Consider the following 56,383-nt stretch of genomic DNA (forward strand, 5'->3'; position numbering starts at 1 on the left):
TGACGGACACGGCAGCGGGGGCCCTTGTGGCGCTGCGCGCGCGCGGAATCGAGGTCGACACCACCTCTCGGCGACGATCCGAGTACGCATATGACGCCTCGAACTACCGGATCGAGCCCCTCGGCGTGATCTTTCCCCGCGACGCGGCAGAGGTGGCCCGCGTGCTGGAGACCTGCCACACGTGTGCCGTTCCGGTGGTTCCCCGCGGCGGCGGCACGTCGATGGCCGGGGGTGCCGTCGGCCCCGGGATCGTGCTGGATTTCTCGCGCCACATGGCCGCGGTGCTGAACATCGACGCGGGCGCCCGTGAGGCCACGGCCGAGGCCGGCATCGTGCTCACCACGTTCCAGCGGGAGGTGGAGCGCGCCTCGGATGGCGCGTTGACCTTTGCGCCAGATCCTTCCAGCAAATCGCGCGCCACCCTCGGCGGGTCGATCGCCAACGATGCCTGCGGCAATCATTCCGTGCGAGACGGGCGCACGTCGGATCACGTCATCTCACTCGATGTGGTGACGGCGGAGGGGCTGCGCCTCACGGCCACGCGCTCGGGCCTCGAGGCAACCGTTGACGGCGACGAGCCGGCCCGGGCGCGAGCGGTCGAGCTGACCGCGGAGCTCCGCAGTCTGGTCAGCGCGAGTCTGAGCGATTTTCGCCTCGAGCTCGGGCGTATTCCGCGTCAGGTGTCCGGTTTCCACCTCTCGCACCTGCTGCCGGAGAACGGATTCGACGTAGCCCGTTCGCTGGTGGGCAGTGAGGGAACCTGCGTCATCGTGGTGAGCGCGACCGTGAAGTTGGTGCCGACTCCGGGTGCCGCCTTGCTCCTGAGCCTGGGCTATGACGACGTCGTCGACGCGGCCAAAGACATCATGACGATCCTCGAGTTCTCCCCGGCCGCGGTCGAGGGCATCGACGAGGCGATCGTCGACACCATGCGGCACCGCCGCGGACCCGATTCCGTGGTCGGGCTGCCCACCGGAAGGGCCTGGCTGTACGTCGACCTCGACGGCGACAACTTGGCAGAGGTCACGGCCACCGCAGAGCGCCTGCTCGTACGCCTCCGCGAGAACGGCCGACTCGTGGACGGCCGCGTAGTGCCGAACCTCGAAGAGCGGGCCTCGCTGTGGCGGGTTCGGGAAGACGGAGCCGGTCTCTCCGCCCGCCTGCACACCGGCGGGGAATCCTGGCCGGGCTGGGAGGACTCCGCCGTCGCGCCCGAGAACCTGGCCGCCTACCTGGCCGACTTCCGTGATCTTCTGGCCCGGTTCGACCTGCAGGGAGTTCTCTACGGCCATTTCGGCGCCGGCTGCATGCATGTGCGCATCACCTTCGACCTGCGAACGGATGCCGGGCGAGCCGTGATGGACGCCTTCATGCGTGCCGCCGCCCGCCTCGTGGTCACGCACGGAGGCTCACTGTCCGGCGAGCACGGGGACGGCCGTGCTCGCAGCGAACTGCTGCCGCTGATGTACTCCCCGGCCATGCTGGCGGCCTTCGACCGCTTCAAGCGCGTCTGGGACTCACGGGGAATCCTGAACCCCGGCGTGCTCGTGCAGCCCGATTCCTTCATGGACAACCTGGCCCTCAGCGGCATCCCGGAGCGCGAATGGCGAACGAGCTTCGACCTCACCCCGGTCACGTCGGCTCCGGCCGGCCACGGCCTCGACCCGTTCGTGCATGCCGTGCAGGCGTGCGTGGGCATCGGCCGCTGCCGATCGGACGCCGGGGGAGTGATGTGCCCGAGCTTCCGCGCCACCGGAGACGAGAAGGACTCCACGCGTGGCCGCTCGCGAGTGCTGCAGGACATGGTTCGCGGTGCCACGAGTGTGGAGAAGGGCTGGCGCTCGGAAGACGTGCGCGAGGCCCTCGATTTGTGCCTGTCCTGCAAGGCCTGTTCCACGGACTGCCCCGTGGGCGTGGACATGGCCACCTATAAGTCGGAGTTCTTCTCCAACTTCTATCGGCGCCGGTTGAGGCCGATGTCGCACTACTCGCTCGGCTGGCTGCCGACCTGGCTCAAGCTGACCGTTCACGTGGCGCCGCTGCTGAACCTCGTGCTGTCGACGCCGCTGCGTCGGGTCGTCGCCGTGCTCGGTGGACTGACCACCAAGCGTGCCCTGCCGAAATTCGCCAGTGCCGCTCAGCTCCGCCGTGAACTCCCCCCGATGACTGCTCCCCGTGCCGCCGGCCCGGCCGACATCGTTCTCGTGGTCGACAGCTTCACGAAGGGGTTCCGCCCCGAGGTGGCCGGGGCCGCCCAGCGCGTTCTCGGCGCCGCCGGCAAGACCGTGGAGTGCAACGCCGATGTCTGCTGCGGCCTGACCCTGATCTCCACGGGCCAGCTGGACAAGGCCAGGAAGCTGCTCACCCGGGCAGCGGTTGCCCTCGACGACGGCTCCGATGCGCCGATCGTCGTGATCGAACCGAGCTGCGCGGCGGCCTTCAAGAAGGATCTGCCCGAACTCATTCACACGGATGCCGCCCGCCGGGTGTCGCGGCGCATCCGCAGTTTCGCCGGAATGGTGACCGAGCTCGCCCAGGCGGGGTGGCAGCCGAACTGGCCCGACGGCGCCGTGCCCCCCTCGGTCACCGTGCAGACCCACTGCCACGAATACTCGGTGTTCGGGGCCGCATCACAGACGGCCGCACTGCGCGCCGTCGGCGTGGCATCCGTGCGCGAGGCAACGGGGTGCTGCGGTGTCGCCGGCAACTTCGGCTTCGAACCCAGCCACTTCGACATCAGCATGCAGGTGGCCGAGCAGGCGCTGATTCCGGCGCTTCGACAAACGGACGCCCGCACCCCGGTTCTCGCCGACGGCTTCAGCTGCCAGATGCAGATCATGCAGCTGGATGCCCAGCGAACCACCCTTCACCTCGCCGAGCTGCTCGACGGCTCCGCACCCCACGAATTCGACAACAGCAAAGGACGATCATGACCCTGACCGACATGACTAAAGCGGCCCGACCCGTTCTCGCCGAACTGAAGACGCGCCTCTACCTGAACGACGAGTGGGTTGATGCCGAGGGCGGCAAAACGTTCGCGGTGGAGAACCCGGCCACCGGCGAGATTCTCGCGCACGTCGCCGATGGATCCGTCGCCGACGCGGAACGGGCCATCAACGCCGCCGGTGCGGCGCAGTCCGACTGGGCGAAGACATCACCCCGTGTCCGCAGCGAGATCCTGCGCCGCGCGTACGACCTCATCATCGAGCGGACGGAGGAGCTCGCGGCGCTCATGACAGCCGAGATGGGTAAACCGCTGGCCGAAGCCCGCGGCGAGGTGGCCTACGGTGCCGAGTTCTTTCGCTGGTTCTCGGAGGAGGCCGTGCGGATCAGCGGGGATTACACGACCACCGGCGACGGCAAGAACCGCATCGTCGTGACTCGGGTTCCCGTGGGTCCGTGCGTGCTCGTCACGCCCTGGAACTTTCCCCTCGCGATGGGCACGCGCAAGATCGGACCGGCCATCGCGGCCGGCTGCACCATCGTGTTCAAGCCGGCCGCCCAGACACCGCTGACCTCGCTGGCACTGGTCGACATTCTGCACGAGGCAGGCCTGCCTAAGGGCGTGCTGAACGTGGTCACGACCACGCGGGCATCCGAGGTGGTGGGCAACTGGATGAGCAGCGGCGTCGCGCGCAAGGTCAGCTTCACGGGGTCCACCGCGGTCGGCAAGATCCTGCTGACGCAGGCGGCCGAAAACGTGATGCGGTCCTCGATGGAGCTCGGCGGCAACGCGCCCTTCATAGTCTGCGCTGATGCGAATATCGACCGAGCCGTCGACGGCGCGATGATGGCCAAACTGCGCAACATGGGCGAAGCCTGCACGGCGGCGAACCGCTTTCTGGTGCACCGTTCCGTGGCCGTGGAATTCACCGAGAAGCTCGCCGCGCGCATGTCGGCCCTCACCGTGGGGGACGGCGCTGTGGCCGGTACCGACATCGGTCCGCTGGTGGATGAAGCCGGGCTCGACAAGGTTCAGGATTTCGTGGATGATGCGGTGACGAGAGGTGCGAGAATTGTGGTTGGCGGATTTCGGCCGGAAGGTTCCGGCTACTTCTACCAGCCCACCGTTCTCGCCGACGTCAGTCCGGATTCGGCGCTCATGAGTGCGGAGATTTTTGGACCGGTTGCTCCCATCGTTGTCTTCGACGACGAGAACGAGGCCATCCGGCTGGCCAACGACACGGAATGGGGACTGGTGGGATACGTCTTTACCCAGGACATCGACCGTGCCCTCCGCATGGGTGAGGAGCTCGAGGTGGGCATGGTGGGAGTCAACACCGGACTCGTGTCGAATCCGGCAGCGCCCTTCGGCGGCGTCAAGCAGTCGGGCCTGGGGCGCGAGGGCGGGCGCCTCGGCATCGATGAATACCTGGAATACAAATACCTGGCGATTCCGCGCTGATCCGTGCAGCGAATCCGTCACTTGAGAAGAAGAGGACACAATGCCTGGTGAAGATGGCCTGTCGGCACTGGAAGGACGACCGACGTCCGTGCTGATCGCCGATCAGTTGCGCGAACGAATCATCGACGGGTCTTTTCACCCCGGCGAGCAGATCCGCGAAGCGAGTCTCGTGGAACGGCTGCAGGTCTCCCGGGGGCCGGTGCGGGAGGCTCTGCAGCGGCTCAGCCAGGAGGGGCTGCTGGTCAGTCACCGCAACCGAGGGGTGTTCGTTCTCGACCTGACGATCACTGACATCAGGGAGATCTACGCCGCGAGAGAAGCGATCGAACTTGGCGCCGCGACCGAGATTCTGGCGGAGAGACGCGGCGAGCTGGCGGCGATCGCCGAGACCCTCTCTCGCATCATCGAGGAGATGGTTCCGTTGGTGGCGGCCGGAGACTGGCACCGACTCTCGGAGGTCGACCTCAACTTTCACCTGGCTTTCGTGAAGAGCGCGGGAAACTCGAGGCTGTCGAGGATCTACTCCACGCTCGCCGCCGAGTCCCGAATTTGCATGGTCAACCTTGAAGTGTCGTACCCTCGCCCGGCGGCGCTGACCGAGGAACACCAGCACCTGGTGGACCTGCTCGTGGCCGGCGACGACGAGAACCTGCACCGCGCCATCCGTCAGCACATGAGGTCGGCCATCACCGACCTGAGCGCGTCGATGCTGGCCGACAAGTCCCACCACGGCTGAGTCGACGGTGGGGGTTGCGCCAACGGGGGTCGCGTATGTAGTCTGATTGTCAACAATCGACAATAAAGGATGCGTGACCCATGGACATTTCCCTCAGTGAGTATGGCGAGCGTCTTCGTGGGGTACGTGAGCGAATGTCCCAACAGGGGCTCTCGGCCTTGATGGTCTCCGACCCCTCCAATCTCTACTACCTGACCGGCTACAACGCCTGGTCCTTCTACACAGCCCAGGTGCTCTTCGTGCCGGCAGTGGGCGACCTGGTGCTCTTCGCCCGCACGATGGATGCCCATGGCGCATTCCGTACGTCCTGGTTGCCCCAGGAGAACGTGTACGGGTACCCCGACGAACTCGTGCACCGGGCGGGCGTGCATCCCTTCGACTGGGTCGGGGGCAAGCTTCGGGAACTCGGTGTCGTCGCCTCCGCCGCGGGCGAACAGGTCGGGCTTGAACTCGACTCGCACTTCTTCTCGCCCAAGGCCTACCGCGCCCTGGTAGCCGCCCTCCCGGAATGGAACTTCGTCGATTCTGTCGAATTGGTGAACTGGGTGCGATCCGTGAAATCTCTCGCCGAAATTGACTTCATGCGCTCGGCCGCCCAGATCGCCACGGTCGCTATGTCGACGGCCTTCGAGCACGTACGCGTGGGGTCACGGCAGTGCGACGTGGCTGCGGAGATCAGCCGAGCGCAAATTCGGGGCACCGCAGAATTCGGCGGCGATTATCCCGCCATCGTGCCGATGATGCCCACCGGCGCGGAAGCCGACACGCCTCACCTCACGTGGACCGATGCCCCTTTTGAAGACGGCCAGGCCGTCATCGTCGAGCTGGCCGGTGCCTACCGTCGGTACCACGTGCCGCTCGCTCGCACGGTGATGCTGGGACGGCCGTCCCCCGAGCTGCAGCGGGTCGCCGCCGCGGTCGGTGAGGGGATCCAGGCCGTGTTGGAGATGGTGCGGCCGGGAGCCCAGGCGCGAGATCTTGCGGCGACCTGGGAGCGGGTCCTGGCCACGCACGGGCTCGCCAAGCCGTCGCGCATCGGCTACTCCATCGGAATCGGCTACCCGCCGGACTGGGGCGAGCGAACGGTCAGCCTGCGCGAGGAAGACGAAACCGTGCTGCGCGAGAATATGACATTCCACCTGATCGGTGGCATGTGGATGGACAACTACGGCTATGAACTGTCCGAACCGATGCGCGTCACCGCCACCGGCGTCGAGACCTTCACGAGCCTTCCGCGCCAGCTGATCAACGCGGGAATCCTGTCATGAGCGTCATCAATCTTCCATACGCGGCACGGGCTGCGCGCCTGACCGGTTCCGTCATCGACTCGAGCACCTCCCTCCTCGCCGCGCAGACCCACGACATCGTGCGCTTCGCCATGGGGTCACCGTCGGACGAGGCCGTACCCCTCGAGGTGCTTCGCGATATCGCCGCATCCCAGCTCGACCACAGCAGCTTCACCTACGGCGCAACGGAGGGGGAACCCGCGCTGCTCGAGCAGCTCGTGAGCTATCTCGCTACCTTGTCCGAACCCACCTCGCTCGACCGGATAACCATTACAGCGGGGGGAATGCAGGGCCTGGACCTGGCCTGCAAGATCTTCGTCGACCCGGACGACCTCGTTATCATCGAAGGTCCGACGTACACGAACGGAAGCGCCACAGCCGCGAGCTACGGTGCCGACCTGCTCGAGGCCCCCGTCGATGAGAACGGCCTGATCGTGGAGGCCCTGCCCGATCTGGTGCGGGGCACAGGCAAGACGCCGAAGGCGATCTACGTCATCCCGAATTTTCAGAATCCTTCCGGCACGACCCTGTCTGCGGGCCGACGGGAGCATCTTCTCGAGCTGGCACATCAGTGGAACGCGGTCATCATTGACGACGATCCCTACGGACTGCTGCGCTTTGCCGGAGAAGACCTGCCGAGCTTCCAGAGCCTCAGCCCCGCAGATCCCCTGCTCTTTTCGGTACGAACCTTCTCCAAGATCCTGTCGCCGGGCCTGCGCGTGGGCTGGGTCGACACCGACCCGTCGATTCGGCAGCTCGTCATCAACGCCAAGCAGTCCATGGACACCTGCACCAACGTTCCCGCCCAGCACATGGTCGCGGAATTCATTCGGCGCGGAGGTCTGTCCGACCACCTGACGATGATCAGGAGCCAATACCTGGAACGCAAGATCGCCATGACGGACAGCCTGCAGCGGCACCTCGGTGACCGGGTCACGATGACCGATCCCGACGGGGGCTTCTTCCTCTGGGTGACCCTGCAGGGAGAGGATCGCCTCACGTCGACGTCTGCCCTCTTCGAAACGGCCCTGGCCGAGGGGGTCGCCTTCATTCCTGGGCCGGCCTTCTCCTCGACGAGCCGGTACGACGACTCCCTGCGGCTCTGTTTCGCGTCCACATCGCCGGACCGGATCGAGGAGGGCGTCAAGCGTCTCACCCGTGCCCTTGACCTCGCCCGGATGCTGCGATGACATCGACCGCGGACGGCGTCTCCGCTCTGGAGGCCGGCGTGCTCAGCCAACTCGACCACGATGAACTCCTGCTGCTCACGGCCTCACTCGTTGCCGCGGGCGGGGAGAACCCCGGGTCGACGGAGGAAGCCACCGTGGCGGTGCTGCGCGAAGCCTGCGAACGTTATGGCTTCGATGTGGAGCTGACGGAGGTCGCGCCCGGGCGACAGAATCTGGTCGCCACGCTCGAGGGCGGAACAGGCCAGGGACTTATGTTCCTCGGGCACTCCGACGTCGTGCCCGCCGGCGAGGGCTGGACCAGCGACCCGTTCGAGCCCTACGCCCGGGATGGCCGGCTCTACGGCCGCGGAACCACCGACATGAAGGGTGGATTGGCCGCCATCGTGCTCGCCATGGCGGCAATTCGGGCTTCGGGAGAGCAGCTCCGCGGGCCCCTGCAGCTCGTCTGCACCGTTGACGAGGAAGATCGTGGCCTCGGACTTCGCGCCTATGTGCCGACCGCTCAGCGGGGCGTCTTCGCGGCGTGCGTCGTGGCAGAGCCGACCGATCTGCAGACGGTGATCGCGTGTCGTGGCGACAGCTACCTCTCGCTCACCGTCGGCGGCCGGGCTGCTCACTCCGGGAGACCTGGCGACGGTCGCAATGCCATCGCCGCGGCAGCGCGCGTGCTGGAAATCGTGCGTGCCGACCATGAAGCCCTGAGCGCGGTGCAGCATCCGCTGCTCGGCTCCGGAACATGGAGCGTAGGTACGATTACCGGGGGCACGGGAACCTCCGTCGTCGCTGCCGACTGCGCGGTGACCCTTGATCGACGGCTGATGCCCGAGGAAAACGCGCAACTGATCGTCAACGAATTTATGGAAAAGGTCCGTGACGCCGGAATTGATGGAGACGGGATTGTTGTGAGCCTGGTTATAGACATGGAAATGCCCGGATTCACCACCGACCCGGCGCATCCGCTCGTCGTCGGTGCGGTGGAGGCCATGGCCGATGCCGGAGGCGGCAGGCAATCCGTTGGCGGGTGGAGCGCGGCCTGTGACGGGGGCTTCGTGGCTCGAGACCTGGGCATACCGTGCATCGTGCTCGGACCCGGCGGCCTGAACGACCAGGCGCACCAGCCCAACGAGTCGGTGAGCATCAACGAACTCGCCATCGCCGCCCGCGCGTATGTGCTGCTCGCCCTGCGGCTGGTGGGTCGCCAGTGAGCGCCGCCCGTCCCGTGCTCGTCGTGCTGTACAAGGACGACCTGCCCGACTGCATGCCCCTGATCGAGGCCGCTGCCGAGGTGCGCTATGTGCGCGCCGCGGAACTCGCCACGGCGATCCCTGGCGCAGATGCCTTGCTGCTGTGGGACTTCTTCTCGTCGGCCGTCGAAGACGTCTGGGCGCACGCGGACTCGCTCAGATGGATCCACGTGGCCGCGGCCGGAGTCGACAAGCTCCTGTTCGACGGGCTGCGCCAGTCGGGCGTCGTCGTCACGAACTCCCGCGGCATCTTTGACCGGCCCATCGCTGAATTCGTGCTCGGCGGCATCCTGGCGATGGCCAAGGACCTGCCCGGGTCTCTGCGCCGCCAGCGGGACGGCGTCTGGGAGCACCGGGAAACGGATCGCATCGACAACGCGAACGCGCTCATCGTGGGCACCGGATCCATCGGTCGGGAGACGGCGCGGTTGCTGCGCGCCGTCGGAATGCGGATCGAGGGCGTGGGACGAACGGCACGAACCAACGACGCCGACTTCGGAACGGTTCATGCCTCCGCCGACATCGAGTCCGTGGTGGGCGAGCACGACTATGTCGTGCTGATCGCTCCCTTGACGGACGCAACCCGCGGGCTCGTCGACGCGTCGGTCCTGGCCGCCATGAAGCCGAGCGCACGCCTCATCAACGTGGGGCGGGGCGAACTCGTGCACGAGGGAGCCCTTGCGGATGCGCTGAGCCAGGGCGTCATTGCCGGTGCGGCGCTCGACGTTTTCAGCACGGAGCCACTTCCGGCCACGAGCCCGCTCTGGCGGCTGGAGAACGTGTTGATCTCGGCGCACCTCAGCGGAGACGCTGCCGGCTGGCTCGAACGGTTATCGGCACTCTTCGCCGACAACTTCGGCCGTTATACCGCCGGAGCCGAGCTTCTCAACGTGGTCGACAAGGAGCTCGGCTTCGTACCCGGGGGATAGTTAGCGGAAGAGGGTGCCGAGCGAGTTGAGCGTCAGCGTGCGGTCGGCGATTCGGAGGCCTTCCCAGACGGTGACCTGGTTCGCAGTCAGCACGGTCTTGCCGAGGGCAGCCTCCAGTTCGTTGACGAACTGGAGCGAGTGCATGGCCGTGTCCGGGATCAGGATCGCCTGCGCGTCCGGGTGATCGGCCGCGCGAGCCATGGCGAGGATCTCGGGCAGGCCCAGCAGGCCGACCTCCCCGGCAGTGGCGATGTCATTGCTCTGGAACGAGACGACCGAGATGCCGGCGTCAGCGAGGAATCGCTTGAAGTGCTGGGCGAGGTCGTCGGGGTAACTCGCGGCGACGGCAACCTTGTCGATGGAGAGCGCGCGGCAGGCCTGGGCGAACGCGATGGACGTGGATGATGCGGGGACACCGCTGGCGCGGCTGACCTCTGCGGCCTGGTCGTGCGCACCCTGCCAGCCGTACACGAAGCTTCCGGAGGTGCAGGCCCACATGATGGAATCGGGCGCCTCGCCGGCCAGCTCCCGCGCGCCGGCGAGCAGGTTCTCTGATCCGCCGACGGCCAGCAGCTCGTCGACCAGGTGGGCGACGTCGCCGCCGGCCGTGCGCACGAGGGGCAGCCGAATGGCCCCGGATGTGGCCTGTTCGAGGAAAGGAAAGTCGTCGTCGGCGCCCATGCCCGGATAGAGGAGTCCAACGCTGGGTACTGCGGCCTGGGTTGTCATGATTGCCCTTCGATCGGTAACGAACCGTGCATCATATTTGGAAGATTGTTGACAATCCTACAGGGAGTGGGTAGGTTTTTCGACAAGCACCACGGGGTTCACCGGAGAGCCGCTAGGAGTAACCGCACGAGGTCCAACCTTGGGCCCTACGAGATCGGAACCACTCATGATTCGACAGTATTCGCGCAGCGCGGCAATGCGTGGGGTTGGCGTCATCGCGGCAGGCCTGCTTCTGGCCGGAAGCCTCAGTGCCTGTTCGACCACGACCGCGAGCGATGCCGGCACCGACGTCAGTACCCTTCAGAACGGAAAGGACCTCGGCTACCTGCGCGTCGGGATCGCCAACGAACCGCCGTACACCGAGGTGAACGCCGACGGGTCCGTGCACGGCGGCGAGCCCGACGTGCTGCGAGAGGTCTTGAAGACTATGGGGATCGGCGAGATCCAGGGCATCATCACCCCGTACGACGCCATGATCCCCGGCCTCAACGCCAACCGCTGGGACGTGGTGGCCGCCGGCCTCTTCATGAAGCAGTCCCGGTGCGCGGCGGTCGCCTATTCAGAGCCCATCATCGTCTCCACGGAGTCGTACGGCACTCCGGTCGGCAACCCGAAGAACATCACCACCCTCGCCGACATCCAGGAGAATACCGATCTCAAGATCGCCGTACTCTCCGGAGGCTTCGAAGAGGGAATCCTCAAGACCATCGAGCTTCCCCAGGACCAGATCGTGCTCGTGAAGGACAGCCGCAGCGGCATGGAGGCGGTCACCGCCAACCGTGCCGACGCCTTCCTGCTGCCGACCCTCTCGCTCCGCTCGCTCGTTCAACAGGACCCGAGCATCGAGGTGACCGACCCCATCGAGGACGCGCCGCGCACGGGTTCCGGAGCGGCATTCCGCAAGGGCGACACCGAGTTGCTCGCGGAGTACAACAAGCAGCTGGCCATCTTCAAGGAGACGCAGGCCTACACGGACATCATGGTCAAGTGGGGCTTTGACCCCGAGGCCGCCAAGGGCGTCACCGCCGCCGAGCTCTGCGAGAACGAGGGCTAGGTCACCAGCCCGTATCGCTCGGTGCGGAACCCGCTTGAGGGTCCGCACCGAGCGCATCCGTTCTCACCGTCAGAAAGGCTGGTCACGGTTTGGATGCCGTATTTGACTACTCGGGACTCCTTGTTCAGGGCCTGGGCGTTACCATTCTCGTCACGGTCCTCGGCGCGATCCTCACCATCGTTGTCGCGTTCATCGCGGGGCTCTGCAGCCTCTCGACCCATCGCTGGCTGCGGTGGCCGGCGACATTCTTCGTCGAATTCTTCCGCGGCACCGGGCTTCTCGTGCAGATGTTCTGGTTCTTCTACGCCTTGCCGTTCCTTGGCATCGAACTCGCCCCGCTGGTGGCCGGTGTTTTGGCGCTGGGATTGAACGAGGGCGCGTATGCAGCCGAGGTTGTGCGCGGAACCATTCGGTCCCGGGCAAAGGGACAAACCGAGGCGGCGATCGCCCTCGGCATGACGCCGGCCTTGCGGATGCGGCGCATTCTCATTCCGCAGTCGATTCCGGCCATGCTCCCCGCCTTTGGAAACGTCATGGTCGACCTGTTGAAGAACACGTCCCTCGTGTCCCTGGTCACCGTGTCGGACCTCACGTGGCGGGCGTTCACAGCCCGCACGGTGACCGGCCAGACCGTTGAACTGTTCCTCACCATCCTCGTGCTCTACTACCTGCTCTCCCTGCTGATCGGCTGGCTCATTCGTTACCTCGAAAAGCGATTCGCGCTCGACCGCAAGTCGCTCGCCAAAGCCAAACCGCTCAAGGCGCTGGCAGGAAGGTTCTCGTCATGAGTGTCTGGGACACCGCATTCGCCATCTCGATCATGCCGATCCTGCTCAAGGGACTCTGGCTGACCATCCAGATCACCCTCGTGGGATTCGTCATCAGCCTGGTTGTCGGCCTGGTGGTCGCCGTCATCCGGTACCTGAAGATTCCGATCATCTCGCCGCTGGCCACCTTCTACGTGTCGTTCGTGCGAGGAGCACCGCTGCTCGTGCAGGCCTACGTTGCCTTCTACGTGTTGCCGTTGCTCGGTGTCACCTTCGACGCCCTGCCCACCGGAATCGTGGTGATCGGGCTGAACTACAGCGCTTACACGGCGGAGGTGTATCGCGCCGGCATCGAACAGCTCCACAAGGGGCAGTGGGAGGCCGCGACGGCGTTGAGTCTTCCGCGCTGGCGCACCTGGGTGCGCATCGTGATTCCGCAGGCCGTTCGACCCATCATCCCCGTACTCGGAAACTACCTGATCATGATGTTCAAGGACTCGGCGATCCTGTCGTCGATCACCATCATCGAGTTGCTGGGATCTGCCCTGTCGATCGGGAGCAGCTACTACCGCTATCTCGAGCCCATCTCAATCATCGGCCTGATGTATCTCGCCATCAGCTTCCCGTGTTCACTTCTCATCAAGAAACTGGAGCGTCGTTTTGTCCCCCAACACTGAAACGCTGAAGACCCTCAACAGCACCGGCGCCCCGCGCGACGTCGAGATCTCCTTCGCCCAGGTGAGCAAGGCCTGGGGAGACAATCACGTTCTGCGCGGCCTCGACCTGGAGGTCAAGGCCGGGGAGAAGGTGTCCATCATCGGGCCGTCGGGCTCGGGAAAGACCACCATCCTGCGCATCCTGATGACGCTCGAGACGCCCGACGTCGGGCTGGTCACAGTGGGTGGTGACGTTCTCTGGGACGCCAAGCCCGGCGTGAAGAACAAGGAGACGAAGCAGACGCAGAAGACCCGTCGCAAGGTCGGTATGGTCTTCCAGCAATTTAATCTCTTCCCGCATCTGACCGTGCTCGAGAACGTGATCGAGGCGCCCATCCACGTGCTGGGAATCTCGAAGCAGGAGGCGACCGAGCGTGCCGTTGACCTGTTGGAGCTCGTCGGCCTGCAGGAACACATGAAGCACACCCCGCCCGAGCTGTCCGGCGGCCAGCAGCAGCGGGTGGCCATCGCGCGTGCGCTGGCGATGCGCCCCCGCGTGATGCTCTTCGACGAGCCGACGTCGGCCCTCGATCCCGAGCTGATCGGTGAGGTGCTGAACGTGATCCGCCGGCTCGCCACGACGACGGACATGACCATGCTCATGGTCACCCACGAGATGAGGTTCGCGCAGGAGATTTCCGACCGCGTGGTGATGTTCGACAAGGGCGTTGTGGTCGAGCAGGGCCCGCCCGACCAGATTTTTAAGGACCCGCAGGAAGAACGAACCCAGCGCTTCCTCAAGGCGGTGACGTCCTACTAGTCCCGCGTGGTCGGCCGGGGCCGCGCCAGGAGGCGTTGCCCCGGGCCGACTGCCGGAAGGTCGCACAGGGCGAGCGCCGCCCACATTGTGGCCTGGTTGGCGGAGATGATCGGCTTGCCCAATTCGCGCTCCAGGGGAGCGATGAGGTCGTAGGTGGGAAGGTTCGTGCACGACACCACGATCGCCTGGGCCTCCGGTGAGTCGGCGAGGCGGATGAGTTCCGCGGTGCGACGGTAGGGCACGGTCCACATGTTGGCGTCCATGCCCAGGTGGGCGATGCCGGTCACGGCGACCGAACTCTCAATCAGGAAGTCCTGCAGGCGGATGGTGATTTCAGCGTCGTAGGGCGTTGCAATGGCGACCCGGTTGACGCCGAGATGTCCGAGGGCCGAGACGATGGCCCCCGATGCCGTTACGGCGGGTGCGCCTCCGGCGGACATCAGGGCCGCGGCCACCGCCCGCTCGCCGGCGCGCCCGTTGGCGAAGCTGCCCGATGTGCACGCGTAGGCGTACACCGTGGGCGCAATGGTCATCAGCTGCTGTGCCGTGGAGCGGATTCCGGTTTCGTCGCCGAGAGACTCCACCATCTCCAATGTAACCGGCAGTGGGTCGAACGGTGTGCGAGCAAAGAAGAGGGAGGCTTGCGGAGGTACCCACCGCCAGAGTTCGGCATCGAGGGCCATGTCATGGGGTGCCACGACCCCGATGCCGATGTGTGTCGGGGGCCCGAGGGGAATCTCGTTGTGGTGCGTCGTTTTCGCCAATGCTGCCTCCCCATGCCGGTGCGATGGCCGTCGTGCATGAGGCCTGTGCTCAGTATTGTTGACAATCCTACACAATACAACCTAGGATTTTAAAAAATCGAAGGGAAGATTACATGGCTCGCTACATCACCGTCACGCTCGAAACTCGAGGCGTCAGCTGCCTGGCACGACTGCTTGACGACGAGGCCCCGCGTACGGCGGCCGCTGTTTGGGACGCCCTGCCCCTGTCTTCGGCCGTGTTCCACGGTAAGTACGCCCGCAACGAGATTTACAACCTCGTCCCGGCTTTCGCGCCTGTCGAGCCCGGCAAGGAAAACACCACCATCACGCCGATCCCCGGAGACCTCTGCTACTTCGAATTCGACGCCAACGATCTGGCGACACCTTCACACGGGTACACCACCGGCGAAGGTCCTCAGAAACTCAGCAAAATCATCGATCTGGCCCTCTTCTACGGCCGCAACAACCTCTTGATCAACGGCGATCAAGGTTGGGTGCCGGGAAACGTCTTTGGAACAATCGTCGAAGGACTAGAGGAGATGGCCATTGCCTGTCAGGACGTGTGGATGGGAGGCGCCCGCGGCGAAGTCCTGACCTTCGCCCGCTCCGACCGCACCTGATTTCTACGCGCGGGGGCGGAAATCCCGGGGCCAGTCGGAGGCGCGGATGCGTTTGATCTCCTTGATTGGCCCCAACGTTCCCCACTCGTCAAGGCCGAGGCGTGAGAGCGGGTTGAGCAGTTCGATGCGGGGGTGACTGCCATCGAGAACTTCCGAGCTCACGGCCGCGTGAGTAACCTCGCCGAACACAAGCGTGCAATCGCCCATGCGGATCGTTCGGTGGAGTCGGCACTCGAGGGCGACGGGGGATTCTGCGACCCGCGGCGTCTCCACGGTGAGGCTTGGCTCCCGGGTGAGTCCAGCCTGATCGAACTCGCTCACCTCGGGCGCGAAATCAGTTCCCGTCGCGTTGATCTCCTCGAACAGATTCACCGGGCTGAAGTTGACGACGAAGTTTCCGGTGGCTTCGATGTTGCGCAGCGTGTCTTTCTCGCCCACCGACGTGAATTGCAGGATCGGCGGGTCGACTGAGGCCACGGTGAAGAACGAGTGGGGAGCCAGGTTGTGCACCCCAGTCGGCGACGTGCTCGACACCCAGGCGATTGGTCGCGGCACCACCACCGAGGTCAGAAGGCGGTAAAAGTCTCGCGGCGGCATGTGTCCGGGTTCAAAGTGTGTGCGCACACTTCAGGCTAACAACGCCGGGCCACGCAAACCCCGACAACGCCGCATGCCAAGCGGATGCGACAGTGGCGATGTTCCAGGTGGCGCTAGTCGGTGTCTGATTCCCTGGTCGCATCCTTCACGGCGTCGGCGGCATCCGAGACGACGGTCTCGGCCTTCTGCCGTTGGGTGGTGGCGGCCGTGCTGGCCTGGTCGATCAGCTCCGACACCTTGGCTTGGGCCAGGGCCGCGGCATCCCTGGCGGCCTGTTCGGTCTGAGCCACCACCTTCTGCAGGTTAGGGTCGCCCCACACCTCCCGCGCCTTCGTGGCTAGCCGGTCGTAGGCGCGACGCCCCGCCCGTGAGCCGAGCACGTAGCCGGTCGCCAAGCCGGCGAGAAAGAGAAGTCTGCCTCTCATTGCTGAACCTCCGAGATCGGTGAAGTAACGACAGGGATACCGTACGTTCCTAACCGAATGTGCTCAAGGGATTGACAACGTCTAGTGCACAGCCGACCCCGGAGGGTGTGCCAGCGCGTCGCGGCTCAGCATCGCCGCACCGGCCACGGCCGCCGGCATCACAAAGACCGCCGCAAACGGGATGAGGAACAGCAGGTAGGTGGCGGCGCCGAAGCCGAGGCTGGTCGCACGACGGCGGGCCAGCATCCGTCGCCTGTCGCGAAGCGAGAACCCCCGGGCATCGAAGGCGAAGCCGGTGAGTTCGAGCGTGAGGATCCAACCCCCGACGGCCGCGCCGAGCGTGAAGGCAAGCATGCCGCCCACGACCGGAATGAGGCTGCTGATCACGAACAGCGGTGCGAGAAGAACGGCAGGCACCAGTAAGCGAGCGCCGTCGCCGATGGCGCGCCACAGTGAAGCCAGAACGCCGGTCTCAGGGGCGGTGGGCGGAGCGCCCAGACGGGTTTCGACCGAGCGCCAGATGCGTTCGTAGAACGGGTCGCCCACCAGCAAGGTGACAGCGGTGTAACTGTAGACCAGCACGAGGATACCCACTGTCACCACGGCGGCGCCGGCCGCGACGCGTGAGCCCGTGCGCCAGGGCTCGCCCCAGCCGTCGGCGAACGGTGTCATCCAGGTGGCCAGTCCTCCGAGGTTGACGGCGAGCACGGCGATCCCCGCAAGATAGATCAGGCCCACGATGAGAGCGGGCAACGCGCCGAGCAGCATGAGTCGGGGTGAGGTGACCCACATTCCGAAACCCCGGCCGAGAAACCCGACCCCAGAGCCGAGTTCTCGCAGGAGGCCGGGTGACGGGGGAGCCGAGGGGTGCATCCGCTCAGAATATCGCGGCCGGACGGACCCGTGTGCGGATCGGCAGTCCTGCATATCTTGGTGCCGTCGCCCGCGGGTGCGCCGCGAGACCCTAACCTGAGAGTAGGCCAGAAAGGCTGGAACGACGCAAGGAGCCGGATTGACCCACCCCTACGCGCTGCACGTCGACCTGCTCGCCCCCTGTTTCTGCTGCCAGGCCAGGCAGCCATTCCACTTCACCTCCGCAAGTGATCAGGCGGTCTGCTCTTTCTGCGTGCGCCACCTCGGTGCGGAGAAGGCCGAACGTCGCGACAGTGATCACCTGCGGCTGTGGACGGAACTCTTCAACGACGAGCAGGAAATGCATCGGTCCTACGTCGCGGCGACGAAGGCGACCATCGCGGAGCGGGATGCAGCGATTGTCGAGCTCACGACGCACGTCGGGCAGCTCGCAGCTCTCGTGGCCGGGCACTTCGACGCGACCCCGACCGACGGTGTGCGGGGGTTACTGGAAAACGACTTGATCAAGCGCGCCGAGCGGAAGACCGAGCTGGCCTCACGCCAAATCGACTGGGCCATGGCTGTGATCTGGCGCATTGGTGCCCTCCATCATGACGACGCCGAGAACCCCGGGCACTGTGTCTGTGGGCGGGCTCTCGGGAGCTGCGCAGAGGGGCTCGCGATCGATCCTGTTCGAACGGCCATGAATGACTGGGGAAAGAAGAACGTGCAGTTGCTGCGAAACGGTAAGCGCAACGGCCTGCCGGCCGACCACCCTGCGGTGATCGGCGAACGGACGCGCTGACCCTAGTGTGCCATCGGTGCCGGTTCGTTCGCCGTCACCGGGCTGCGACGCACGAAGAAGGCGAGCGGGATCGCGAACAGGGAGATGACCGCGCCGTACACGAATGCAGACTGAACCCCGGCAGCCGTCGCGGTGACCTCGTTCACGCCGTCTGCGATCAGACCGGCAGACTGTGAAGCCATCACGGCGATGAAGAGGGCTGTTCCCGCGGCACCGGCGAGCTGCTGAACTGTTCCCACCACGGCGCTGCCGTGCGAGTAGAGCTTGGGGCGCAGGGACGCGAGGCCGGCGGTGAAGAGCGGCGTGAAGATGAGCGCGAGCCCCACGCTCAACGAAATGTGGGCCGTCATTAACAGGGACGGCGCCGTGGACTCGCCCATCAGCGTCATCGACCAGAGCGCGCCGCTGACGATGATCGAGCCGGGGGCGAGCAGCACCGTAGGGCCGAACTTGTCGTAGATGCGACCGACGAACGGCGCGAGAACACCCATGGTGATGCCGCCGGGAAGAAGCAGCAGGCCGGTGGCGAGGGCGTCCAGGCCCAGCACGTTCTGCATATAGATCGGAAGCAGGATGATGGTGCCGAACAGGGCCATCATGCTCAGGCCGAGCATGATAATGGCCACGGTGAAGGTGCGCGACTGGAACGTGCGCAGGTCGAGCAGCGCCCGGTCGGTGCGCTGCAGAGTGAGCTGACGGAGCACGAACAGGGCGAGGGCGAGTACGCCGATCACGAGAGGAACGATGCCGGCGGCGGCCCCGGACTCGCCGGTCGAACCCAGGTTGCTGAGGCCGTAGACGAGCCCACCGAACCCGAATGCGGAGAGGACGATCGAGAACGTGTCGATCGGCACCTGGCGCGGCGTGGTGACGTTCTGGATGCGCGCGGCGCCGAGCAGTAGAGCGCCGATAGCGATGGGCAGCACCAGGATGAACATCCAGCGCCAATCCAGCACGCTCAGGATGATGCCCGAGATGGTGGGGCCGATGGCGGGAGCCACCGAGATGACGATGGAGATGTTACCCATCGTCTTGCCACGCGAGGCGGGAGCAACGAGGGTCATGACCGTGGTCATGAGCAGCGGCATCATGATGGCAGTGCCACTGGCCTGCACGACGCGGCCAAGGAGCAGAACTTCGAAGCCCGGAGCGAGCGCCGCGATGAGCGTTCCCAGGCTGAAAAGCGTCATTGCGGCGATGAACACGGGGCGGGTATTGAATCGCTGCAGCAGGAAACCTGTGATGGGGATGACCACCGCCATGGTGAGCATGAATGCGGTCGTGAGCCACTGGGCAGCGGACGCGGTGATGCTGAGGTCGGTCATGAGGTGCGGCATCGCCACGCCCATGATCGTCTCGTTCAGGATGACCACGAATGCCGAGACCAGCAGCAGGGAGATGACCAGGCGGTTGCGCGCCGAGTCGTCCCGAACCGGGCCGTCGACGAAGGGCGGAGCCTGGGTCGCCTCCGGCGAGAGAGGGGGAAGGGTGCGCTCGGTCATACGAAGTCCTGTCAAATCAAAAATGGCGTGCACTGGCACGCTTCTAACCCAGCGTTATGCCCGGTGTGCTTTATTCCTCACTGGGTGAATTTCGTACGGGTCTGTGGCACGAGGCGCGATGCCGAGGCCGCGAAAAGGGAGCGGAGACGCCGGACGCCGGGATCGGCATCCGTTGCCTCGCGCGTGACCACATAGTCGTGCCGGTAGATGGGCACCGACAACGGATGCAGGGTGACGTTGTCGGGCAGGTGGGCGACGGTCAGCTCCGGCACGAGAGCAACGCCCGCCCCGGCCGAGATGAGCGACAGGATGACACCGAAATCGACGGCCTCGGCCACCGCGCGCGGTGCGAATCCGGCGAGCCCACAGGCTCGCTGGACCATTTCGTGGCAGGCCCAGTTCCTGTCGTGCGGAAGAATCCAGTCGTGGGTTGCGTAGTCGCTCAGGGTCATCTCCTTGCCAGGGGAGCCTCCTTCGGATGACGGAAGTGCGAGCCAAACCTGCTCCCGGGCGATCGGGGTCACCACGCAGCCATTGAGGTCGCCGATCGCCATGTTGGAGTACGAGTGGGTGAGGGCCAGAGTGACATCGCCGTTGGCCAGCGCGGGCAAGGAGTCGTGAGGCTCAAGTTCGAGAAGTTCGATGCGCAGACCGATCTCGGGCTGCGCGATGAGGGTGGCCCAGGTGTCGGCGACGACGGAGCGGGCGATCGACGGGAACGCGGCCACCCTGTAGGTACCGGCCGAGCCTTCCCGCAGGGCGGCAACCTCCATTTCGGCTAGGGCGAGTCGATCCACAAGGTCGGCGCCGTGTTGGGCGAGGAGCACACCGGCTGGCGTCAGGCGAAGGGTGCGGCCGTGACGTTCCGTGAGCGGCAGCCCCACCTCGCGCTCGAGGGCTGCGAGCTGCATGGAGACACCGGGGCCGGTGAGGTGCATTGACGCGGCGACGGCGGCAACGGTGCCGAGTCGATTCAACTCGGACAGCATGCGAAGCTTACGGATGTCTAACACATCAGCAATCTTTACTCATACTTGCCGCAAAAGTAAATAGACGTGAGGTTCTGGGTTGGCCACGATGAAGAAATGACTTCTCCTCGTGTGCTGCTGGCAGGTTTGGGTGTTGTGGTGCTCTGGGCCAGTGCCTTCCCGGCCATTCGGGTGGCCGCTCCCGAGCTCGGCGTCGCCGGACTCTCCTTCATACGGCTCTTGATCGCTGCTGTCGCCCTGATCGCGCTTGCTCCCATGCTCAAGGTTCGAATGCCTGCCCGCCGTGACCTGCCACTCATTCTGGGCTGCGCGTTCCTGGGTATGGCGGCCTATCAGGTGTTACTCAACTGGGGCGAGCTGTACGTGCCGGCCGGAACCGCGAGCATCATCGTGTCGGCGGCTCCGCTCGTGAGCGTTGCCATCGCGGCCGGCCTGTTCGGCGAACGCCTCACCGCACTCAAGATCGCGGGCAGTGCCGTCGCCATCGCCGGTGTCGCGATGGTGTCACTCGCCCGTTCGGGCTTTAGCCTGTCTGGCGCGGTCTGGATACTGATCGCGGCGATGGTGGTGCAGGGCGCGTATCACCCGCTCACAAAACCACTGTTGAAGAAGTACTCCGGGCTGGAGGTGGCGACCTACGGCATGATCGCCGGCACGCTGATGCTCGCGCCCACGGTGCCGTTCGCGTGGGATGTGATGGCCGGCGCCGACGCATCCGCCTGGTGGGCCGCCGTCTACCTCGGACTCGCCCCCTCTGCACTGGGCTTCGTGCTCTGGGGGTTCGCCGTGTCCCGGATGCCGGTGGTCGCGGCAACCTCGTTGCTCTACCTGGTGCCGCCCGTGGCCGTGGGCATTGCGTTCGTCTGGCTCGGCGAGCTCCCTCTCGTGAGCGAGTTGGCGGGTGGCGTCGTGGTGATCGCGGGAGTCGTGACGATGAGCGTCGGCGACCTGGCGGGCCGCCGTGTGCGCAGCCGCGCTCAGGGAATGCGCAGGGCCAGATAGGGAGCGGTGCGGCTTGTCGGGTGCGCGGCAACCGTAGGCGGAGTGCCGGCGGCCACGATGCGGCCGCCCTTGTCGCCGCCCGCCGGGCCGATGTCGATCACCCAGTCGGCGGCGGCAACCACGTCCATGTCATGTTCGACCACGATCACTGTGTTGCCGGCGTCGACGAGTCGGTTCAGCTGGGTGAGCAGCAGCAGGACGTCCGCGGGGTGCAGCCCGGTGGTGGGCTCGTCGAGGACGTAGAGAGTGTGGCCGCGGCGCGCCCGCTGCAGCTCGGTCGCGAGCTTGATGCGCTGAGCTTCGCCACCGGAGAGTTCGGTGGCGGGCTGACCGAGGCGCAGGTAGCCGAGCCCCACCTCGCGGAGGGTTTCGAGGCTGCGCAACGCCGAGGGAACGTCGGCGAGGAAGAGTGCCGCCGCATCGACCGTGAGGCCGAGCACCTCGGCTATATTCTTGTCTCGGTATGTGACTTCGAGTGTCGCAGGGTTGTACCGTGAACCGCCACAGTCGGCGCACGGAGCGTAGCTGCCGGGTAGAAAGAGAAGCCCGACCGCCACGAATCCCTCGCCGAGGCAGGTTTCGCAGCGGCCGCCGGCAACGTTGAACGAGAATCGGCTCGCGCCGAATTTGCGATTGCGGGCCGCAGTCGTCGTAGCGAACGTGGATCGTACGGCGTCGAACAGGCCGGTATAGGTGGCGAGATTCGACCTGGGCGTGCGTCCGATCGGCTTCTGGTCCACGCGCACGAGCCGGTCGATGGCGTCCGCTCCTGTGATCCTGTCGACCGTCGTAATTTCGCTCGGCTCGGTTTCGGTCTCCTCGGATGTCTCTCCGGTGGCCGATCCCGTCGATTCGGTCGATGCTCCCGGGTCCTGGTCGGGGTGCAGCTGCAGGCCAACAGCCTCCGCGAGCACCTGGCTGACGAGGGTGGACTTGCCGGAGCCGGAGACACCGGTGACCGCGGTGAGCACGCCCAGTGGGAACTCGGCGTCGAGCCCGCGCAGGTTGTGGCGTGAGACGCCTGTCAGCCCGAGCCACCCGAGGGGCTGCCGCAGCTCGCGCGCGGCGGGAACCGGGCGTTCGTTCGCGAACAGGAACTCCCGTGTGATGGAACCGGGCACAGTGGCGAGTCCCGCGGTCGGCCCGCTGTAGAGCACCTCGCCGCCGCCCTCGCCGGCGCGCGGCCCCACGTCGATGACCCAGTCGGCGCGGCGCACGACGTCCATATTGTGTTCGACGACGAACACGGAGTTGCCGCTGGCCTTGAGCTCTTCGAGCACGGCGAGGAGGGGTTCGGCATCGGCCGGGTGCAGCCCGGCGGAGGGCTCGTCGAGCACATAGATGACGCCGAAGAGGCCGGATCGCAGTTGGGTGGCGATGCGCAACCGCTGCATTTCCCCGGGGGAGAGCGTGGGCGTGGCACGGCCGAGGCTGAGGTAGCCCAGGCCGAGATCGAGCAGCACGTCGAGCCGGCGAAGCAGGTCGACGGTAATGGTGCTGCCGGCGGGAGAAGTGGCGCCCGGCCCGTCAAGTGCGTGACGGAGCGCGGTGAGTGGAAGGGAGTTGAGCTTGGCGATCGTGCGGCCGTTGAACGTCACCGCGAGGGCCTCGGCGCGCAGGCCACTGCCGCCGCACAGCAGGCACGGCCCGGATTCCACGTACTTCAAGACCCGGCCCCGCACCGAGGCGCTCTTCGAGTCCGCGAGGGTGTGCATCACGTAGCTTTGAGCACTCCAAAACTTGCCCTTGTAGGGGCGCGGTCGTTCGCGCTCCGGCATGATGTCGACCACTGGCTGTTCGTCGGTGAACAGGATCCAATCCCGATCGGCGCGGGGCAATTCGTTCCAGGCCACGTCTACGTCGTGGCCGAGGGCAGTAAGGATATCGCGCAGGTTCTTTCCTTGCCACGCCCCAGGCCACGCCGCCACGGCGCCCTCGCGGATGCTGAGTGACGGATCCAGCACGAGCGAAGCCTCGGTGACCGTGTGGGCGGTGCCGAGCCCCTGACACGCGGGGCACGCGCCCATGGCGGTGTTGGGCGAGAACGAGTCCGATTCGAGTCGCGTCGCACCGCTTGGATACATGCCTGCTCGGGAATACAGCATCCGCACCGAGTTGGAGAGGGTCGTGACGGTTCCCACACTCGAGCGCGAACTCGGTGTGCCGCGGCGCTGCTGCAGCGCGACGGCTGGCGGCAGGCCGGTGATTTCGTCGACGTGCGGCGTGTGGCCCTGTTGGATTAGACGACGGGCGTACGGAGCGACGGACTCAAAAAAGCGCCGCTGCGCCTCAGCGAAGATGGTCCCGAAGGCGAGGGATGACTTACCAGAGCCGGACACCCCGGTGAAGGCCACGATCGAGTCGCGAGGCACGTCCACGTCGACGTTGCGCAGGTTGTTCTCCCGGGCGCCCCGCACGCGCACAAAACCATCGGTCGGGGGGACGGACGGCGCTGCGGGATCGGGTGTGTGCTGCATCCGACCAAGCCTAGTTTGGGATTGCTGACCATTTCCCGCTTGTTTGCGCGTCTTCCCGCCGTTGCCGGCGGCCTGTCGTAGTCTGGGAATAATCCTCCCTATGGGTCTGTTATCGGTATCGGTAGATCCATCATGAAAGGCCTCATATGTGCAGGCTGCTGGCTTACGCCTCACCCTCCCCCCGTACCACTAGGGCGGTGCTCGGTGGAAACCAGAGCGCAGTGTTCCAAGACATGACCCAGCTGCACAAAGACGGCTGGGGCAGCGCCTGGATTCTGGGCGATACTCCCGCGACGCGTGTCGTGAAGAAGGAACGGTCGCCACTGACCGGAGCCGGCGATGACAGGCTGACCGACGCGCTCAGCGAGCGGATGTCTCGGGCTCAGCTGGTGCACCTGCGCATGGCCACCGATGGCATGTCGTGTCAGCCCGAGAATACGCATCCGTTCGTGCGGGACGGCCTCGCGTTTGCGCACAACGGCTCCCTCACGCCGGCCTCGGCGATGGACGAGCACATCGCCCCCGACCTGTTACGTACCCTGCAGGGCGACACCGACAGCGAACGCTACCTCGCCGTGATCCGCACGAAGCTGGCCGCCGGGCACGACCTGTTCGAGGCGGCGTGCCTCACAGTGCTCGAGCTGCGACCGATCTTTCCCGACATGAGCATGAACGCGATGATTCTCTCGCCCACCAGGCTCATCGGCATCCACGCGAGCGCGGATGCCGATACCCCGCACGACCTGTTCAACGCGAGCGGGTTGACCGAACAGGACCTTCCGCAGGACCACCGCACCGAGTACTACCTCATGCGGCAGCGCCGGTTCGCCGACGGCACCGTGGTATTCGCGTCGAGCGGCCTCGACATCGTGGGGTGGGAGCCGCTCCCGGCTGAGAGTGTGACGTGCGTCGACCTCGACACGCTGCAGCAGGAGACGCGCGTGCTCCACACGGCACCGGTCGTGCTTCCCGGCACACTCCGATAGCGAGTCGGACCCGTGCCGGGGCCGACTCGCTGCCGGGAAGGCTAGACCTTCGTGGTGAGGGCTGGCGCTTCTACTGCGGCTGCCTCTTCCTGAAGTCGGCGCAACGCGACCTTCATGATCTTTCCGGTTGCCGTGCGCGGTAGAGCCTCGACGAAGTCGACGTAGTCCGGAACCTTGAAGCTCGCGATCAGCACTCGGGTGTGCGTGAGCAGATCCACCTCGGTGACCATGGCGTCGGGTCGCAGCACAACGTAGGCCTTGGGGCGTTCGCCCCATTTCGCGTGCGGGATGCCGACGACGGCCACGTCGAGCACGGTCGGGTGGGACAGGATGGCGTTCTCCACCTCGATCGTAGAGATGTTCTCACCGCCCGAGATGATGATGTCCTTGGCACGGTCGCGCAGCTCGATGTAGCCGTCGGGGTGCATCACTCCGAGGTCGCCGGTGTGGAACCAGCCGCCGCGGAACGACTCCGCAGTTGCCGCCGGGTCTTTGTAGTACCCGGCCATCACGTTGTTGCCGCGCAGCACGATCTCGCCCATTGTCTGGGCGTCGGCGGGAACGTCGACCATGTTGGCGTCGACGATGCGGGCCGATTCGGCCTGTAGCATACCCACTCCCTGGCGGGAGATCTTTTGCGCCCGCTCATTCTTGGGCAGGTCGTCCCACTCGTGTTGGTATTCGCAGATCGTGTACGGCCCGTAGACCTCGGTGAGGCCGTACACGTGAACCACGTTGATGCCGAGGGCATCGAGCGCCTCGATGACGGTGGGCGAGGGCGGCGCTCCTGCCGTCGTGATGCTGAGCGGCCGTTCCACGACGTGCGCCTCCGGTGCGTTGGCGATGATGCCGCACACGGTGGGTGCGCCGCAGAGGTTGGTGACCCCGAGCGAATCGATCGCGCCCCAGACGGCCTCGGCGCGCACTGCGCGCAGGCACACGTGGGTGGCTCCGGCACCGGTCACGGCCCAGGGGGTGCACCAGCCGTTGCAGTGGAACATGGGCAGCGTCCACAGGTAGACCGAGTCGCTCGTGAACTGGTTGTGGAATATCTCGCCGAAGGAGTTGAGGTACGCGCCGCGGTGGGTGTACATGACACCCTTGGGTTGGCCGGTCGTGCCTGACGTGTAGTTGATCGCGATCACCTCGCGCTCGTCTTCCACCTCCCAGCGCAGCGGGCGGTCGTCGTAGCTGCCGGGCACGATGCGGTCCGCCTCAGCGAGGAATGACTCGAGGTTCTGCTGGCCGAAGGAGAGTCCGCTCTCGGCAAGGCCGAATTCGGCGTCGCCGATCTCAACAACGTGCTTGAGCGCGGGGCTCGCGTCGTAGGCCGACCCAACGGTGGCGACGAGTTCGGCATCGAGGAAGAGCAGGGTGGCCTCGGAGTGCGCAATCACGTAGTCGATCTCTGGCTTGGCCAGCCGCGAGTTCAGGGCGACGAGAACGCCACCCGCGAGCGGAACGGCGAAGTGCGCGATGAGCATTTCGGGAATGTTCGGAGCCAGGAAGATGACGCGATCACCCGGGTTGATGCGCGCCCGGATGGCACGCGCCATCCGCTGCGCAATGGCGGAATACTCCGCGTAGGTGTATGAGCGATTGCCGTAGACGATGGCCTTCTTGTTCGGGAAGACCTCCGCGGAACGCTGCAGGAAACGCATCGGGGTGAGCGGTGAATCGTTGGGGGAACCGAGCTGCGGGTCAATCACGAAGACTCCTTTGTCAGGGTGTACAGGTTGAATGAGGCGTGTCGAATGCGGGGCGGGAATGCCGCTCACTTGAAGGCGCTGACTCCGGTGAGGTCGCGCCCGATCAGGAGGGCCTGGACGCTTTCGGTGCCCTCATAGGTGTGGATGGCCTCGATGTCGGCCATGTGCCGGATTACGTGGTTCTCGAGCAGAATTCCGTTGCCACCGAGCATGTCGCGACCGAGCGCCGCGATTTCGCGTGCCGCGCGGGTGTTGTGGTACTTGGCGAGGGAGGCCTGGATCGGACGCAGTGTGCCGGCCGCGTCGAGGGTGGCGAGGTGCATGCAGTGCAGCTGCATGGACGTGAGCCGGGAGAGCATCACCGTGAGGCGCTCCTGCACGAGCTGGAAGCCCGCGAGCGGCTTGCCGAACTGGATGCGCTGGGTGGAATAGTTGAGGGCGGCCTCGAAGATGGCGGTGGCGTGCCCGAGGGCCGACCAGGCGACTCCGAGGCGGGTGGCGTAGAGCACCGTTGCCGTGTCCTTGAAGGTGTGGGTGCCGGGCAGTACGGCGTCGAGCGGGACACGCACATTATCGAGAACAATGCGCGCCTGGTGGATGGCGCGCAGCGAGCCCTTGCCGGTCATCGTTTCGGCGAGGTAACCGGGCGTGGCTTGGTCGACGAGGAATCCGCGAACGTTGCCCTCGTCGTCACGCGCCCACACCACGGTGATGTCGCCGACGGAGCCGTTTCCGATCCACATCTTCTCGCCGTTGATGACCCACTCGTCACCGTCGCGGTGCGCCGTGGTTTCGAGCCCCACGGAGTCGGAACCGTGCTCGGGTTCGGTGAGGGCGAAGGCGCCGAGCTTCTCGGCGCGGGCGAGCGGAACCAGCCAGGCTGCCTTCTGCTCGTCGCTGCCGAAGAGCGCGATACTCCGCAGAGCCAGTCCGCCCTGCACAGCAACGACGGTGCCCATCGAGCCGTCGCCGCGGGAGATTTCCATGTTGACGAGACCGGCCGCGAGAGGTGACATGGGCGTGAGGCCCGGTCCCTCGCATCCGTCGGTGAGCAGGTCGAGCTCGCCGAGACGACGAGCGAGGTGGAGGGGGTATTCGCCCTTGTCCCAGGCCTCCGTGAGCTCGTCGAGGCTTTCGTTGGCGAAGCCGCGGGCCTGAGCCCAGAAGGCGCGGTCGACGGCGGGAATGCCGGCGAAGACCGCGTAGTAGTCGGTGTCGAGGGGGATGGAGACGTCGTAGTCTGGCGCCTTCGTGATTGTGCGGGTGCGTTCGGCGTTCAGTACGGGTGTGGAAGTCATGGGCTACTCGCTTTCAGGTGAGGGGGAGAAGGGCGCGTCAGGCGGGCACAGGCACGCTGGCGACGCCGGGTTCGTGGAAGGTGACCCCGTTCGCCGCCTTGCTTGCGCCGGAACGGTCGAGCAGCGGAGTGAGGCCACCGGTGTGCTGGGGGTAGTTGGCGCCGAGGATCATGCAGGCGTCGATGTCGTCGGCGCTCTCAACGGTGCCCTCGGCGAGCATGCGCCAGGCTTCGTCGGCCAAACCGGCGAGCAGGAACGAACGGATGTCCTCCGGTGCTGTGGGAAGCGGTCGGGTCGAGGTGACTGCGACGTCCCCGACGATCGCCATGGCCTCAGGACTGAGGTGGCCGTCGTCGCCGAGGTAGCCGCTGAGCTTCAACTCCACGATGCGGGCGAGGCTCGGACTCACCCGGAACCGTTCGGCCGCGTCGACGTTCATGGTCTCGAGAATGTGCAGCTGCACAGCCGGGCCGATGTAACCCAGCAGGGTGAGGGCCGTCATCGGCAGGCCGTCATTCACGAGGGCGGTGTCGACGGTGCGGGCATCCGTTCCGGCGTCGATGAGCTCGAGGGTGTCGCTGAACAGGCGGGTGAGCAAGCGGTTGACGACGAAGCCGGGGGAGTCCTTCACGAGAACCGCGGTCTTGCCGAGGGCGCCGGCCAGGGCAAACGCCGCGGCGACGGCCTCAGGGCTCGTGTGAACGGACCGCACGATTTCCACCAGGGGGAGCACGGCGACCGGGTTGAAGAAGTGAAAACCGATCAGGCGTTCCGGGTGTCGCAGGTGAGCGCCCTGGTCTTCGATGGACAGCGATGACGTGTTGGTCAGCAACACCGCCGTGTCGCTGACGACGTCTTCAACGGATGCCCATACCTGACGCTTCACCGTGAGGTCCTCGAACACGGCCTCGATCACCACGTCGCAGCTCGCGTGGGCGGTCGCCTCGGTTCCGGCGGTGACGAGAGCTTCGATGCGCCCGCGTTCCGGAGCGCTCATGCCGCGCTTGACGGACCGGTCGAGCTGCCCGGCGACGCGTTCGAGGGCGAGGTCGACTCGCTCGGGGCTGAGATCGATCAGGTGGGTGGGTGCGTTGAGGCGTTCGGCGAACAGAAAGGCGAGTTGGGTGGCCATCAGGCCGCCTCCCACGACGCCGACCTGGGACACTGCGGTGTTGGTTCCGGATTTTTTGGCCGGTCGGCTGCGCTTGCGGGCGGCCTGAACGGCGAAGAAGGCGTAGATACTGGCCCGGCACTCGTCGCTGTGCAGCAACTCGCCGAAGGCGGTGATCGTGTCGGCCTCGAGCGCGTCACCCGACCGCGCGTGCCGGGCAGCGGTTCGATCCGCGTCGAGGACTGCGGTGGGGAGAGCGGCCCACGCTGAGAGCAGTGTGAGGGCCCCGTCAACGGACGGGAGGGCCCCGGGGATGCGCTTGGCGACGCCGCTGCGCACAGTCTCTGGATTCCAGTCGGCGGTGTGCGCCTCCGTGGTGGGGGTGACTCCCGTCAGCCGGGCCGCAGCCCAGGTGAGTGAGGCTTCGAGGAAGTTTTCGCTGGGCAGCACGACATCAGCGAGGCCGATCCGGTGCGCCTCGAGTGCTGAGAAGTGACGACCGCTGAGGGAACGCGTGATGGCCACGTCGGCGGCCACGCCGACTCCCACGAGCTCGCAGAGGGAGGTGATCCCGCCCCAGCCGGGCAGGAGTCCGAGGCGAACCTCCGGGAGCCCGATGTTGCGTGCTGTCGCGGCCACCGTGCGGTAGTCCGCCCGCAGGGCGAGTTCGAGGGCGCCGCCAACTGCTGCGCCGTTGAGGAAGGCAAAGGTGGGCACGGCGAGGCTGGTGATGGCATTGAACGCCGAATAGCCGGCGCGCGCGATGCTCTCGCCGTCGGCTGCCGAGGCGGCAGATTGGAATCCGGTGAGGTCGGCGCCAGCACCGAACGCAGAACCGGTACCGATGAAGGCGACGGCGTCGACCTGGCTCACGTCGATCTTGCGAACGGCGGAGCCTAGGGCACGGAGGGCGTCCGAGGTCCAGGTGACGAGGGTGCCCGGTGCCGGGACGAACGTGACAACGGCAATCTTGTGGCCGGCGCTGACGTGCTGGCTGACCTTGACTCGAGTGTTCGTTTCACTAACCACGGTGCTCCTTCGCGCCGAACCGACAGATACAAGTACTGTCTAACTGAGACTGAGTCTCATGTCAAGTGATACTCAGTCCCAATCGGGGTGTCATACGAGGGCGCGGGTGGCTCAGTGTTCGAGAGCGCGCAGCTGTTTTTCGATGGCCAGTGCCATTTCGTGCGGGGAGGCGGAGGCGGGAAAGACTGCCACGACGAGGTCGGAGCGCGATGCCCCCCGTCCGGCGCGGGGCTCGGAGTCGGGGGAGAACAGCCTGCGAACCGACAGGAGTTCCTCGGCGAGCTCGTCGGGCCCCACCGGGTCGTCGGACCGGATGAGGCGGCGCAGCTCAAAGTTGTGGGTGGCCGTGACGGCGCTCGCGAAGCGTATGGCGGTGAGCGGTGGGACGGCAGGCAGCATCTGCCTGAGGTACGCGGCAAACGTCTTCTCGTAGCGGGACACCATGATGGTCTCGCGGTCGCGGAGCACCTGCGATTCGCGCACGACGAGGTCCCGCAGCCGCACGATTTCCAGTCGTTCACGGAACCGCTCGAAGACGAGGGCGGCCGCGTCGCAGACGGCAATCCAGGGATCGGAGTGCTGCGTGGCGAAGTAGGAGGAAATCTGCTCGAGCAACTCGTCATGGTCTGCGAAGATCACGTCGTCTTTGGAGCCGAATTGCCGGAAGAAGGTGCTGCGGGACACTCCTGCGGCCTCGGCGATCTGGGTCGCCGAGGTGGCCTCATAGCCGTGGTCGTGGAAGAGGCGCACGGCGATGTCGGCGACGTCGACGCGGCTGAGGGGGGTGGGGGCAGTGGCAGGTGAGGCGTCAGGCATGGTGAGGTGAAATTATCACGAATCTGACACCGAGTTTCACGGCACGCTGGCGGGCGGCCCGGCGGGCAGTGTTGGGCGGGGTGCCCGCGGCGGCGTGGGGGCGTCGCCTCGATCGAGTCTGGTTGCTCACTAGAGCTACCGCGCCCGGCCGGGTAACGTGCTCCGTATGGCCATCAAACTTGAAAACGTCGGCATCGCCGTACGCGACCTCGAAGCGGCGATCTCCTTTTTCACGGACCTCGGTCTCATCGTCGTCGGCAGAGACACAGTCAGCGGCGAGTGGACCGATACTGCCGTCGGCCTTGACGGCAACCATTCCAAGATTGCGATGCTCCACACACCGGACGGTCACGGTCGCCTTGAGCTCTTCGAGTACATCCACCCCGAGGCGATCGAGTCGAATGCCACTCGCCCCAACGAGATCGGCATGCACCGCGTCGCCTTCTCCGTCGACGACCTCGACGCTGCCCTTGAGATCGCCGCACGCCACGGCTGCCTCCCGCTCCGAGGCGTGGCAACGTACGAGGACATCTACAAGCTCACGTATATCCGCGGTCCCAGCGGCATCATCGTGATGCTCGCCGAGGAATTGAAGAAGGCCTGACGGTCGGATCGGCCGAGTGCACGGCCCGGGGTATTAGGCGCTGAGCCACTTTTCGAGCTCTGCCGTGGGGTCTTCTTCCCAGGGGAGGGGGAGGATGCCGCCGATGTAGCCTTCGTACCAGGCCCTGACCTCGGGTGACTGGTAGGCGGCCTGCAATGCGAGGGCCTTCTCGGTTCCCGCGAAGTCGGGCCGACCGGCCACGACGCAGCGGAACGGGATCTGATCGGCGTCTTCCTCGAAGGCGAGTTGGTTCTTCGCGGTGAGGTTGGACTCGGCGGCCAGGCGAACGAAGAGGAACGCGGCATCCACATCGGGCAGGGTTTGTTTGAGCGACTGCTGGTCAACCTCGACGAACTCGAACTCGAGCGGATTCGACGTGATGTTCCTCTGTGAGGTGTGGATCACGTCCACACCCTTCGTGAGGGTGATCAGCCCGGCATCGCGCAGCAGGAACAGGGCGCGGCCGTTGTTCGCCGGGTCGACCGGCAGGGCGATCTTCGCGCCCTTCGGCAGATCGTCGAGCGACGTGTACTTCAGGGAGTAGATGCCGCCCGGGGAGCCGTACTCGTAGAACAGGCCCACGAGGTCGAGGTTCTTGTCGGTGTTGAACTGCTGCAGGTAGGCGCCGTGCTGAAAGAAATTGGCGTCGTACTCCTGTTGGGCAACCGCAAGGTTCGGTTGGATGATGTCGGTGACGTACTTCACCGTGACCGCCCAGCCGTCCTTCTCCAGCAGAGCCTGGGCGATCTTCGTCGGCTCCTGGTACGGTGCCGATTCGGTGACAATGAGCTTGATCGTCTTGTCGGACGCGCCACCCTTGCCAGCGGATGCCGCGGCGCCGCCGGCCAGGCCGCATCCGCTCAGCACCGAAACGCCGGCACAGGCCACCCCGGCGAGGGCGTAGGTCAAGAAACTTCTGCGTTGCATGCTTCTCCAGGAATGTAGGCGTTAGCGGTAGGCGGAGGGAACTGGCGCGGTGTCGTTGAGGTAGTACCGGCCGAGTTCGTTGAGTTTCCACGCCACGGGGTCGTGCAGCGTGTGGGTGCGCACGTCGCGCCAGTAGCGGTCGAAGCCGTACTTGGTGCCGGCGGCGCGCGCGCCGATCACGTCGTAGATGCCGGCAGTGACGTCGAGGGCCACGTGGTGCGCGGTGACCTTGGCGGCCACGATCTGCTCGGCGACGCCGGATCGTTCGGACGCGTCGAGGAGCGGCCCCTGGTTCCATGCCCACTGCAGTGCAGTGGTTGCCTGGTCGACGACAGCGGAGAGCGCCTGCAACCGGGAGACGAAGCTGCCGTAATGGTTGAGGATGAACGGATCTTCCGCGGCGGACTCAACATCGGCGTGAAACCACGGCCGGGCCTGTTCGCGCGTGTAGTCCCGTGCTGCGATCACGGCGCCCTCGGCCGCCGCGAGGTAGCAGTGACTGAACAGCAATTGGAAGCCGGGGGTGGTCAGCACCTGGTGCGGTTCGCGTTCGGCATCGCTCGCGCCGAGGTTCACGATCACTGCGGAGTCGGGAACGAACACGTCGTTGAACTCGATCGTGTTGGTGGCGGTGAGCCGGGAACCCAGAACATCCCAGTCGTCGTGACGCACGACGCCCTCCCAGCCGGTGTTGATCAGCACGGCGAGGCGGGAACCGTCGGGCAGGATGGCGCGGCCGTAAATCTGGTCGGCGACCCGGCTGCCGGTGGCGAAAGGCTTCTTACCGTTCAGAACGTAGCCACCCTCGACCCGGCGGGCCTGTGCCTGCGGTCCCTGGGGCGTTCCGGTGGAGGAGAAGAGCCAGCGCTTGGCGATGGTCTCGTCGGCGAGCAGCTGCGCGCGATCGTCGGGCAGGTCGATGTACGAAAATGCCTGAAAGATGTAGTGGTAGCCGAGCAACTGGCCGATGGAGTTGTCGACGCGGGCGATGCGCTGCACGATCTCGAAGGCCGTGCGCCAGTCGAGGCCGGCGCCGCCGAACCGGGCGGGAACGGTGAGCGGCAGCAGCCCCGCCTCGCGCAGCACCTCGAGTTCGGCGAATGGCGGCGCGTTCGTCGCGTCTCGTTCGCGCGCGTCTACGCCGAGGATCTCGGCCGCGGCATCCGCTCGCGCGTACCAAATTGATTGCTGTTCGGTGTTGTCGACGCCGAAACGGCGCAGGATGCTCGCGGTCATCGGGTGGCCACCGTTCTGCGGCTCTCGGCGGTGGCGGAGGACTCGGCGAAGGCGCCCCGATAGGCGGCAGCCGGGTGGCTCTTCGGCAGATGCGGCCCGTCGCCGAAGAGTTTCTCGCGCAGAGTTCCGGGCGCGTACTCGGTCTGCGCGAGCCCGCGCCCCCGGAGCTCGGGCAGCACGCCGTCGATGAAGTCGGTGTACGAGCCGGGGATGGTCTGGTTGATGATGTTGATGCCGTCGATGCCGGCGTCCTGCCAGAGTTCGAGCTGATCGACGATCTGCTCGGGCGTGCCCACGATTTGCTGGGCGCGCGCACGGTAGTTGGCCACGTCGGTGAGAGTGGGGTTGCGGCCCGGCGTGGAATCGATGATGGCCTGCAGCAGGCCCTGGCCGCCCTCGGTCTCGATGTCGCCGAGGGGGGTGTCGAGCGGGAGTCCGCCGAGGTCGACGCCGAGACCGCCGCCGATGTGGGCGATGATCATGTCGAGATCGAGGTACTGCTCGAGCTCGGCCTTCTTCGCGTGGGCCTCGGCTTCGGTGCTGCCCACGACGAAGGACAGGCCGGTGAAGAGCTTCACGTCGTCGGCGCGGCGACCGGCGGCAACGGCCTCCGAGCGGATGCCGGCAGATACCTTGGCCGCATAGGCGGTGTTCGGGGCGAAGAGGAACGTCGCCTCGGCGTTGCCGGCGGCGAACTGCTGCCCGCGCCCGGAGCTGCCGGCCTGGAAGAGGAGCGGGGTGCGCTGCGGAGACGGCGACACGAGGTGCGGCCCGTCGATCGAGTACCGCTCGCCGCGATGGTAGATCTTGTGCACCCTGTCGGGGTCGGCGTGAACCCCGGACTCCTTGTTCTGCACGAGCGAGCCCTCATCCCACGAGCCTTCCCACAGCTTGTAAACCGCGTCGGAGTACTCGTCTGCCCAGTCGTAGCGGGCGGCGTGGGCGGTGAGGCCGTCGGAGCCGAAGTTACGGTGCGAGTTCTCGAGCGCGCTCGTGACGATGTTCCACGCGGCGCGGCCGTTGCTGATGTGGTCGAGGGTCGAGATCTGCCGTGCGAACTGGAAGGGGTGGGACTGCACGACGGACGACGTGGCCGCGAGCCCGATGTCGGTGGTCACCGCGGCGAGGGCCGCGAGCAGGATGAGCGGGTCGTTCGAGGGAACCTGCAGGCCGCGCTGCACGTGCGAGGCCCAACCACCGTCGTGGTCGCCGTAGAGGCCCACCACGTCGGCGAGGAAGATGGCATCGAACTTGGCGGCCTCGAGCTGTTTCGCGAGGTCGATCCACAGGGGAAGCTCGTTGAACCGGTGCTGCTGGGCATCCGGGTGGCGCCACTGGCCGCCGAGGATATGGCTCGTGGTGTTCATGACGAAGGCGCTGAGCAGCAAGCGGGGCCGGGGGCCGGCGAAGCGGGACGATGCGGACATGAGGGACTCCCTTGGTGGGCGTTAGTGGCGTTTGTCGAGGTGGCGGGAGAGGCGGCTGCCGCTGATCTGTACGACCTGCACGAGCACGACCATGAGCACGATCGCCACGATCATGAGTTGGGTGTCGTAGCGGTAGTAGCCGTAACGGATGGCGAAATCACCGATTCCACCGCCGCCCACAAGGCCGGCCATGGCGGAGTAGGAGATGAAGCTCACGGTCATGATGGTGATCGAGGAGACCAGCGCCGGGCGCGCCTCCACGAGCAGAACATCACGCACGATCTGGGCGCGGCTCGCCCCCATGGAGCGAGCGGCCTCCACGACTCCGCCACCGAGCTGGGTGAGGTTCTGTTCGACGAAGCGGGCGAAGTAGGGGATGGCGTTGATGCTGAGCGGCACGATCACGGCCGCCGTGCCGATGCTCGTGCCCACGATGAACCGCGTGATGGGAATGATCGCGATCAGCAGGATGAGGAAGGGGAACGAGCGGATCACGTTGACGAGACCGTCGAGTATGCGGTGCAGCCTCGGCTTGGGCTTGAGTCCGTTCGGCCCGATGGAGTAGAGGAGAATGCCCAGCGGCGTGCCCAGCAGGATGGCGAGCGGAATGGCCACGATGAGCATCACCCCGGTCTGCCCGAGTGCCAGCACGAGCTCCGGCCACACTTCGATCACGCGCTCAAGCACGGCTGCGCTCCGGGGCCCGGTCGAGACGGATATCGTCGGCGATCAGGTACCGGCCGATCTCGGTGGTCGGCACGAAGCCGGGCCGGTCGAGCTCCGCAAGGTCGAATCGCTCCACCACTCGGCCTGCTTCCATGACGGCGACGTTGTCGGCGATGGCCTTGATCACGTTCATCTCGTGCGTCACGATCACGAGGGTGATGCCGAGTTGGGCATTCACGTCGCTCAGGTACTGCAGAACGGATGCCGTGGTGCGCGGATCGACGGCGCTCGTGGGTTCGTCGCACAGCAGCACTCGGGGCCTGCTGGCGAGGGCCCGCGCGATGCCCACGCGCTGTTTCTGCCCGCCGGAGAGGCTTGCTGGGTACGACTTCGCCTTGTCGGCGAGGTCCACGATGTCGAGGGCCTCTGCCGCGCGCCTGCGGCGTTCGACAGTGCCGACGCCCGCGAATTTGAGCGAGAGCTCAACGTTCTGCTGGGCGGTGAGGTTGTTCAGCAGGTTGAAATGCTGGAAGACCATGCCGATGTTGTGGCGGGTGGTGCGAAGTTGTTGGTCGGTGAGGCTGAGGAGGTCGGTGCCGTCGACGACGACTCGCCCCCGGGTGGGGCGCTCGAGCAGGTTGATCGTGCGCAGCAGCGTGGACTTGCCCGCGCCGGAAAAGCCGATGATCCCCTGGATGGATCCTTCGGGTACGTGCAGTGACACGGAGTCCACCGCGGCCAGCGGCCCGTCGGGACCGGCGAATGTCACCGAGACGTCTTGGATGTCGATCACGATTCACGCTCCTGCCGAGGGTTGTCCTGCGGATCGGGGGACCCCGAGACGCATTTTCACCATACTGACCGAGCGGTTGGCAGCTCCGCCGTGTGACGTTATGTGGCCGGGCGCACCCCCGAATGGCCGTGCGCGTCTTCGGCGATGCCGAAAGCTGCATGAGCGCGTGTGCGTGGCGTATTGCTCCGCAACGGGTCGCCGGCAGTCAGTCGTCGATCCGCTTCGCCACTTCGTACCCGCCTCGGGAGAAAACGGTATGAAAGCTGACTCCCGGGTGCAGCTGCGCCGCCGCGGCGCGGGCTGACGGCCACTCTTCTGGCAACCCGCCCGACTCCAGATCGACGACCAGATAGTCGGGGGTGGGGTTCGCGTTTCCTATCCAGTACACGGTGTTTCGATCGACCAGATACCCGATCAGGCCGACGTCGGATTCGACCAGCGAACCCGGGGGAACTACCGCCAGTGCTGCGTTTGCCGCCTCGCTGCGCTGTGTCGAGAACTCGCCGGCCGTGTTGGCAAGTTTCGCCAGCGGCAGCTGGGGAAGAAGCGCCACGGCAGCCACGACAATCAGCACCGGTGCAACGCGCCCATAACCCCGCAGCAACCGCAGAGGGCTGCTTCGACAGGCCCCGATGGCATCAAGTGCCGCGCAGAACAGCACGGGCATGAGAACGGCACTGTATTGCCAGGAATGACCCCAATAGCCGGAATTGTCGGATGTGAATCGCCAGGCAAGAGTGGGCAGAAGCACGAGTGCCAGAGGTGAGCGCAGTGCGATGGCACCGGAGGCAACGACCAGCAGGGCGAGGGTGATGCCCTTCTCCGATTGAAACAACGAAGCCGGGTCGCTCAGGAGGGTGGCCGGGTCGATGCTCTGCGTGTAGGCCCAGCGATCGTCGGGGTTGAGGAGCGGCAAAACTATGAGGCTTGCGATGCCGAACCAGCCGACTCCCCAGGCGGCGAGCCAGATTCCGAGCGTTCGGCGACTGCGGTAGGCGAGCACGAGCCCGATCACAGCCACGGTCAGGCCCAGGTCCTCCTTCACAAACACGAGGGGCATGGCCCAGAGCATGCACGCGGTCCAACGCTGACTCAACAGCGCCGAGAGGGAAAGCGCCAGGAGCGGAACGGCGAACGCGACCTCGTGAAACTGTGCCTCGACGGCGCCTTGGAGTCCCCAGCTGAAAGCAAACGCCAACCCGAAAACCAGCCCCGCCCAGCGCCCCAGCAGTCGACCTGCTGCGTGCGTGATCACGGCCGCAGCGACTCCGAAGAGCAGGTTCTGCACGATCAGCAGGGTGAACGCGCTCGGGAACGCGGCATAGATCGGACCCAGAAGCACCAGAAGCGGATGAAAATGATCACCGAGGAGGTTGTACCCGTCGCCCTTGATGGTGACGACGGGTGACTGCACCGCGGCGTACTGCTTGGCGAGTTGCGTGAAGATGCCCAGGTCCCAGGAGAGCACAGTGTAAGAACTCCATTGACGCCACGAAAATAGCGAATAGGCCGTTGCCGTGATCAGCCCGACGAGGGCTGCCGGCCAGATCGCTGCGGAAAGTGCTAAAACCGGGCCGCCTGTGGCGTTGACTGTCGGGACCTCGCGCGAGGGCTGTCCGATCGACTGCACGGCCATGGAATCCCCCCCCTGATTCGGATGTGCGGCATCACGGCGGCCCGTGAGAACTCTCGTTCTGATGGTGGAGCACTGCGCGGAATCACCACGCTCATCTGCTTGTGAGCCTAACGCGACCCTTCTCCCTCGGGCTGACTGCTGGCGCCCAGCCGCGTCGATCAAGCAGTAGCGGGCGCGCTCGCCTCCTGCCGCTCAGCTTGAGCGCCCGTCGGGGGATCACATCTGTGGCGCCCAGCACCTGGCAGCTCCGCAGCGCTTGCAGGCTGCCGACGACGAGGGCAATGCAGGCCGGGTGGAGTGTCGGTGGTGCCTGTCACACTTCTCTCATGACAACCCCTCTTGAAGTTGTTTTCGCCGATCTGTCCGGGTCGCTGGCCCGGTCAGATACGTCCGCGAGAGCGTTCGCGGAGCTGTCCGACGACGGGTCGGAGAGCACCCACCGGGCCATAGCCCACCACCTGCGCGAGGTCACCGCGGCCTACGCCTTATCGGCGGCGAACATGGCCAACCGATCCGACTGGACACTCGGCAGAGAAGGACTGTCGAGGAAGAAGGGCTACAACAGTCCCGAAGACTACGTACAGGCCCTCGGCGGCGGAGGCGGTGGCACCAAGGCGGATACCCGCCGCCTGATCGAGGCCGGCACCATGGCCACCGAAGCCGAAGCCGCCCGAGACAGGCAAGAGCAGGCCGACGTGCTGGCACGGGAACACCCGGAAGCGCCGCCTGTAGAGGTGCACCGGCCGTGGTTCGCGCCACTGGGTGACGCCGTCACCGACGGAACACTCAGCGCCGAAGCTGCCACGGCCATTCGGCGGGGCCTGGGAGAACCGGCCGTCGGTGTGACGGAGGAGATGCTGGCCGAGGCGCTCCTGCATCTCCTCACCGAGTGCCGCACCCTCAACGCCGACCAGGCCGCGAAGGCCGCGAGGCACTGCCGGGACTCGATTGACGCCGCCGGGATCGCCTCCCGCGCCGACGCCATGCGAGCCCGGCAATACCTGCGGGCCGGCACTGGATAGGTACAGTGACAAGCCCGACGGCAGGCTCCACGGCAGCTTTGAACTGGACCCGAAGAACGGGGCCTACTTCAAAGACTTCCTGCAGCAGGTCATCGGCCCGCGCACCGGCGGCCCCCGGTTCGTGGAGAAGGGCGAGAAGGAACGTGCCCAGCGCATCATCGACGACCCGAGGTCCACCGACCAGATCGCCGCAGAGTCGCTGATCGAGGTGATCAAGGTCGCCGCGGGTGCCGACCCCGGCACGATCTTCGGCCGCATCCGCCCCTCGGTGAAGCTCGTGGTGACGGAAGCGCCGGCGCCGGCAGCGACGGGTCTGGTGCTCCCTCGCACAGGGTTCATCGAGGGAACCTCGGATGCGGCGACCGCCGCCACGATCGACAGGGCCGTGTGCGACACCGGATTCACCCCGGTGCTGTTCGGCCGCGACGGATCGGTGCTCGACGTCGGACGGGAGCAACGGCTCTTTACGCAGCCGCAACGCGTGGCGTTGGCGCTTCGGGACGGTGGGTGCATGTGGAAGGACTGCCTGAAACCACCCAGCTTCTCCGAAGCACACCACCTGCATGGGTGGAAGGCAGAAGGCGGACTCACCAACCTCGATGACGGCATCCTGCTCTGCAGCCCCCACCATCTCCGCCTCCATAATGACGGGTGGAGGATCGTCCGCCTCGGCACGGACTTCTGGTTGATCCCACCGCCCGCGGTCGATACGACCCAAACCCCGATCCCCCTAGTAAGCAAATCAGCGCTGAAGTTGGGGTCGCCGCTCCGGCTCCAGGCATAACGGCACCGCAGTGGCAGTGGGTTACGAGCGTCCGGAGAGCGGCTCGCGAGGTCTCGTGTCTGCTAGGAAAGAGCCACGCCAGCTCGCCGCCGCTGGTCGACAAACTCGACAAGCTCTTCGATACACGACCAGCAGGATGAGTGCAGCAGAGACGAGCGTCTGACGCCGCGTCGCCTACACGGATGGCGCGCTGCGCGGACTTCACGCGGCCATCGAAGACGGCATCACGGTGCTGGGCTACCAGCACTGGAGCGCACTCGACAATTACGAGTGGGCGAGCGGGTTCCGACCCACGTTCGGTCTCATCTCGGTGGATCGTGAAACTTTCGTGCGCACCCCTAAGCCCAGCCTGGCCTGGCTCGGCGATGTGGCCCGCAACAACGGGCTTCCCGCGGCGTAGCGTCCGGCGGGTCAGAGTTCCACGTCGCTGCGACCCGAGGTGGCACGGCCACGCCGGCGTCGAAAGGTGGGCCCGGGCGGTCGCGGTATGAGCTGCCGGGCCGCGGGGCTTGTCACGCGGCGTCGACGCAGCTCCAGCCTGAGACTCTCCTCGCCGCGCGCCATCGCCCAGCGATGGTTTGCGGCGAAGACCGGTCGGAACACGGGCACGAAGCGCCGGAGCCACGCCTTGTCGAACGTCACCCGCCAGTCGTAGGTCACCACCGTCTCTGGCCCGTCCTGTTCGAATTGCCACTGGCCCCCGCCCGTCAGGTCACCCCGTGCCGTGAGAGCGAACCCGGTCTCGGACAGCGGCTCGGTGACGGTAAGCGTCCACCTCAGCGTGTAGGGAAGCCAGCCCTTTGTGTAGAGGGTGAAGGTGGATCCGACACCGTCGGAATCGCCCACCGACCCTTGTTCAACGGCCAGGTACACCGACGGCCACCAGCGCGGGAGCGTGGCGGCATCACCGAGAATGTCAGCCACCTCCGCGATCGTGCCCGGTACCCGCCACACGGTGCGAAACTCGAAGAATTCCGACACGATGACCTCCTGTCGTTGGGGACTACACGTCGTCCCGCCGGGAATCTTCGGGGAGAATGGCCAGGGGCTCGGTTTGCACCATCACGTCGCTGGGATTCGAACGGAGGGTGCCGGACAGTAAGTCGGCAGAGCGTGCCACATACACGCCGCCGGAGCCGCAGCCCACGATGTCCGCCCGGCCCTGGCCTGTGGTGTCGGCGAGGAACCGCGGATGCCGGTCGACTCGCCAGCCGCCGGCGCTGTATCCGAAATTGTCGAGCACCAGTCGGGGCTCCTCGAACAGGCCGCCGCCAAGGGACCGGGCAATGTACACGCCGTCGTCGTGGAATCCCACGATGTCGAGCCGCCCGTCCCCGGTGGTGTCGGCCAGGAGACGAGGGTTCTTCGCCACTCGCCACTCGCCACTCGCCAGCCGCCGGAGATGTAGCCGAAACCCGGGTGGGCCTGCACCGGAGCGGCGTACGCTCCGTCGGCGTCCGCGCGCGACAGCAGCACGCCCAGGTCACCGAACCCCACAACGTCTGCGCGACCGTCGCCCGTGGTGTCGGCGAGGAACCGGGGATGCTTCTCGACGCGCCAGGCGACGGATGAGTAGCCGAAGTTGCGCACTGTGAGGTGCGGATCCCAGCCCAGATGCATCCCGGTGAAGGGGCAGAGGACGAAGTCGTTGATCCTCATGAGGCACGGTGCGCCTCCGGCCACGGCGCAGTTCTCGCAGTTGTCGTTGGACACGCCGAACCGACCCCACCTGCCCCCGCAGTCGCATCCGCTCGCCGCGTATTCGTCGGGACAGTTGAAGATATGGCCGCTTTCGTGGGCGAACACTCGATCGATGTTCGAGGGCCCCCAGCCGTCATTGGCGGGGTCCATCACGACGCTTCTATGGGAGTTGTCAAGCTGTTGAGGTCTTTTTTGATGATGTTTCGTGAGTCGTGAGTCGTGAGTCGTGAGTCGTGTGGCGTGTTTTTGGGCGCGTGAGGGTGGCGGGCGGGCCGTCGAAGATGGCCTGTCCGCTGGGCGGTGGTGACGTTTTAGCCTGAATCCACCGATCGGGATCGAGATCTGACGGCGCGTTAAACCGAGAATGCCCATCTGATCAGGTAAATTAGGACTTGTCAAGAGTTCAGATTTACCAACCAGAGGAGCATCTCGTAGATGCAAGTTTCCCACACCAACCGCGCCGTTTCTGCATCATTCACCGACCCGAATCTCGTGTCGTCGGCGGGCTTGGTCCCGATCATGAAATTAGCCGCCCGTGCGGGGTTGGCGACCTTGGCCGATCAGTGGCTGAGCGTCCCCACCGACAAGGGCGCCAACGCCGGTCTGAAAGTCACGTCTCTGGTCGGCGGCATGGTCGCCGGCGCGGACTCCATCGACGACCTCGCCATTCTTCGTCACGGCGGCATGCGGAAAATCTTCAGCAACTGCTACGCGCCGTCAACGTTGGGGTCGTTTCTGCGCGCGTTCACGTTCGGTCACGTCCGGCAGCTCGACGCCGTCGCTTCCCGCTTCGTGCGGGGCCTGGCCGCGGAAACTCCGTTGCTCGTGCACGACACCGACGGCTACATGTTCCTCGACGTCGACGACACCATCATCGAAGTTCACGGCCACCAGAAGGAAGGCTCCGGCTACGGGTACTCCGGGGTGCGCGGCCTCAACGCGATCCTCGCGACAGTCAAGACGGACGTATCGGCGCCGATCATCATCGGCCAGCGACTCCGGCGCGGTGCCTGCGGATCACCGCGCGGCGCGGCCCGTCTGATCCGTGACGCCCTCGCCACGATCAAACGGCTCCGCGGAGCGGGAAAAGCACGCGTGCTCTTTCGTGCCGACTCAGCGTTCTACGGGCACGCCTCCATCAGCGCAGCCCTCAAAGCCGGCGCCGACGTTTCGGTCACTGCCCGGATGGACCCCGCCATCAAACGAGCGATCGGAACGATCCCCGGCGCTGCCTGGACCGCAATTGAATACACCAACGCCATCTATGACGAAGGCAGCAAAACATGGATCAGTAACGCCGAAGTCGCCGAGGTCCCGTTCACCGCGTTCACCTCGCGCAAGAAGAGCGAGCACATCACCGGGCGCTTGGCCGTGCGGCGGATCCCGGAACTGAACAAGAAAAACCTCGACCAGCCAACCCTGTTCGACACCCACCGATTCCACGCCTTTTTCACCACCAGCACCCTCGACACCGTCACCGCCGACAAAACCCACCGCGCCCACGCGGCGATCGAGCTCGTGAATTCCGACCTCAAAAGCAGCGCCCTGGCGCACCTACCCTCCGGTGTATTCACCGCCAACGCCGCCTGGCTGGTCATGGCCGTCATGGCGTTTAACCTCACCCGCGCCGCCGCGACGATCGCGGGAAACGGTCTCAGCCGATCGACCACCGCAACGATCCGCCGGAAACTTGTCAGCGTCCCCGCACGAATCTCAACCTCGGCGCGGCGCGTGACATTGCACCTGCCCGAACACTGGCCTTGGGAGAAACCCTGGACGGCCCTGTTCACAAAGAACTTCCGGCCCCAACAACCCGCCCCCACCTGACCAACCAGCCGACACCGACATCAACAGGAGCACCAGTGGAACACCCGGGCCGCGAGACCCGGACCACAACCACGCCCGAAACTCCGAAAGCTCGCCGAAACAAAATCAGGATCCGATCAGAGGTCGACCGGTGGATTCAGGCTAAGATGGTGTGGTTATCGAGGACGCGGAACAGGTGCCGGGCGATGTAGCGTTTCAGGACGCGTTGGATTTCTTTGGGTGTCTTGCCTTCCTTCGTCCGTTTCTCGACGTAGGCGGCGGTCGCCGGGTCGTGGTGGTAGCGGTAGAACGTGGTGACCCAGATGGCGGTGTTGAGCGCCCGGTCGCCGCCGCGGTGCAGACGGTAGCGGATGGTGTTGCCCGATGACGCGGGGATGGGCGCGATGCCCGCGAAGCGGGCGAACGCGGCCTCGGAGCGGATGCGTCCCTGGTGCGACCACGACACGATCAGCTGCGCGGCGACGATCGCGCCGACGCCGTGCTCAAGCAGCAGGTAGGGGGCGAGGGCTTTCACGTGCTTGAGGAGGCCCTTCTCGTTCGCCGTGAGCTCGGCTTGACGGCTGAGGATCTCTCGCGCTTCGCGGGCAGCCTCGGCGCGGATGGTGACCATGCCGACGTCATCGTTTCGATGGGCGCGCCAGGCTGCGACGACTTTGACTTGCTCGGCGGTGAGGGCCAGCCGAACGTCCAGGCCGAAACCGTACCCGCGCAGCAGCGCTGTGAGGCGGTTGTTGGAGGCGCTGTGGGCCTTCTTGAGGGCGGCGCGCGCGGTCAGTAGCACCGTCAAGGCTGCGTGGTGCCCAGCGTGGTTGCGGGGCGTGATGAGGTGCTCCATTGGCAGGGCGAGGGCGTAGCGGGCGGCGTGCTCGGCGTCGATGGGGTCGGTTTTGCCGGCCCGGCGAACGCCGCGCTTGGGCGGCCTGGTTTCGGTGACGCGCACGCCGGCGGCCGTCAGGAGGTCGCAGAACTGGGCTCCGTAGGACCCGGTGCCCTCCATGGCCACCAAAACCGGCCCCGTTGTTTCGCGTTCGATCCACGCCTGAGCCCGTTTGAGTCCGGGCGGAGTTGTCGGGAATGTTTGCGCGGTGCCGTGTTTCCCGCCCAGATGGTCGAGGGCGACCAGCGTGTGTGTTTTGGCATGGGTATCCACCCCGATGACATAACTGAACTGCTGTGAGACCATGGTCACGATAACTCCTTCGATGGGTGTTATGTCGTGCCGGTCTGGGGTTCCTCGGAGAACATCTCTGTAATGAGTCACGACCCTGTCGGGGGTACGGACAGGCTTCTAATCAAGTCACTCTGAGGGTCACAGGCCGGCCTCGATTCGATGCGTGGAGCGGACATGTCGAGACGAAGACACCTCCGTGAAGAGGGTCAGAGACCAAAAGAGTCACGCAACCCACACGAATCAAGACCAGCCTGCCAGCTGATAACCAGACCAGCTATAACCATTACAGAGACACGGGCCTCCGATGAGCGCGTAGGCGAAGTGGTTCACCGGATACTTCGTGAAGAAACCGCAGTAGCTCGAGCGCGTTTCGAATTGGGTGCGCAGGCTTTCCACGTAGTCGTTCACGCCGGTCCAGTCGGGGGCGAAACTGAGGGACGCCATGGCGGGATCGCGCCACAGCGACTCCAGATCCGGTGCGTTGGGATCGGCGGGAACGGTGAGGTTCACGTTCTGGATGTTGTAGGTGAAGGTGACGGCCGCGAGAGGATTCGAGGCGGCTAGGGATGTCAGCCCGTTCTGTACCTCGGCGACGATCGCGAGTACCTCGGCATCGGTGAATCGCAGGTCGGCGGTCGGGCCCTGAACAATGACGATTCCCGTGGAGACCGACCCCTCGAGGAACTCGCTCGTGGGCCCGGCGGCACCGACGGATCGCGCCTGGCCCGCGGGCGGTGCCTGGATGCACCCCGGCATGTTCCACGGCTCGCCGTCGCGCGGACGCGTCGCTTTGCTTTCCAGGTATCGGGCTGATTCGCGCAGCGCCAGGGCCGCTACGCCCAGACCTTCAGTCGCGGTCAATCCACCCGGCGCCCTGCCCGGAGAGAACCGTTCTGGCAGGTGCGCGTCGGCTTCTTCCGGTGGCACCGTCACGATCTGCACGCGCCCGTAGCGGTGTAGGGGGGGGGGGGTGCCGGGAGTCGAGCCGTCCTTCCCGTCGTGACCGAGGTCGAGTACCGCGCGTTCCGTCGTGTGTAAATCCCCGGCCATTGGCTTCTCCTGCTGTGTCAGTCGAATTTAGCTCGTAGCGATAGTGGCCCGGTATGGCGACCTTCACAACGGCCCGGAGGCGGGCCTGCGTGGCGGGTCCGGCGGGGTGAGGCCCGGAGCATCCCAGCGGATGGCCACACTCTCCCTGATGAGGCGTCGTGTCAAGCAGATTCCCTCCTGTCGGGCCGGGCGGCGCTTCCTCGGGGTGGTTTGCGCAGGGCGCCCAGAGCCCGATCGATTCGGGCGCGGATTTCGTGCACGGGGCAGGTGACCTCGTCGTAGTTCACGGTGCCGTCGCGCAGCAACTGCGCGGTGAGATGACTGACGAGCGTGAGTTGCGATCGCCGCATGAGGTCTGTGCCCTGCAACCACGGCGGTTCGAGAAACGTCGGTAGCACGTAGATCAGATCGTCTGCGTGCATGGTGCGCGCGACCGCTCCCACGGGGTCGAACTCGCGTTCGGCGGCCAGAACGACGAGGTCACGGGTGACGAGCACGCGATGCCCCTCGATTTCGAGGCAGTCCCGAAGTGCCTGTTCCACGAGCAGCGTTCGCCGTCGAGCTGCCGGTGTCTGACCCGCGCCCTGCAGCGCAAAGAAGGACCTGAGAATTTCGTCTATGTGAATCCGCGATTTTTTCATGGGCACACGGTGTCACGAGCCACCGACATCGCGAGTTTGCCTGTCGTGCTTATACCCCATAGGGTATAAGCACTGCCACCGACACGATGGGAACCCACGGATGCCGAGCGCCACGACAGTCACGGAGACACGGCTTCGCCTCGCGCGGGAACTGCGTCGTTGGCCCGCGCGCCGCTGGTGGGTCGCCTTGGGCACTGCGCTGTTCACTGTGGTCTTCATCGCCGTTCCCACCGACCTCATCAACACGCCGTTCTTTGCCCGTGAGGTGGCGCCGACACCGTGGTCATGGCCGGTGCTCCTCGTGAGCGCGATCCTGGCCGGGCTCGTGACGGCGACCTACCTCGCCCACCCCGACGGCGCCGCCCCCAGCCGCGCCGTCGGCCGGCTCGGCATGGCGGGCTGGGTGGTCACATTCTTCGCCGTAGGCTGCCCGGTGTGCAACAAGCTCGTGTTGCTGGCACTCGGCACGACAGGCGCTATGCAGTTCTTTGAGCCGGTGCAGCCGTACCTCGCTGCAGCATCGATTGGCCTCCTCGGCTGGGCGCTGTATGCCCGGCTCAGTAGGGAGAATTCCTGTCGCGTTGCCCCTGTGTCCCCACCCGTCCCCGTCCTGGAAGATAGCCGCTCATGAAGAGAATGCTCGCCGTTCTCGTTCTCGCTCTGTCGGCCGCAGTGGGGCTCGCGGCATGCTCGGCATCAGATGTCGCACCGGAGAGAGTCACGATCACGGCGGAGACCGTGGTGATCGACGTACGCACGTCCGCGGAGTACGCGGAAAGTCACCTTGAGGGTGCGATCAACATCGACGCGCAGTCCGATGCCTTCGACAGCCTCGTGTCAGCGCTGCCGGCCGACGGGGATTACGTCGTCTATTGCTCCACGGGAAATCGATCCGGCGCCGCCGTCTCCCGCATGACGGAACTAGGGTTCACCACGCTGGCCGACGCGGGCGGCTTTGAGGAGGCATCCGCTTCAACCGGCCTGGCTATCGTCGGCGCCCCGTAAAGCGGCGCCGCGCGACGAAAGCCTGCGCGACGACTTGGTAGCCTGAATCCGGGCGCGCTCGGCGCGACCGGCCGTTCCGCACCGACCAAGGGTTGTCACATGCACCGCATCCGAGCAGTGAGTGCTTTTGTCGGGCGCTGGTTCGCCCTGATCGTGCTCGCGGCCGGCGGACTGGCCCTCGCCGTTCCCGGAGCCTTTTCCGGGATGACCGTCGCGATCCCCTGCCTGCTCTCCGTGATCATGCTCGGGATGGGGATGACCCTGCGGCCGGTGGATTTCGCCATCGTCGCCAAGCGTCCCTGGCCGTTGCTGCTCGGAGTGGCCGCGCAGTACGTGGTGATGCCCCTGCTGGGGCTCGGCATTGCGGTGGCGCTCGACCTGTCGCCTCTGCTGACCGCCGGTATGATCCTGGTCGGCGCCTCGCCCGGCGGCACCGCCTCGAACGTGATGGTGTACCTGTCGAAGGGCGACACCGCGCTGTCCGTTGCGATGACCACGGTGTCCACCCTGCTCGCGCCCATTCTCACGCCGCTGCTCGTGCTGCTTCTGGCCCGGGAAATTCTGCCCGTCGATCCCGGGGCCCTCTTCATTTCCATCCTGCAGATCGTGCTCGTTCCGGTGCTCGCCGGGCTGCTCCTGCGGCTGTTCCTGCCGCGGCTGGTGGAGAAGCTCCTCGATGTGCTGCCGCTCGTTTCGGTTGCGGGTATAACGGTTGTCGTCATGGCGGTGGTTGCCGCAAGCTCGTCCACGCTGCTGTCGATCGGCATCCTCGTGGTGGTTGCGGTCGTGCTGCACAACTCCCTCGGGCTCACCCTCGGCTACCTGATCGGCAGAGTCTTCGGCCTGCCGATCGCGAGCCGTCGAGCCATCAGCATCGAGGTGGGCATGCAGAATTCCGGCCTCGCGGCGGCGCTCGCCGTGGCCCACTTCAACCCCGTTGCCGCCCTGCCGGCGGCGATCTTCTCGGTGTGGCACAACGTGTCTGGCTCCCTTCTGGCAAGCTACTGGTCCCGCCGGGCCCTGCCGGCAGACGCGACGCCCGCGCCGGAACTGAGCCGCACGTCGGCCTGATGCCGGTGGGCCCGCGCTTAGTGGGCCAGAGAGGCGAGTTCGGCGCGGGTTGACGCGCCCACCTTTCGCAGCAGGTTGGCCACGTGGAACTTCACGGTATTTTCACTGATTAACAGTTCGGCGGCGATCGCCTTGTTGCGTGCGCCCGAGGCCACGAGCGCGAGCACCTCGCGCTCCCGGGGGCTGAGACCCCAGGCCGCTTCGGTGACAACGGATGCCGCGGGCGGGTCGAGCGGCAAGGACACCGCCATCTCGGATCCCCATCCGGGCGTCGCCTGCACCTGAAGGTCCCCGTTCAGGGCGACGACCCGGGCCGACAGTTGGCGCACACTCGGCACCTCTGGGGTGAGGTCGCCGGGCCCGTCGTCGCGGATGCGGATCAAAAGGTTGCTTCCGTCGCAGTCCCACTGCACCCGCACCTTCGCCACCCCGCTCTGCTCCACGAGCGCGAGCACGGCACCGCGCACGATCGCGCGCGCCTCGTGGGCCACCTCGCCAGGCAGGGCGCGTCCGTTCACCGGCGGCTCGATGAACTGCACGTCAAGGTCGCCGAAACGCACAAGCGGCCGCAGGTCGTCGCGGAGGCGTTCGAAGGCTCGCGCCACCGGCTCCTCGGTGAGCGAGCGGTCGAGGTCGCTCACCGCGCGCAGCGCCACCATGGCTGCCGCCGCGACGTCCGTGGCCACGTGGCGCGCCGCCTGGTCGCTCGTGGAGCCTGACCTCAGCACGGCGAGGAGCGATTCGAGCGTCGTGGCGTGGGCGTCAGTGAGGTCGGCGATGATCTTCGTTCGCTCCGCCGCGGCGACGCGCGAGTCCTGGGAAGGGATAGGGGAAGACATGCCCCCACCCTACCCGATTCAGGGATTGACTATTCGAATGGGTAGTGTGACTAGCCGTTCGGCGGGCGGCATTCCCGCCCGAAAGAGCAGAGGATGGAAGACATGAACGCAACGACAACTACCCCGGTACGGGTCTCCGCCACGGATGCCCTGGGCACTATCGGCGCCGAAAACGTGCACGTGGTCGACCAGCTGCGCGACACATCCGCTGGCACACTCGACGCCGCGGCCGAACGCCTGCAGCGGGCCGAGCGTGTGTTTGTGCTCGGCGCCGGGCGCTCCGGCCTGGCTCTGAAGATGACGGCGATGCGACTGATGCATCTCGGCCTCGACGTGCACGTGGTGGGCGAGGTGACCGCCCCCGCAATCACGCGCGGCGATGTGCTGCTCGTGGCGAGCGGCTCGGGAACGACGGGCGCCATTGTGCGGGCCGCCGAAATGGCGGCCACGGTGGGCGTGGGCATCGTGGCGCTCACCACGGACGGCGGCTCGCCGTTGGCCCGCCTCGCCGAGGTTACCGTGGTTATTCCGGCTGCGGCCAAGCAGGACCACGGCGGGCCGCTGTCGGAGCAGTATTCCGGCGGCTTGTTCGAGCAGAGCGTTCTCCTCGTCGGCGACGCACTCTTCCACACGCTGTGGAAAGCCTCCGGCGCCACGGCCGAGGAGCTGTGGCCCCGCCACGCCAACCTCGAGTAGCCCCCCAGTTTCACCTTTTCACAACCACTCACACGATAGAAAGAAGATCCCCATGAAGCTTCAGGTAGCAATGGACGTACTCACCACCGAGGCAGCACTCAAGCTCGCCGCTGCGGTTGCCCCGCACGTGGATATCATCGAACTCGGCACCCCGCTGATCAAGGCAGAGGGCCTGCGTGCCGTCACCGCGATCAAGGCGGCCCACCCCGACAAGATCGTCTTCGCCGACCTCAAGACCATGGACGCCGGCGAGCTCGAAGCCGACATCGCGTTCACGGCCGGCGCCGACCTCGTCACGGTGCTCGGTACGGCCGGGGACAGCACTATCATCGGTGCTGTTGCGGCCGCCACCAAACACGGCAAGGGCATCGTCGTGGACCTCATCGGCGTCGCCGACAAGGTGACCCGTGCCCGCGAGGTGACCGCCCTTGGCGCCCAGTTCGTGGAGATGCACGCCGGTCTCGACGAGCAGGCCGAACCTGGATTCTCGCTCGCCACCCTGCTGAACCAGGGCGAAACCGCGAAGGTTCCGTTCTCGCTCGCCGGCGGAGTGAATGTTTCGACCATCGCCTCGGTGCAGCGCGCCGGCGCATCCGTTGCCGTGGCCGGTGGCGCCATCTATGGTGCGACCGACCCCGCGGCCGCTGCCGCAGAGCTGCGCGCCGCGATCATCTAGGTCTCCTCAAGAGAACACTCTGGCGCTCCCGACACTGTGGGGGGCGCCAGAGCTGTGTCCGGAAGGTCGTGCCGCCGAGGCCGCGCGCCGGAAAGCTGCTCATGCCGCTGTAATCGCGGTCGCACGAGCAGCTTTCGGGCGCAGGTGTCGACGCGCTCAAGGCGTGTCGTTTCGCGGCCCGCGAGGGAGGGTTAGCCGAGCAGCAGCTTGGCGAGCTGATCGGTGGAGAACACTGTGGCGGTGGCGTCCGCCGCTTCGGCGGGGGAACCGTAGCCCCACTCGACGACGATCGCCGGCAGGCGGTTGGCCGTGGCACCGACCACGTCGTGGCTGCGGTCGCCCACGAGAACGGGGGCACTGACATCCGCTCCGGTCTGGGTGAGGCGGTGCAGCGCCTCGGCCACGATGGCGGTCTTCGTGATGCGTGTGCCGTCGGCGGAGGCGCCGACCATGACCGTGAAGTACCGGGCCAGGCCGAAGTGCGTCAGGATGTCGATCGCGGTGAGCTCGGGCTTGCTCGTGGCCAGGGCCAGCGGGATACCTGCCTCATGGATGCGCTCGAGGAGTCCGGCGACGCCCGGGTAGACGGCCGTGTCGAGGGCTGCAGCGCCGTGGTACTCGGAGCGGTAGACCGTGACGGCCTCTGCTGCCTCGTCTGGTGTCATTCCGGCGTAGTCCTGGAAGGCGGTGAGCAGGGGAGGTCCGACGTACGCGAGCAAATCGTGGTGCGAGGGAACGGGGCGGCCAAGCAGGGCGAAAGTGCGGGCCAAAGAGCTGGTAATGGCCGGGGCGGAATCGGTTATCGTTCCGTCGAGGTCAAAGAGAATGGCGCTCCAGGTGCGCGTCAAAGTGGGATTCACTCACCTACTCTAGGCGCGTCCGCTGCAAAAGCCCCCATACACCCAGAGTCCACCCCCATTCCGCCCGGTTGTCGCACCGCACGGGTTAGCCTTCTTACTCCCTCCGTTATAAGGACTTCACATGACGCTCTCCAGCCAACGCCTGATTTACGGATGCATGGGGCTCGGCGGCGACTGGACCCCCGAGCCGTATGGGTCGGCCGATATCGATCAGGCTGCGGAGGCGGTTGAGGCCGCGCTCTCCATCGGGGTGACGGTCTTCGATCACGCGGATATCTACCGGCACGGCAAAGCGGAGCAGGTGTTCGGCGAGGTGCTGAGGCGTTCGCCGGGGCTGCGCGAGCGCATTGAGATTCAGACGAAGTGCGGCATCCGCTTGGAGAAGGACCGAGCGCCCTACGACCTCGACCGCGCGTCGATCGTGGAGCGAGTCGACGCGAGCCTCGCGCGGCTCGGAGTCGACTACGTAGACACCCTGTTGTTGCATCGGCCTGACCCGCTGCTGGAGCCCGCCGAGGTGGCGCTCGCTCTGGGTGAGCTGCATGCGGCCGGCAAGATTCGCGGGTTTGGGGTGTCGAACATGTCCGCGGCGCAGATGGCTTTTCTGCAGCGCGAGGTGGAGTTGCCGATCACGGTGAACCAACTTGAGATGAGCCTGTTGCGGCGCGATTGGGTAGATAGCACGGTCCTCGTGAACCACGCGGAGCAGAACGGGTTTCCGCACGGAACTCTCGAGTACTGCGCGAGCAACGGGGTTCGACTTCAGGCCTGGGGAGCGCTGGCCCGGGGCACATACTCTGGCGCGGCGACGCGCACGGTCGCCGAGGGGGAGGCATCCGCTCTGGTGGCAACTCTGGCAGCCGAGAAGAACACCACGCGCGAAGCGATTGTGCTCGGCTGGCTGATGCGGCACCCAGCACGCATCGACCCGGTGCTCGGTTCGAGCGACCCCGGCCGCATTCGCGCGTGCGCCGACGCCGAGGCGCAGGCCTCCGCGATGACGCGCAACGAGTGGTTCGCGTTGTACCTCGCGGCCCGCGGTGGCCCGCTGCCCTAAAACAGCTTGGAGTGAGTATCGTCAAGGCCGCGCATGGCGTCGTAGTCAAGCAGCAGGCAGCGGATGCCGCGGTCTTCGGCCAGTCTGCGCGCCTGAGGCTTGATTTCCTGTGCGGCGAAAACACCGGTCACGGGTGCGATGTGCGGGTCGCGGTTCATGAGCTCGAGGTACCGCGTGAGCTGCTCGACGCCGTCGATGTCGCCGCGTCGCTTCAACTCCACGGCGACCGAGCGGCCGTTGGAATCTTGGGCGAGAATGTCGACCGGGCCGATCGCGGTCATGTACTCGCGGCGCACGAGGGTGTGGCCGTCGCCGAGCAGGTGGATGTGCTCGGCGAGCAGCTTCTGCAGGTGGGCTTCGACGCCCTCCTTGATGAGGCCGGGGTCGATGCCGAGCTCGTGCGCGGAGTCGTGCTCGACCTCGTAGAGGCTCACGATCAGCTGGTCGGCGGTTTTCGCGTGGGTCACCGTCCAGAGGGCGGTGATGCCGGCGGCAGCCTGATCCTCGTCAGGCTCTGCGAGTGCCAATGTGCAGGGTGGGCTCATCCAATTGAGCGGCTTGTACGAGCCGCCGTCGGAGTGCACGAGCAGGCTCCCGTCCGCCTTGATCATCAGGAGACGGGTGGCCAGCGGCAGGTGCGCGCTGAGCCTTCCGGCGTAGTCAACGGAGCATTTCGCAATCACAAGGCGCACCACCCGAGTTTATCCCCGTGACGCTAGGGTTTCTTGTCGTTTGTGAGGGTCACCACGTCGCCGATGTTGATCATCGAGTGGCAATCGAAGCCACCGCTGTTGCGCTCATTGTCGAGTTGCCACCAGGCCCGGCCGAAACGATCGCACACGATGCCGCCCACGTCACCTTCCACCACGGTGTACCTCATGACGCCCTCCTCGTCAGTTTCCGCCGTCCCCATCGCTCCCTCCAGCGCGCCGGAATCGACGATGGGCAGTGGCTCGCTCGGCGTCGGTTCGCTGGTGGTGATGGGTGCGCTCGGTGTCGGAGTGGGCGGGGCTTCAACCGCGCAGGCCGTCACCAGCAGCCCCGTGGCCACCCCAACGATCATGATTCGAATGGTACGAGACAGCAGTGCGCGCATGTTCAACCCCCGTGGTGTGGCTGGGCGGGAAGTCGTGGAGGCCCCCGCTTCCTGCTCAGCTCTCAGCTCTCAGCTCTCAGCTCTCAGCTCTCTTGACTCCAGACTGGCGCATGTCACCCCATGACGCCAGTCGTCACGTGCAGCAGGATCCGATGCCGACCGCCCACGCGCCGATCTGTTCCTCAGCGAGGGGCCGGCCCCTGATCGTCGTGTCGGGCGCCATTCTCACCGGGGTGCGGGCCTCTCGCCGTTGGCGACGGCCTCGATCCAGTCGGTGGCCTCGTCGGAGAACGTGAACCCCGCGGCAGTCGCCTCGCCGATCCACCATGTATCAGCCGAAATCACCCCGCCCGCCGCAGTGATCTCGGCGGTTACGTGCGGAGGCACGCCTTCTCCGTTGTTCGCGATGAGCCAATCCCGCGTCTCTTTGGTCACTCGCGGCCACCACTGCTCAATGTCCATGCGCACAGTCTGCCACCGCGTCCCCGCGAAATCGACGGAGATTTCATGTGATCCGGGGCTGTACAGGCGCTATGCCCGCGCTAGGTCGCTAAATCTCCGTCGAATTTGCGGGAGAGGGGCGCTCGTCAGCGACGAACGGATGCCGGCGGCCGCGCCGCCGGGGCCGCCAGCCCCGCCAGTACCATCAGGATCAAAATCACATACAGCGCATTCAGCATGCCCCAGGCCTCGCCGAGCAGGCCCAGAACGGGCGGACCCACGAGGAAGGCGAAGTAGCCGATCATGGCGACGGCGCTCACCCGCGCCGCGGCGTTCTTCGCGTCATCGGCCGCGGCCGACATTCCTACCGGGAAGCCAAGTGAGGCGCCGAGGCCCCACAGGACGGTGCCCACGTAGATCATCCACGTCACCGGCGCGAGGATGAACATCAGCAGGCCCACTATCCCCACCACGGCGCAGGCGCGCAATACGGCCACCCGGCCGAAGCGGTCCAGAACCGGTCCGCCGAGCACACGCCCCACGGTCATCGCCGCCACGAACACGCCGAACACGATCGCCCCGGAGGCGTTGGAGAACCCGTGGCCGTCGACCGCGGCGAGGGCGAGCCAATCGTTCGCCGACCCCTCCGCGAAAGTCATGCCGAGCACGATCACGCCAATCAGCAGCAGCTTGCGGTCGCGGAACACGCTCAGGCTCTCACCGAGCCGCGCTCGCCAGGTGGCCTTGCGCTCTGCGGGCTCATCGTCGCCCAGCTCGTGCCGCAACGGCATGAAGCGCACGGCCGTGATCACCGTTCCGAGCACGAGGACTGCAATCAACACGAGGTGCCAGAAGACGGAGACATCGAGAACGGATGCCGCGGCGCCGCCGAGCGCCCCCGCCACCGTGCCGAGGCTGAAGCACGCGTGCATCAGCGGCATGAGCGTGCGGCCGATTTCCCGTTCGGCGGCCGCGCCCTCCACGTTCATCATTACGTCGAGGGACCCCATGCCGAAACCGAATACAGCGAGGGCGCAGAACACGAACGGGGACGACGGGAACAGGCTGACGCCTATTCCCATGCCGATGAGCCCCACGGCCGACAGCGACATCGCCAGGCTCATGGCGCGGCGGGCGCCGAACCGGGCGAGCAGCCAGGCGGCGAGAACGAGGCCGATCACCGAGCCCGCGGATAGCCCGAAGATCAGCAGTCCCACCTGTGCCTTGTCCAGGCCGAGACTGTCCCGCACAGCGGGGATGCGGCTCATCCACGACGCGAGCCCGAAGCCGCTCACGAAGAACACCGCAAACACGGCATTGCGCCACAAGAGGAGGGAGTGCCGGGTGGGGGCTGTGACGGGAAGCGACAAGTGAATTCCTGGTGGGGGCGTGGGCGGGTTCGACCCGGTCGGATCGCTGCTTAAAGGGTACTGGTTCGTGTCGTGCGCCGACGAGCCCGGACGCCCGCCGATTGGCGCCCATCAGCGAGTTAGATTAGCCTTACCTTAGTAACGTTTTTCGTCGTCCAGGAGACCACATGCGCCTTTCGCTTCCGCTCGCCGTTTTCACCGCGGGCATCACAGCCCTCGCCCTCGTGGGCTGTTCCACGACGGCCTCGACGCCCGAAGCGACCAGCTCAGAGGCCGACGGCACGATCACGCTGTACTCCGGCCGCGACGAGGTGCTCGTGCAGCCGCTCATCGACATGTTCGAGGAGCAGAGTGGCATCACCGTCGACGTGCGTTACGGCAACACGGCCGAGCTGGGCGCCACTCTGCTCGAAGAGGGCGACCGCAGCCCCGCGCAGGTCTTCCTCGCTCAGGACGCCGGTGCCCTCGGCGCCCTGAGCGACGCCGGCCTGTTCGCCACCCTGCCGACCGAGACAACGGATGCCGTTCCCGCCGGCTTCACCTCCACCGACGACACCTGGGTGGGAGTCACCGGCCGAGCCCGCGTTATCGCCTACGACTCGCAGAAGATGAGCGCGGCCGACGTGCCGACATCCGTTGACGCCTTCACAGAGCCCGAGTGGTCTGGTCGCGTCGCGATCGCGCCCACCAACGCGAGTTTCCAGGCCTTCGTCACCGCCTACCGCGTGCTCAACGGCGAAGAGGCGGCCGACCAGTGGGTCGCCGACCTCGCGGCCAACAACCCGGTGATCTTCGACAACAACCGCGCCATCCTCGCGGCGGTCAACGACGGCGTCGTCGACACCGGACTCCTCAACCACTACTACTGGTACGCTCAGGCCGCCGAAACAGGCACGGAGAACATGCGTGCGCAGCTCTCCTACCCGGAGGCCGGCGATGCCGGGTCGATCGTGAACGTCACCGGCGCTGGAGTGCTCACGGGCGCCGCA

The 56,383-nt window shown here is 66.0% G+C and carries 55 protein-coding genes and 1 pseudogene (2 of these 56 running past the window's edge); 27 read left to right on the forward strand and 29 right to left on the reverse strand.

All coding sequences use genetic code 11. The features are described from left to right. From BJ997_RS18610 to BJ997_RS18640, 7 genes are all read left to right on the forward strand, one after another. Positions 1–2,933, forward strand: the 3' portion of a protein-coding gene (locus BJ997_RS18610; RefSeq protein ID WP_035837206.1) for an FAD-binding and (Fe-S)-binding domain-containing protein. 1 nt of this gene lie to the left of the window's left edge; the window shows 2,933 of its 2,934 coding nt (coding positions 2–2,934); only part of the start codon is in view: it crosses the left edge, with 2 bases visible at positions 1–2; the stop codon is at positions 2,931–2,933. After that, a complete protein-coding gene (locus BJ997_RS18615; RefSeq protein ID WP_084141288.1) occupies positions 2,930–4,405 on the forward strand; it encodes an NAD-dependent succinate-semialdehyde dehydrogenase in 1,476 nt (491 codons plus the stop codon). Before BJ997_RS18610 ends, BJ997_RS18615 begins: the two co-directional genes overlap by 4 nt. Before the next feature lie 40 nt (positions 4,406–4,445). Beyond that, positions 4,446–5,141 (forward strand): GntR family transcriptional regulator, encoded by a 696-nt coding sequence (locus BJ997_RS18620; RefSeq protein ID WP_183323664.1) that lies wholly within the window; start codon positions 4,446–4,448, stop codon positions 5,139–5,141. Between the two features lie 80 nt (positions 5,142–5,221). Next, positions 5,222–6,409, forward strand: a complete 1,188-nt coding sequence (locus BJ997_RS18625) for a M24 family metallopeptidase (RefSeq protein WP_035837207.1) — start codon at positions 5,222–5,224, stop codon at positions 6,407–6,409. Then, positions 6,406–7,617 (forward strand): aminotransferase-like domain-containing protein, encoded by a 1,212-nt coding sequence (locus BJ997_RS18630; RefSeq protein WP_035837208.1) that lies wholly within the window; start codon positions 6,406–6,408, stop codon positions 7,615–7,617. The genes BJ997_RS18625 and BJ997_RS18630 overlap by 4 nt, the downstream gene beginning before the upstream one ends. Next, the gene (locus BJ997_RS18635; RefSeq protein WP_035837209.1) at positions 7,614–8,822 is read left to right on the forward strand and encodes a M20 family metallopeptidase; all 1,209 of its coding nucleotides are present in this window, start codon (positions 7,614–7,616) and stop codon (positions 8,820–8,822) included. The genes BJ997_RS18630 and BJ997_RS18635 overlap by 4 nt, the downstream gene beginning before the upstream one ends. Beyond that, positions 8,819–9,790 carry a D-2-hydroxyacid dehydrogenase gene (locus BJ997_RS18640; protein WP_035837210.1) on the forward strand — a complete coding sequence of 324 codons (972 nt, stop codon included), beginning with the start codon at positions 8,819–8,821 and terminating at the stop codon, positions 9,788–9,790. Before BJ997_RS18635 ends, BJ997_RS18640 begins: the two co-directional genes overlap by 4 nt. Here the strand turns inward: BJ997_RS18640 and BJ997_RS18645 are convergent, their stop codons facing one another. Continuing rightward, positions 9,791–10,519 carry a maleate cis-trans isomerase family protein gene (locus tag BJ997_RS18645; RefSeq protein ID WP_035837211.1) on the reverse strand — a complete coding sequence of 243 codons (729 nt, stop codon included), beginning with the start codon at positions 10,517–10,519 and terminating at the stop codon, positions 9,791–9,793. A 166-nt stretch (positions 10,520–10,685) separates the two neighbouring features. Here BJ997_RS18645 and ehuB point away from each other — a divergent pair, with 166 nt between their 5' ends. The 4 genes from ehuB to ehuA all read left to right on the forward strand — a co-directional run bounded on the left by ehuB (position 10,686) and on the right by ehuA (position 13,816). Then, positions 10,686–11,573, forward strand: a complete 888-nt coding sequence (ehuB, locus tag BJ997_RS18650; RefSeq protein WP_035837212.1) for an ectoine/hydroxyectoine ABC transporter substrate-binding protein EhuB — start codon at positions 10,686–10,688, stop codon at positions 11,571–11,573. A gap of 89 nt (positions 11,574–11,662) precedes the next feature. Next, positions 11,663–12,361 (forward strand): ectoine/hydroxyectoine ABC transporter permease subunit EhuC, encoded by a 699-nt coding sequence (gene ehuC / locus BJ997_RS18655; protein ID WP_052542362.1) that lies wholly within the window; start codon positions 11,663–11,665, stop codon positions 12,359–12,361. Next, the gene (gene ehuD, locus BJ997_RS18660) at positions 12,358–13,017 is read left to right on the forward strand and encodes an ectoine/hydroxyectoine ABC transporter permease subunit EhuD (RefSeq protein WP_035837213.1); all 660 of its coding nucleotides are present in this window, start codon (positions 12,358–12,360) and stop codon (positions 13,015–13,017) included. Before ehuC ends, ehuD begins: the two co-directional genes overlap by 4 nt. Then, positions 13,001–13,816 carry an ectoine/hydroxyectoine ABC transporter ATP-binding protein EhuA gene (gene ehuA / locus BJ997_RS18665; RefSeq protein WP_084141290.1) on the forward strand — a complete coding sequence of 272 codons (816 nt, stop codon included), beginning with the start codon at positions 13,001–13,003 and terminating at the stop codon, positions 13,814–13,816. The genes ehuD and ehuA overlap by 17 nt, the downstream gene beginning before the upstream one ends. Here ehuA and BJ997_RS18670 read toward each other — a convergent pair. Next, positions 13,813–14,580, reverse strand: a complete 768-nt coding sequence (locus tag BJ997_RS18670) for a maleate cis-trans isomerase family protein (RefSeq protein ID WP_221243991.1) — start codon at positions 14,578–14,580, stop codon at positions 13,813–13,815. The two genes, ehuA and BJ997_RS18670, sit on opposite strands and share 4 nt — an antisense overlap. Positions 14,581–14,693: 113 nt before the next feature. Here BJ997_RS18670 and BJ997_RS18675 point away from each other — a divergent pair, with 113 nt between their 5' ends. Continuing rightward, a complete protein-coding gene (locus tag BJ997_RS18675) occupies positions 14,694–15,200 on the forward strand; it encodes a DUF3830 family protein (RefSeq protein WP_035837214.1) in 507 nt (168 codons plus the stop codon). 3 nt (positions 15,201–15,203) lie between these two features. Here the strand turns inward: BJ997_RS18675 and BJ997_RS18680 are convergent, their stop codons facing one another. From BJ997_RS18680 to BJ997_RS18690, 3 genes are all read right to left on the reverse strand, one after another. After that, complete coding sequence (locus BJ997_RS18680) at positions 15,204–15,797, reverse strand: flavin reductase family protein (protein WP_152602230.1); 594 nt, start codon at positions 15,795–15,797, stop codon at positions 15,204–15,206. 113 nt (positions 15,798–15,910) lie between these two features. Next, on the reverse strand, positions 15,911–16,222 hold the full coding sequence (locus tag BJ997_RS18685) for a hypothetical protein (protein ID WP_035837216.1): 312 nt from the start codon (positions 16,220–16,222) through the stop codon (positions 15,911–15,913). An 81-nt stretch (positions 16,223–16,303) separates the two neighbouring features. Then, complete coding sequence (locus BJ997_RS18690; protein WP_035837217.1) at positions 16,304–17,095, reverse strand: EI24 domain-containing protein; 792 nt, start codon at positions 17,093–17,095, stop codon at positions 16,304–16,306. A gap of 139 nt (positions 17,096–17,234) precedes the next feature. Here BJ997_RS18690 and BJ997_RS18695 point away from each other — a divergent pair, with 139 nt between their 5' ends. Continuing rightward, complete coding sequence (locus tag BJ997_RS18695) at positions 17,235–17,879, forward strand: hypothetical protein (RefSeq protein WP_035837218.1); 645 nt, start codon at positions 17,235–17,237, stop codon at positions 17,877–17,879. Positions 17,880–17,881: 2 nt separating this feature from the next. Here BJ997_RS18695 and BJ997_RS18700 read toward each other — a convergent pair whose 3' ends face one another. Together BJ997_RS18700 and BJ997_RS18705 are read right to left on the reverse strand one after the other, a co-directional pair. Continuing rightward, entirely contained in the window at positions 17,882–19,381 is a 1,500-nt protein-coding gene (locus BJ997_RS18700) for an MDR family MFS transporter (protein WP_052542363.1), read from the reverse strand. Between the two features lie 77 nt (positions 19,382–19,458). Then, positions 19,459–20,394, reverse strand: a complete 936-nt coding sequence (locus BJ997_RS18705) for a LysR family transcriptional regulator (protein WP_035837219.1) — start codon at positions 20,392–20,394, stop codon at positions 19,459–19,461. Positions 20,395–20,466: 72 nt separating this feature from the next. Between BJ997_RS18705 and BJ997_RS18710 the strand changes: the two genes are divergently transcribed. Further along, positions 20,467–21,372, forward strand: coding sequence for a DMT family transporter (locus BJ997_RS18710; protein ID WP_035837220.1), 906 nt, complete (start codon positions 20,467–20,469; stop codon positions 21,370–21,372). Here the strand turns inward: BJ997_RS18710 and BJ997_RS18715 are convergent. Continuing rightward, the gene (locus BJ997_RS18715) at positions 21,348–23,849 is read right to left on the reverse strand and encodes an excinuclease ABC subunit UvrA (protein WP_183323666.1); all 2,502 of its coding nucleotides are present in this window, start codon (positions 23,847–23,849) and stop codon (positions 21,348–21,350) included. The two genes, BJ997_RS18710 and BJ997_RS18715, sit on opposite strands and share 25 nt — an antisense overlap. Positions 23,850–23,995: 146 nt before the next feature. Between BJ997_RS18715 and BJ997_RS18720 the strand changes: the two genes are divergently transcribed. Next, the gene (locus BJ997_RS18720; protein ID WP_084141576.1) at positions 23,996–24,835 is read left to right on the forward strand and encodes a class II glutamine amidotransferase; all 840 of its coding nucleotides are present in this window, start codon (positions 23,996–23,998) and stop codon (positions 24,833–24,835) included. A gap of 41 nt (positions 24,836–24,876) precedes the next feature. Here the strand turns inward: BJ997_RS18720 and BJ997_RS18725 are convergent, their stop codons facing one another. The 4 genes from BJ997_RS18725 to BJ997_RS18740 form a co-directional block, all read right to left on the reverse strand. Beyond that, positions 24,877–26,544: an AMP-binding protein gene (locus BJ997_RS18725; protein ID WP_338042592.1), complete on the reverse strand. Its 1,668-nt coding sequence runs from the start codon at positions 26,542–26,544 to the stop codon at positions 24,877–24,879. 65 nt (positions 26,545–26,609) lie between these two features. Continuing rightward, on the reverse strand, positions 26,610–27,842 hold the full coding sequence (locus tag BJ997_RS18730) for an acyl-CoA dehydrogenase family protein (protein ID WP_052542574.1): 1,233 nt from the start codon (positions 27,840–27,842) through the stop codon (positions 26,610–26,612). A 37-nt stretch (positions 27,843–27,879) separates the two neighbouring features. Further along, positions 27,880–29,982 carry a 3-hydroxyacyl-CoA dehydrogenase NAD-binding domain-containing protein gene (locus tag BJ997_RS21995; RefSeq protein WP_052542575.1) on the reverse strand — a complete coding sequence of 701 codons (2,103 nt, stop codon included), beginning with the start codon at positions 29,980–29,982 and terminating at the stop codon, positions 27,880–27,882. Positions 29,983–30,093: 111 nt separating this feature from the next. After that, positions 30,094–30,798 (reverse strand): TetR/AcrR family transcriptional regulator, encoded by a 705-nt coding sequence (locus tag BJ997_RS18740; protein WP_183323668.1) that lies wholly within the window; start codon positions 30,796–30,798, stop codon positions 30,094–30,096. 166 nt (positions 30,799–30,964) lie between these two features. Here BJ997_RS18740 and BJ997_RS18745 point away from each other — a divergent pair, with 166 nt between their 5' ends. Then, entirely contained in the window at positions 30,965–31,402 is a 438-nt protein-coding gene (locus BJ997_RS18745; RefSeq protein WP_035838894.1) for a VOC family protein, read from the forward strand. 33 nt (positions 31,403–31,435) lie between these two features. On the opposite strand, the gene BJ997_RS18750 is transcribed toward BJ997_RS18745, so the two are convergent. The 6 genes from BJ997_RS18750 to BJ997_RS18775 all read right to left on the reverse strand — a co-directional run bounded on the left by BJ997_RS18750 (position 31,436) and on the right by BJ997_RS18775 (position 38,087). Next, positions 31,436–32,329, reverse strand: a complete 894-nt coding sequence (locus tag BJ997_RS18750) for a MetQ/NlpA family ABC transporter substrate-binding protein (RefSeq protein ID WP_052542577.1) — start codon at positions 32,327–32,329, stop codon at positions 31,436–31,438. 21 nt (positions 32,330–32,350) lie between these two features. Next, on the reverse strand, positions 32,351–33,565 hold the full coding sequence (locus BJ997_RS18755) for an acyl-CoA dehydrogenase family protein (RefSeq protein ID WP_035838900.1): 1,215 nt from the start codon (positions 33,563–33,565) through the stop codon (positions 32,351–32,353). Further along, positions 33,562–34,992: an NtaA/DmoA family FMN-dependent monooxygenase gene (locus BJ997_RS18760; protein ID WP_035838903.1), complete on the reverse strand. Its 1,431-nt coding sequence runs from the start codon at positions 34,990–34,992 to the stop codon at positions 33,562–33,564. The genes BJ997_RS18755 and BJ997_RS18760 overlap by 4 nt, the downstream gene beginning before the upstream one ends. A gap of 21 nt (positions 34,993–35,013) precedes the next feature. Next, positions 35,014–35,679, reverse strand: a complete 666-nt coding sequence (locus BJ997_RS18765; RefSeq protein ID WP_035838904.1) for a methionine ABC transporter permease — start codon at positions 35,677–35,679, stop codon at positions 35,014–35,016. Continuing rightward, a complete protein-coding gene (locus tag BJ997_RS18770; protein WP_035838906.1) occupies positions 35,672–36,451 on the reverse strand; it encodes a methionine ABC transporter ATP-binding protein in 780 nt (259 codons plus the stop codon). The genes BJ997_RS18765 and BJ997_RS18770 overlap by 8 nt, the downstream gene beginning before the upstream one ends. 205 nt (positions 36,452–36,656) lie before the next feature. Further along, a complete protein-coding gene (locus BJ997_RS18775; RefSeq protein ID WP_052542578.1) occupies positions 36,657–38,087 on the reverse strand; it encodes a DUF2079 domain-containing protein in 1,431 nt (476 codons plus the stop codon). Positions 38,088–38,413: 326 nt separating this feature from the next. Between BJ997_RS18775 and BJ997_RS18780 the strand changes: the two genes are divergently transcribed. The 3 genes and pseudogenes from BJ997_RS18780 to BJ997_RS18790 all read left to right on the forward strand — a co-directional run. After that, a complete protein-coding gene (locus BJ997_RS18780) occupies positions 38,414–39,109 on the forward strand; it encodes a hypothetical protein (protein WP_035838907.1) in 696 nt (231 codons plus the stop codon). Beyond that, a complete protein-coding gene (locus BJ997_RS18785; protein ID WP_183323670.1) occupies positions 39,036–39,893 on the forward strand; it encodes an HNH endonuclease signature motif containing protein in 858 nt (285 codons plus the stop codon). Before BJ997_RS18780 ends, BJ997_RS18785 begins: the two co-directional genes overlap by 74 nt. Before the next feature lie 163 nt (positions 39,894–40,056). Then, positions 40,057–40,293, forward strand: a pseudogene (locus BJ997_RS18790) (family 1 glycosylhydrolase); the annotation flags it as partial. Between the two features lie 11 nt (positions 40,294–40,304). Here BJ997_RS18790 and BJ997_RS18795 read toward each other — a convergent pair. Beyond that, complete coding sequence (locus tag BJ997_RS18795) at positions 40,305–40,877, reverse strand: SRPBCC family protein (protein ID WP_052542843.1); 573 nt, start codon at positions 40,875–40,877, stop codon at positions 40,305–40,307. A 19-nt stretch (positions 40,878–40,896) separates the two neighbouring features. Beyond that, on the reverse strand, positions 40,897–41,265 hold the full coding sequence (locus BJ997_RS18800; protein WP_035840876.1) for an FG-GAP repeat domain-containing protein: 369 nt from the start codon (positions 41,263–41,265) through the stop codon (positions 40,897–40,899). A gap of 764 nt (positions 41,266–42,029) precedes the next feature. Between BJ997_RS18800 and BJ997_RS18805 the strand changes: the two genes are divergently transcribed. Beyond that, positions 42,030–43,421 carry an IS1380 family transposase gene (locus BJ997_RS18805; protein WP_035841060.1) on the forward strand — a complete coding sequence of 464 codons (1,392 nt, stop codon included), beginning with the start codon at positions 42,030–42,032 and terminating at the stop codon, positions 43,419–43,421. A gap of 136 nt (positions 43,422–43,557) precedes the next feature. On the opposite strand, the gene BJ997_RS18810 is transcribed toward BJ997_RS18805, so the two are convergent. The 3 genes from BJ997_RS18810 to BJ997_RS18820 all read right to left on the reverse strand — a co-directional run bounded on the left by BJ997_RS18810 (position 43,558) and on the right by BJ997_RS18820 (position 46,283). Then, positions 43,558–44,604 (reverse strand): IS110 family RNA-guided transposase, encoded by a 1,047-nt coding sequence (locus BJ997_RS18810; RefSeq protein ID WP_244962891.1) that lies wholly within the window; start codon positions 44,602–44,604, stop codon positions 43,558–43,560. 228 nt (positions 44,605–44,832) lie between these two features. Then, positions 44,833–45,642 carry a hypothetical protein gene (locus BJ997_RS18815; protein ID WP_183323674.1) on the reverse strand — a complete coding sequence of 270 codons (810 nt, stop codon included), beginning with the start codon at positions 45,640–45,642 and terminating at the stop codon, positions 44,833–44,835. A 161-nt stretch (positions 45,643–45,803) separates the two neighbouring features. Further along, positions 45,804–46,283 (reverse strand): hypothetical protein, encoded by a 480-nt coding sequence (locus BJ997_RS18820; RefSeq protein WP_035835855.1) that lies wholly within the window; start codon positions 46,281–46,283, stop codon positions 45,804–45,806. Between the two features lie 100 nt (positions 46,284–46,383). On the opposite strand from BJ997_RS18820, the gene BJ997_RS18825 reads away from it, so the two are divergent. The 3 genes from BJ997_RS18825 (at position 46,384) to BJ997_RS18835 (ending at position 48,359) form a co-directional block, all read left to right on the forward strand. Further along, complete coding sequence (locus tag BJ997_RS18825; RefSeq protein ID WP_035835854.1) at positions 46,384–46,914, forward strand: hypothetical protein; 531 nt, start codon at positions 46,384–46,386, stop codon at positions 46,912–46,914. Then, positions 46,911–47,288, forward strand: a complete 378-nt coding sequence (locus tag BJ997_RS18830) for a rhodanese-like domain-containing protein (protein ID WP_035835853.1) — start codon at positions 46,911–46,913, stop codon at positions 47,286–47,288. Before BJ997_RS18825 ends, BJ997_RS18830 begins: the two co-directional genes overlap by 4 nt. A gap of 99 nt (positions 47,289–47,387) precedes the next feature. After that, positions 47,388–48,359, forward strand: a complete 972-nt coding sequence (locus tag BJ997_RS18835; RefSeq protein ID WP_035835852.1) for a bile acid:sodium symporter family protein — start codon at positions 47,388–47,390, stop codon at positions 48,357–48,359. A gap of 17 nt (positions 48,360–48,376) precedes the next feature. Here the strand turns inward: BJ997_RS18835 and BJ997_RS18840 are convergent, their stop codons facing one another. Beyond that, a complete protein-coding gene (locus tag BJ997_RS18840) occupies positions 48,377–49,198 on the reverse strand; it encodes a LuxR C-terminal-related transcriptional regulator (protein WP_035835850.1) in 822 nt (273 codons plus the stop codon). Between the two features lie 102 nt (positions 49,199–49,300). Here BJ997_RS18840 and hxlB point away from each other — a divergent pair, with 102 nt between their 5' ends. Further along, complete coding sequence (hxlB, locus tag BJ997_RS18845; protein WP_052542067.1) at positions 49,301–49,894, forward strand: 6-phospho-3-hexuloisomerase; 594 nt, start codon at positions 49,301–49,303, stop codon at positions 49,892–49,894. Positions 49,895–49,946: 52 nt separating this feature from the next. Then, positions 49,947–50,570: a 3-hexulose-6-phosphate synthase gene (hxlA, locus tag BJ997_RS18850; protein WP_035835848.1), complete on the forward strand. Its 624-nt coding sequence runs from the start codon at positions 49,947–49,949 to the stop codon at positions 50,568–50,570. A 191-nt stretch (positions 50,571–50,761) separates the two neighbouring features. Here the strand turns inward: hxlA and BJ997_RS18855 are convergent, their stop codons facing one another. Next, complete coding sequence (locus BJ997_RS18855) at positions 50,762–51,430, reverse strand: HAD hydrolase-like protein (RefSeq protein ID WP_035835846.1); 669 nt, start codon at positions 51,428–51,430, stop codon at positions 50,762–50,764. 121 nt (positions 51,431–51,551) lie between these two features. On the opposite strand from BJ997_RS18855, the gene BJ997_RS18860 reads away from it, so the two are divergent. Further along, complete coding sequence (locus BJ997_RS18860) at positions 51,552–52,487, forward strand: aldo/keto reductase (protein WP_035835844.1); 936 nt, start codon at positions 51,552–51,554, stop codon at positions 52,485–52,487. On the opposite strand, the gene nucS is transcribed toward BJ997_RS18860, so the two are convergent. From nucS to BJ997_RS18880, 4 genes are all read right to left on the reverse strand, one after another. After that, on the reverse strand, positions 52,484–53,179 hold the full coding sequence (nucS, locus tag BJ997_RS18865; RefSeq protein WP_035835867.1) for an endonuclease NucS: 696 nt from the start codon (positions 53,177–53,179) through the stop codon (positions 52,484–52,486). The genes BJ997_RS18860 and nucS overlap by 4 nt on opposite strands. 23 nt (positions 53,180–53,202) lie before the next feature. Then, on the reverse strand, positions 53,203–53,550 hold the full coding sequence (locus BJ997_RS18870; protein WP_152602109.1) for a hypothetical protein: 348 nt from the start codon (positions 53,548–53,550) through the stop codon (positions 53,203–53,205). Between the two features lie 258 nt (positions 53,551–53,808). After that, the gene (locus BJ997_RS18875; RefSeq protein ID WP_035835841.1) at positions 53,809–54,045 is read right to left on the reverse strand and encodes a hypothetical protein; all 237 of its coding nucleotides are present in this window, start codon (positions 54,043–54,045) and stop codon (positions 53,809–53,811) included. A 125-nt stretch (positions 54,046–54,170) separates the two neighbouring features. Further along, positions 54,171–55,394, reverse strand: a complete 1,224-nt coding sequence (locus tag BJ997_RS18880) for an MFS transporter (protein ID WP_035835840.1) — start codon at positions 55,392–55,394, stop codon at positions 54,171–54,173. 167 nt (positions 55,395–55,561) lie between these two features. Here BJ997_RS18880 and BJ997_RS18885 point away from each other — a divergent pair, with 167 nt between their 5' ends. Further along, positions 55,562–56,383, forward strand: partial view of an iron ABC transporter substrate-binding protein gene (locus BJ997_RS18885; RefSeq protein ID WP_035835838.1) — the 5' portion only. The gene runs 219 nt beyond the window's last position; 822 of the gene's 1,041 nt are visible here — the first part of the coding sequence; its start codon is at positions 55,562–55,564; its stop codon lies off the right edge, out of view.

The organism is Cryobacterium roopkundense, assembly GCF_014200405.1.
GTDB lineage: Bacteria > Actinomycetota > Actinomycetes > Actinomycetales > Microbacteriaceae > Cryobacterium > Cryobacterium roopkundense.

Bases quoted from the DNA above. Each gene is read 5' to 3' on its own strand.
- BJ997_RS18710 (WP_035837220.1), top strand. From the start codon at position 20,467: ATGACTTCTCCTCGTGTGCTGCTGGCAGGTTTGGGTGTTGTGGTGCTC.
- BJ997_RS18685 (WP_035837216.1), bottom strand. From the start codon at position 16,222: ATGAGAGGCAGACTTCTCTTTCTCGCCGGCTTGGCGACCGGCTACGTG.
- BJ997_RS18680 (WP_152602230.1), bottom strand. From the start codon at position 15,797: ATGCCGCCGCGAGACTTTTACCGCCTTCTGACCTCGGTGGTGGTGCCG.
- BJ997_RS18815 (WP_183323674.1), bottom strand. From the start codon at position 45,642: ATGGCCGGGGATTTACACACGACGGAACGCGCGGTACTCGACCTCGGT.
- BJ997_RS18760 (WP_035838903.1), bottom strand. From the start codon at position 34,992: ATGTCCGCATCGTCCCGCTTCGCCGGCCCCCGGCCCCGCTTGCTGCTC.
- BJ997_RS18830 (WP_035835853.1), top strand. From the start codon at position 46,911: ATGAAGAGAATGCTCGCCGTTCTCGTTCTCGCTCTGTCGGCCGCAGTG.
- ehuB (WP_035837212.1), top strand. From the start codon at position 10,686: ATGATTCGACAGTATTCGCGCAGCGCGGCAATGCGTGGGGTTGGCGTC.
- BJ997_RS18635 (WP_035837209.1), top strand. From the start codon at position 7,614: ATGACATCGACCGCGGACGGCGTCTCCGCTCTGGAGGCCGGCGTGCTC.
- BJ997_RS18645 (WP_035837211.1), bottom strand. From the start codon at position 10,519: ATGACAACCCAGGCCGCAGTACCCAGCGTTGGACTCCTCTATCCGGGC.
- BJ997_RS18740 (WP_183323668.1), bottom strand. From the start codon at position 30,798: ATGCCTGACGCCTCACCTGCCACTGCCCCCACCCCCCTCAGCCGCGTC.
- ehuD (WP_035837213.1), top strand. From the start codon at position 12,358: ATGAGTGTCTGGGACACCGCATTCGCCATCTCGATCATGCCGATCCTG.
- BJ997_RS18755 (WP_035838900.1), bottom strand. From the start codon at position 33,565: ATGACCGCGAGCATCCTGCGCCGTTTCGGCGTCGACAACACCGAACAG.
- BJ997_RS18820 (WP_035835855.1), bottom strand. From the start codon at position 46,283: ATGAAAAAATCGCGGATTCACATAGACGAAATTCTCAGGTCCTTCTTT.
- BJ997_RS18730 (WP_052542574.1), bottom strand. From the start codon at position 27,842: ATGACTTCCACACCCGTACTGAACGCCGAACGCACCCGCACAATCACG.
- BJ997_RS18720 (WP_084141576.1), top strand. From the start codon at position 23,996: ATGTGCAGGCTGCTGGCTTACGCCTCACCCTCCCCCCGTACCACTAGG.
- BJ997_RS18780 (WP_035838907.1), top strand. From the start codon at position 38,414: ATGACAACCCCTCTTGAAGTTGTTTTCGCCGATCTGTCCGGGTCGCTG.
- BJ997_RS18860 (WP_035835844.1), top strand. From the start codon at position 51,552: ATGACGCTCTCCAGCCAACGCCTGATTTACGGATGCATGGGGCTCGGC.
- BJ997_RS18805 (WP_035841060.1), top strand. From the start codon at position 42,030: ATGCAAGTTTCCCACACCAACCGCGCCGTTTCTGCATCATTCACCGAC.
- BJ997_RS18620 (WP_183323664.1), top strand. From the start codon at position 4,446: ATGCCTGGTGAAGATGGCCTGTCGGCACTGGAAGGACGACCGACGTCC.
- BJ997_RS18625 (WP_035837207.1), top strand. From the start codon at position 5,222: ATGGACATTTCCCTCAGTGAGTATGGCGAGCGTCTTCGTGGGGTACGT.
- BJ997_RS18835 (WP_035835852.1), top strand. From the start codon at position 47,388: ATGCACCGCATCCGAGCAGTGAGTGCTTTTGTCGGGCGCTGGTTCGCC.
- BJ997_RS18630 (WP_035837208.1), top strand. From the start codon at position 6,406: ATGAGCGTCATCAATCTTCCATACGCGGCACGGGCTGCGCGCCTGACC.
- BJ997_RS18875 (WP_035835841.1), bottom strand. From the start codon at position 54,045: ATGGACATTGAGCAGTGGTGGCCGCGAGTGACCAAAGAGACGCGGGAT.
- BJ997_RS18690 (WP_035837217.1), bottom strand. From the start codon at position 17,095: ATGCACCCCTCGGCTCCCCCGTCACCCGGCCTCCTGCGAGAACTCGGC.
- BJ997_RS18750 (WP_052542577.1), bottom strand. From the start codon at position 32,329: ATGCAACGCAGAAGTTTCTTGACCTACGCCCTCGCCGGGGTGGCCTGT.
- BJ997_RS18825 (WP_035835854.1), top strand. From the start codon at position 46,384: ATGCCGAGCGCCACGACAGTCACGGAGACACGGCTTCGCCTCGCGCGG.
- BJ997_RS18745 (WP_035838894.1), top strand. From the start codon at position 30,965: ATGGCCATCAAACTTGAAAACGTCGGCATCGCCGTACGCGACCTCGAA.
- BJ997_RS18700 (WP_052542363.1), bottom strand. From the start codon at position 19,381: ATGACCGAGCGCACCCTTCCCCCTCTCTCGCCGGAGGCGACCCAGGCT.
- BJ997_RS18615 (WP_084141288.1), top strand. From the start codon at position 2,930: ATGACCCTGACCGACATGACTAAAGCGGCCCGACCCGTTCTCGCCGAA.
- BJ997_RS18675 (WP_035837214.1), top strand. From the start codon at position 14,694: ATGGCTCGCTACATCACCGTCACGCTCGAAACTCGAGGCGTCAGCTGC.
- BJ997_RS18840 (WP_035835850.1), bottom strand. From the start codon at position 49,198: ATGTCTTCCCCTATCCCTTCCCAGGACTCGCGCGTCGCCGCGGCGGAG.
- BJ997_RS18775 (WP_052542578.1), bottom strand. From the start codon at position 38,087: ATGGCCGTGCAGTCGATCGGACAGCCCTCGCGCGAGGTCCCGACAGTC.
- BJ997_RS18715 (WP_183323666.1), bottom strand. From the start codon at position 23,849: ATGCAGCACACACCCGATCCCGCAGCGCCGTCCGTCCCCCCGACCGAT.
- hxlB (WP_052542067.1), top strand. From the start codon at position 49,301: ATGAACGCAACGACAACTACCCCGGTACGGGTCTCCGCCACGGATGCC.
- BJ997_RS18870 (WP_152602109.1), bottom strand. From the start codon at position 53,550: ATGATCGTTGGGGTGGCCACGGGGCTGCTGGTGACGGCCTGCGCGGTT.
- hxlA (WP_035835848.1), top strand. From the start codon at position 49,947: ATGAAGCTTCAGGTAGCAATGGACGTACTCACCACCGAGGCAGCACTC.
- BJ997_RS18810 (WP_244962891.1), bottom strand. From the start codon at position 44,604: ATGGTCTCACAGCAGTTCAGTTATGTCATCGGGGTGGATACCCATGCC.